This is a genomic window from Phycisphaerales bacterium, assembly GCA_035627955.1.
Lineage (GTDB): Bacteria > Planctomycetota > Phycisphaerae > Phycisphaerales > UBA1924 > JAEYTB01.
Window position 1 is genome coordinate 113,100 of record DASPKU010000021.1, and the last position, 55,551, is coordinate 168,650.

General features: G+C 67.7%; 58 protein-coding genes (2 of these 58 running past the window's edge). 26 read left to right on the forward strand and 32 right to left on the reverse strand.

The window, feature by feature from the left end; genetic code table 11:
* Positions 1–1,740: the 3' portion of a hypothetical protein gene (locus VD997_16875; GenBank protein ID HYE63667.1), read on the forward strand. 444 nt of this gene lie to the left of the window's left edge; 1,740 of the gene's 2,184 nt are visible here — the last part of the coding sequence; its start codon lies beyond the left edge, outside the window; its stop codon occupies positions 1,738–1,740.
* A 210-nt stretch (positions 1,741–1,950) separates the two neighbouring features.
* On the opposite strand, the gene VD997_16880 is transcribed toward VD997_16875, so the two are convergent.
* Positions 1,951–3,333: a hypothetical protein gene (locus VD997_16880; protein ID HYE63668.1), complete on the reverse strand. Its 1,383-nt coding sequence runs from the start codon at positions 3,331–3,333 to the stop codon at positions 1,951–1,953.
* 333 nt (positions 3,334–3,666) lie between these two features.
* On the opposite strand from VD997_16880, the gene VD997_16885 reads away from it, so the two are divergent.
* The 4 genes from VD997_16885 (at position 3,667) to VD997_16900 (ending at position 6,923) form a co-directional block, all read left to right on the forward strand.
* Positions 3,667–4,611, forward strand: coding sequence for a hypothetical protein (locus VD997_16885; protein HYE63669.1), 945 nt, complete (start codon positions 3,667–3,669; stop codon positions 4,609–4,611).
* Between the two features lie 253 nt (positions 4,612–4,864).
* Positions 4,865–5,506 (forward strand): hypothetical protein, encoded by a 642-nt coding sequence (locus VD997_16890; GenBank protein ID HYE63670.1) that lies wholly within the window; start codon positions 4,865–4,867, stop codon positions 5,504–5,506.
* 138 nt (positions 5,507–5,644) lie between these two features.
* Positions 5,645–6,361, forward strand: a complete 717-nt coding sequence (locus tag VD997_16895; protein ID HYE63671.1) for an MBL fold metallo-hydrolase — start codon at positions 5,645–5,647, stop codon at positions 6,359–6,361.
* Between the two features lie 256 nt (positions 6,362–6,617).
* On the forward strand, positions 6,618–6,923 hold the full coding sequence (locus VD997_16900; GenBank protein HYE63672.1) for a hypothetical protein: 306 nt from the start codon (positions 6,618–6,620) through the stop codon (positions 6,921–6,923).
* A 38-nt stretch (positions 6,924–6,961) separates the two neighbouring features.
* On the opposite strand, the gene VD997_16905 is transcribed toward VD997_16900, so the two are convergent.
* From VD997_16905 to VD997_16930, 6 genes are all read right to left on the reverse strand, one after another.
* Positions 6,962–8,284 carry an NAD(P)/FAD-dependent oxidoreductase gene (locus VD997_16905; protein ID HYE63673.1) on the reverse strand — a complete coding sequence of 441 codons (1,323 nt, stop codon included), beginning with the start codon at positions 8,282–8,284 and terminating at the stop codon, positions 6,962–6,964.
* Positions 8,285–8,286: 2 nt separating this feature from the next.
* Positions 8,287–8,634 (reverse strand): cupin domain-containing protein, encoded by a 348-nt coding sequence (locus VD997_16910; protein ID HYE63674.1) that lies wholly within the window; start codon positions 8,632–8,634, stop codon positions 8,287–8,289.
* Between the two features lie 55 nt (positions 8,635–8,689).
* Positions 8,690–9,280 carry a hypothetical protein gene (locus VD997_16915; protein HYE63675.1) on the reverse strand — a complete coding sequence of 197 codons (591 nt, stop codon included), beginning with the start codon at positions 9,278–9,280 and terminating at the stop codon, positions 8,690–8,692.
* 4 nt (positions 9,281–9,284) lie between these two features.
* On the reverse strand, positions 9,285–9,728 hold the full coding sequence (locus VD997_16920; GenBank protein HYE63676.1) for an HIT family protein: 444 nt from the start codon (positions 9,726–9,728) through the stop codon (positions 9,285–9,287).
* A 232-nt stretch (positions 9,729–9,960) separates the two neighbouring features.
* Entirely contained in the window at positions 9,961–10,680 is a 720-nt protein-coding gene (locus tag VD997_16925; protein ID HYE63677.1) for a DNRLRE domain-containing protein, read from the reverse strand.
* Between the two features lie 141 nt (positions 10,681–10,821).
* Entirely contained in the window at positions 10,822–11,592 is a 771-nt protein-coding gene (locus tag VD997_16930) for a DNRLRE domain-containing protein (protein ID HYE63678.1), read from the reverse strand.
* Between the two features lie 220 nt (positions 11,593–11,812).
* Here VD997_16930 and VD997_16935 point away from each other — a divergent pair, with 220 nt between their 5' ends.
* The 5 genes from VD997_16935 (at position 11,813) to VD997_16955 (ending at position 16,059) form a co-directional block, all read left to right on the forward strand.
* Positions 11,813–12,040: a hypothetical protein gene (locus VD997_16935; GenBank protein HYE63679.1), complete on the forward strand. Its 228-nt coding sequence runs from the start codon at positions 11,813–11,815 to the stop codon at positions 12,038–12,040.
* A gap of 49 nt (positions 12,041–12,089) precedes the next feature.
* Positions 12,090–12,980, forward strand: a complete 891-nt coding sequence (locus VD997_16940) for a hypothetical protein (GenBank protein ID HYE63680.1) — start codon at positions 12,090–12,092, stop codon at positions 12,978–12,980.
* Positions 12,980–13,498: a DUF456 domain-containing protein gene (locus VD997_16945; GenBank protein HYE63681.1), complete on the forward strand. Its 519-nt coding sequence runs from the start codon at positions 12,980–12,982 to the stop codon at positions 13,496–13,498. Before VD997_16940 ends, VD997_16945 begins: the two co-directional genes overlap by 1 nt.
* Before the next feature lie 225 nt (positions 13,499–13,723).
* Positions 13,724–15,286, forward strand: coding sequence for a PhoH family protein (locus VD997_16950; protein ID HYE63682.1), 1,563 nt, complete (start codon positions 13,724–13,726; stop codon positions 15,284–15,286).
* Between the two features lie 149 nt (positions 15,287–15,435).
* The gene (locus tag VD997_16955; protein HYE63683.1) at positions 15,436–16,059 is read left to right on the forward strand and encodes a nucleotidyl transferase AbiEii/AbiGii toxin family protein; all 624 of its coding nucleotides are present in this window, start codon (positions 15,436–15,438) and stop codon (positions 16,057–16,059) included.
* 26 nt (positions 16,060–16,085) lie between these two features.
* On the opposite strand, the gene VD997_16960 is transcribed toward VD997_16955, so the two are convergent.
* The 5 genes from VD997_16960 to VD997_16980 form a co-directional block, all read right to left on the reverse strand.
* Entirely contained in the window at positions 16,086–16,400 is a 315-nt protein-coding gene (locus VD997_16960; protein ID HYE63684.1) for a hypothetical protein, read from the reverse strand.
* Positions 16,397–17,092 carry a sigma-70 family RNA polymerase sigma factor gene (locus tag VD997_16965; GenBank protein HYE63685.1) on the reverse strand — a complete coding sequence of 232 codons (696 nt, stop codon included), beginning with the start codon at positions 17,090–17,092 and terminating at the stop codon, positions 16,397–16,399. Before VD997_16965 ends, VD997_16960 begins: the two co-directional genes overlap by 4 nt.
* Entirely contained in the window at positions 17,092–18,126 is a 1,035-nt protein-coding gene (locus VD997_16970; GenBank protein ID HYE63686.1) for a hypothetical protein, read from the reverse strand. The genes VD997_16965 and VD997_16970 overlap by 1 nt, the downstream gene beginning before the upstream one ends.
* 104 nt (positions 18,127–18,230) lie before the next feature.
* The gene (locus VD997_16975; protein HYE63687.1) at positions 18,231–19,313 is read right to left on the reverse strand and encodes a hypothetical protein; all 1,083 of its coding nucleotides are present in this window, start codon (positions 19,311–19,313) and stop codon (positions 18,231–18,233) included.
* Between the two features lie 105 nt (positions 19,314–19,418).
* A complete protein-coding gene (locus tag VD997_16980; GenBank protein ID HYE63688.1) occupies positions 19,419–21,353 on the reverse strand; it encodes an HDOD domain-containing protein in 1,935 nt (644 codons plus the stop codon).
* A gap of 313 nt (positions 21,354–21,666) precedes the next feature.
* Here VD997_16980 and VD997_16985 point away from each other — a divergent pair, with 313 nt between their 5' ends.
* Positions 21,667–21,906 carry a hypothetical protein gene (locus VD997_16985; GenBank protein ID HYE63689.1) on the forward strand — a complete coding sequence of 80 codons (240 nt, stop codon included), beginning with the start codon at positions 21,667–21,669 and terminating at the stop codon, positions 21,904–21,906.
* 49 nt (positions 21,907–21,955) lie between these two features.
* On the opposite strand, the gene VD997_16990 is transcribed toward VD997_16985, so the two are convergent.
* On the reverse strand, positions 21,956–22,762 hold the full coding sequence (locus VD997_16990) for a hypothetical protein (GenBank protein ID HYE63690.1): 807 nt from the start codon (positions 22,760–22,762) through the stop codon (positions 21,956–21,958).
* A 133-nt stretch (positions 22,763–22,895) separates the two neighbouring features.
* Here VD997_16990 and VD997_16995 point away from each other — a divergent pair, with 133 nt between their 5' ends.
* Together VD997_16995 and VD997_17000 are read left to right on the forward strand one after the other, a co-directional pair.
* Positions 22,896–23,129 (forward strand): hypothetical protein, encoded by a 234-nt coding sequence (locus VD997_16995; GenBank protein HYE63691.1) that lies wholly within the window; start codon positions 22,896–22,898, stop codon positions 23,127–23,129.
* Positions 23,090–23,851, forward strand: coding sequence for a hypothetical protein (locus tag VD997_17000; GenBank protein ID HYE63692.1), 762 nt, complete (start codon positions 23,090–23,092; stop codon positions 23,849–23,851). Before VD997_16995 ends, VD997_17000 begins: the two co-directional genes overlap by 40 nt.
* Before the next feature lie 4 nt (positions 23,852–23,855).
* Here the strand turns inward: VD997_17000 and VD997_17005 are convergent, their stop codons facing one another.
* From VD997_17005 to VD997_17015, 3 genes are all read right to left on the reverse strand, one after another.
* Positions 23,856–25,574, reverse strand: coding sequence for a hypothetical protein (locus tag VD997_17005; GenBank protein ID HYE63693.1), 1,719 nt, complete (start codon positions 25,572–25,574; stop codon positions 23,856–23,858).
* A 95-nt stretch (positions 25,575–25,669) separates the two neighbouring features.
* Positions 25,670–27,469 carry a tetratricopeptide repeat protein gene (locus VD997_17010; protein ID HYE63694.1) on the reverse strand — a complete coding sequence of 600 codons (1,800 nt, stop codon included), beginning with the start codon at positions 27,467–27,469 and terminating at the stop codon, positions 25,670–25,672.
* A 15-nt stretch (positions 27,470–27,484) separates the two neighbouring features.
* Entirely contained in the window at positions 27,485–29,026 is a 1,542-nt protein-coding gene (locus VD997_17015) for a hypothetical protein (GenBank protein ID HYE63695.1), read from the reverse strand.
* Between the two features lie 60 nt (positions 29,027–29,086).
* Between VD997_17015 and VD997_17020 the strand changes: the two genes are divergently transcribed.
* The 3 genes from VD997_17020 (at position 29,087) to VD997_17030 (ending at position 31,989) form a co-directional block, all read left to right on the forward strand.
* Positions 29,087–29,329, forward strand: coding sequence for a hypothetical protein (locus VD997_17020; GenBank protein HYE63696.1), 243 nt, complete (start codon positions 29,087–29,089; stop codon positions 29,327–29,329).
* A 69-nt stretch (positions 29,330–29,398) separates the two neighbouring features.
* Positions 29,399–31,402, forward strand: a complete 2,004-nt coding sequence (locus VD997_17025) for a prolyl oligopeptidase family serine peptidase (protein HYE63697.1) — start codon at positions 29,399–29,401, stop codon at positions 31,400–31,402.
* 41 nt (positions 31,403–31,443) lie between these two features.
* The gene (locus tag VD997_17030) at positions 31,444–31,989 is read left to right on the forward strand and encodes an HIT domain-containing protein (protein ID HYE63698.1); all 546 of its coding nucleotides are present in this window, start codon (positions 31,444–31,446) and stop codon (positions 31,987–31,989) included.
* On the opposite strand, the gene VD997_17035 is transcribed toward VD997_17030, so the two are convergent.
* On the reverse strand, positions 31,986–32,279 hold the full coding sequence (locus tag VD997_17035; GenBank protein HYE63699.1) for a (2Fe-2S)-binding protein: 294 nt from the start codon (positions 32,277–32,279) through the stop codon (positions 31,986–31,988). The two genes, VD997_17030 and VD997_17035, sit on opposite strands and share 4 nt — an antisense overlap.
* Positions 32,280–32,341: 62 nt before the next feature.
* Between VD997_17035 and VD997_17040 the strand changes: the two genes are divergently transcribed.
* From VD997_17040 to VD997_17055, 4 genes are all read left to right on the forward strand, one after another.
* Positions 32,342–32,956 carry a hypothetical protein gene (locus VD997_17040; GenBank protein ID HYE63700.1) on the forward strand — a complete coding sequence of 205 codons (615 nt, stop codon included), beginning with the start codon at positions 32,342–32,344 and terminating at the stop codon, positions 32,954–32,956.
* A gap of 114 nt (positions 32,957–33,070) precedes the next feature.
* Positions 33,071–33,556, forward strand: a complete 486-nt coding sequence (locus VD997_17045) for a hypothetical protein (protein ID HYE63701.1) — start codon at positions 33,071–33,073, stop codon at positions 33,554–33,556.
* A gap of 181 nt (positions 33,557–33,737) precedes the next feature.
* Positions 33,738–34,199, forward strand: coding sequence for a hypothetical protein (locus VD997_17050; GenBank protein HYE63702.1), 462 nt, complete (start codon positions 33,738–33,740; stop codon positions 34,197–34,199).
* A 326-nt stretch (positions 34,200–34,525) separates the two neighbouring features.
* Positions 34,526–34,849 (forward strand): hypothetical protein, encoded by a 324-nt coding sequence (locus VD997_17055; GenBank protein ID HYE63703.1) that lies wholly within the window; start codon positions 34,526–34,528, stop codon positions 34,847–34,849.
* 59 nt (positions 34,850–34,908) lie between these two features.
* Here VD997_17055 and rimO read toward each other — a convergent pair whose 3' ends face one another.
* From rimO to rplM, 3 genes are all read right to left on the reverse strand, one after another.
* Complete coding sequence (rimO, locus tag VD997_17060) at positions 34,909–36,627, reverse strand: 30S ribosomal protein S12 methylthiotransferase RimO (protein ID HYE63704.1); 1,719 nt, start codon at positions 36,625–36,627, stop codon at positions 34,909–34,911.
* A gap of 323 nt (positions 36,628–36,950) precedes the next feature.
* Positions 36,951–37,460, reverse strand: coding sequence for a 30S ribosomal protein S9 (gene rpsI / locus VD997_17065; GenBank protein ID HYE63705.1), 510 nt, complete (start codon positions 37,458–37,460; stop codon positions 36,951–36,953).
* Positions 37,461–37,484: 24 nt separating this feature from the next.
* Positions 37,485–37,928 carry a 50S ribosomal protein L13 gene (rplM, locus tag VD997_17070; GenBank protein ID HYE63706.1) on the reverse strand — a complete coding sequence of 148 codons (444 nt, stop codon included), beginning with the start codon at positions 37,926–37,928 and terminating at the stop codon, positions 37,485–37,487.
* A gap of 253 nt (positions 37,929–38,181) precedes the next feature.
* Between rplM and VD997_17075 the strand changes: the two genes are divergently transcribed.
* The gene (locus tag VD997_17075; GenBank protein HYE63707.1) at positions 38,182–39,663 is read left to right on the forward strand and encodes a CPBP family intramembrane glutamic endopeptidase; all 1,482 of its coding nucleotides are present in this window, start codon (positions 38,182–38,184) and stop codon (positions 39,661–39,663) included.
* Here VD997_17075 and VD997_17080 read toward each other — a convergent pair.
* The 8 genes from VD997_17080 to VD997_17115 all read right to left on the reverse strand — a co-directional run bounded on the left by VD997_17080 (position 39,660) and on the right by VD997_17115 (position 46,938).
* Positions 39,660–40,253, reverse strand: coding sequence for a hypothetical protein (locus tag VD997_17080; GenBank protein ID HYE63708.1), 594 nt, complete (start codon positions 40,251–40,253; stop codon positions 39,660–39,662). The genes VD997_17075 and VD997_17080 overlap by 4 nt on opposite strands.
* Positions 40,254–40,273: 20 nt before the next feature.
* Positions 40,274–41,164 carry a metallophosphoesterase gene (locus tag VD997_17085; GenBank protein HYE63709.1) on the reverse strand — a complete coding sequence of 297 codons (891 nt, stop codon included), beginning with the start codon at positions 41,162–41,164 and terminating at the stop codon, positions 40,274–40,276.
* Between the two features lie 23 nt (positions 41,165–41,187).
* Entirely contained in the window at positions 41,188–42,174 is a 987-nt protein-coding gene (locus tag VD997_17090; protein ID HYE63710.1) for a serine/threonine-protein kinase, read from the reverse strand.
* Between the two features lie 381 nt (positions 42,175–42,555).
* On the reverse strand, positions 42,556–43,224 hold the full coding sequence (locus VD997_17095; protein HYE63711.1) for a peptidoglycan recognition family protein: 669 nt from the start codon (positions 43,222–43,224) through the stop codon (positions 42,556–42,558).
* 233 nt (positions 43,225–43,457) lie between these two features.
* A complete protein-coding gene (locus VD997_17100; GenBank protein HYE63712.1) occupies positions 43,458–43,679 on the reverse strand; it encodes a hypothetical protein in 222 nt (73 codons plus the stop codon).
* Between the two features lie 441 nt (positions 43,680–44,120).
* Positions 44,121–44,669, reverse strand: coding sequence for a tRNA (cytidine(34)-2'-O)-methyltransferase (locus VD997_17105; protein HYE63713.1), 549 nt, complete (start codon positions 44,667–44,669; stop codon positions 44,121–44,123).
* The gene (locus VD997_17110) at positions 44,666–45,973 is read right to left on the reverse strand and encodes a hypothetical protein (GenBank protein HYE63714.1); all 1,308 of its coding nucleotides are present in this window, start codon (positions 45,971–45,973) and stop codon (positions 44,666–44,668) included. The genes VD997_17105 and VD997_17110 overlap by 4 nt, the downstream gene beginning before the upstream one ends.
* Before the next feature lie 140 nt (positions 45,974–46,113).
* On the reverse strand, positions 46,114–46,938 hold the full coding sequence (locus VD997_17115; protein ID HYE63715.1) for an RNA methyltransferase: 825 nt from the start codon (positions 46,936–46,938) through the stop codon (positions 46,114–46,116).
* A 20-nt stretch (positions 46,939–46,958) separates the two neighbouring features.
* On the opposite strand from VD997_17115, the gene VD997_17120 reads away from it, so the two are divergent.
* Genes VD997_17120 through VD997_17130 form a run of 3 tightly spaced genes read left to right on the forward strand, consistent with a single transcriptional unit; the run spans position 46,959 to position 49,801 of the window.
* Positions 46,959–47,234 (forward strand): hypothetical protein, encoded by a 276-nt coding sequence (locus tag VD997_17120; GenBank protein ID HYE63716.1) that lies wholly within the window; start codon positions 46,959–46,961, stop codon positions 47,232–47,234.
* Between the two features lie 14 nt (positions 47,235–47,248).
* Complete coding sequence (pdxA, locus tag VD997_17125; GenBank protein HYE63717.1) at positions 47,249–48,250, forward strand: 4-hydroxythreonine-4-phosphate dehydrogenase PdxA; 1,002 nt, start codon at positions 47,249–47,251, stop codon at positions 48,248–48,250.
* A 60-nt stretch (positions 48,251–48,310) separates the two neighbouring features.
* Positions 48,311–49,801, forward strand: a complete 1,491-nt coding sequence (locus VD997_17130) for an MATE family efflux transporter (protein ID HYE63718.1) — start codon at positions 48,311–48,313, stop codon at positions 49,799–49,801.
* Positions 49,802–49,808: 7 nt separating this feature from the next.
* Here VD997_17130 and VD997_17135 read toward each other — a convergent pair whose 3' ends face one another.
* Positions 49,809–50,477 (reverse strand): DUF2625 family protein, encoded by a 669-nt coding sequence (locus tag VD997_17135; protein ID HYE63719.1) that lies wholly within the window; start codon positions 50,475–50,477, stop codon positions 49,809–49,811.
* Positions 50,478–50,648: 171 nt separating this feature from the next.
* On the opposite strand from VD997_17135, the gene VD997_17140 reads away from it, so the two are divergent.
* Positions 50,649–51,587, forward strand: a complete 939-nt coding sequence (locus tag VD997_17140) for a DNA-directed RNA polymerase subunit alpha C-terminal domain-containing protein (protein HYE63720.1) — start codon at positions 50,649–50,651, stop codon at positions 51,585–51,587.
* A 104-nt stretch (positions 51,588–51,691) separates the two neighbouring features.
* On the opposite strand, the gene VD997_17145 is transcribed toward VD997_17140, so the two are convergent.
* Together VD997_17145 and VD997_17150 are read right to left on the reverse strand one after the other, a co-directional pair.
* On the reverse strand, positions 51,692–52,474 hold the full coding sequence (locus tag VD997_17145) for a hypothetical protein (GenBank protein HYE63721.1): 783 nt from the start codon (positions 52,472–52,474) through the stop codon (positions 51,692–51,694).
* A gap of 62 nt (positions 52,475–52,536) precedes the next feature.
* Complete coding sequence (locus VD997_17150) at positions 52,537–53,538, reverse strand: NAD-dependent epimerase/dehydratase family protein (protein HYE63722.1); 1,002 nt, start codon at positions 53,536–53,538, stop codon at positions 52,537–52,539.
* 37 nt (positions 53,539–53,575) lie between these two features.
* Here VD997_17150 and VD997_17155 point away from each other — a divergent pair, with 37 nt between their 5' ends.
* Entirely contained in the window at positions 53,576–54,850 is a 1,275-nt protein-coding gene (locus tag VD997_17155; protein ID HYE63723.1) for an aminotransferase class I/II-fold pyridoxal phosphate-dependent enzyme, read from the forward strand.
* A gap of 30 nt (positions 54,851–54,880) precedes the next feature.
* Here VD997_17155 and VD997_17160 read toward each other — a convergent pair whose 3' ends face one another.
* A protein-coding gene (locus tag VD997_17160; GenBank protein ID HYE63724.1) for a glycosyltransferase crosses the window boundary here: on the reverse strand, positions 54,881–55,551 show its final stretch. The gene runs 895 nt beyond the window's last position; only the last 671 of its 1,566 coding nucleotides appear in the window; its start codon lies off the right edge, out of view; the stop codon is at positions 54,881–54,883.

Genomic DNA, 55,551 nt, shown 5'->3' on the forward strand with positions numbered 1-55,551 from the left:
CAGCTATGGCTTCCCGACGGCTCCAGCGTGGGCCTTGCTGTATGGACCGGGTCCGCATGGACGCCGCTGGGCGTCAACCCGCCGAACTTCGTTGCATACCTGACCCAGTTCAACGGCACCCCAGTGGCCCTGCACTCCGTGTTCCAGTTCTGCGGGCCGAGCCGCTTCCGTACCTTCCACGCGTCCCGCCCCATAAGCGGCGCCTGGCAGCAGTTCGGCGGATTCCAGTGCATCGACTACTCGCCGTTCGCCTCCACCGTGCACGACAACCAGTTGTGGCTGCTGGGCAAGCGCTTCGACGCCGCGTTCACCCAGGTCACCGAGGTGCCTTACTCCAACTTCTGGTTGCCGGGCTTCCAGGCGCGGGCGATGGCGAGCCACAACGGTCAGGTCTTCGTCGGCGGTAACCTCACCGGCAGCCAGAACGAGTTTCACGCAACGAGCGAGTCCAGCCAATGGAGCTCGGGCCCGCTCACCGGCGGCGCGATCAACACGCTGCTGCCCTTCGACGGAAGCCTGATCGCCGGCGGCACCTTCACCCAGGGCCAGGGCGTCAACCCCTTCGAGTACTACTCGAAACCGCAGCAGATCGGCTATCACGAAACCACCGGCATCCGCCCGCTCCGCGGCACCGACGGCGCTCCGCGGTTCTTCAGCGTGGTGGATAACACCCTCTACGCAGGCGGCGAGTTCACCTCGCTCAACGCCGGCAGCGCGCCACTGGTCTCCTTCGACGGCACGCAGTGGCACGCGGTGGCCAACCGCGCCACCGCCCACCTGTTCGCCGCGGCCAAGTTCAACGGCGAGCTGTACGTGGCCGCGCACACCTACAACCCCATCGTCGGACAGCTCCACAGGGTCACCGGTGGCCAGACCGTCCCGATCGGCCCCGCCGGCCCGGTGTACCGCGACCTCGTCGTGCACAACGGCGTGCTCTTCTGCATCGGCTCCGACATCTCGCAGTTCGACGGCGCCTCATTCACCGCGACCGATGCGCTCGCCGACGGGGCGCCGCCCTACGCCCTCGCAAGCACCGCGGTTGAGTTCAACGGCGACCTGGTGGTGGCCGGCAACTTCGGCTCTGTCGCTGGCGTGACTGCCAGCAACGTTGCACGCCGCATCAACGGAGCGTGGCAGCCGATGGGTGCCGGGCTCTTTGGGTCCGTGAATGACCTTGCCATTTCCCATGGGCAGCTGCTCGCCGGGGGGAGGTTCTCTCTTACCAGCGGCGGGCCCCTGATCAGCCTCGCCGTGTGGAACGGGGAAAACTGGAACGCATACCCCGACGCTGTGATCAACGGCCCCGTCAACGCCATCGTGCAGCGCCGAGCCGAGCTTGTCATCGGCGGCAACTTCACCCAGATCAACGGCCAGCCCATCAAGCACCTCGCGGCCACCACCGGCGGCCCGTGGACAGCCTTGGCCGATCTCGACGCGCAGGTGACTGCACTCGGTGTCCATGGCGAAGACCTCCACGTCGGCGGCCGCTTCACCACACTCAACGGCAGCCCCGCCCACTCCTACGCCCGGTTCTCGACGCCGTACGGCTGCTGCCCCACCTCCGACTTCAACAACGATGGCGACATCGGCACCGACCAGGACATCGAGGCCTTCTTCGCGTGCCTGGGCGGCACCTGCTGCCCCACCTGCGACTCCGCCGACTTCAACCACGACGGCGACATCGGCACCGACCAGGACATCGAGGCCTTCTTCCGGGTCCTCGGCGGCGGCACCTGCTGATTGGGTGGAGCACTCACTCGTGAGTGCTGAAGGCCTTGGGTGGAGCACTCACTCGGTGAGTGCTAACGGCCTTGGGTGGAGCACTCACTCCGTGAGTGCGCACGGCCGCGCTTCGCGGCCGTGCTCCTCAGACCCAACGAACACGAAACGAAGAGGGCCGCCCCACCCGGGGCGGCCCTCGTTTGTTCCAATCACTGACTCAACGAACGCTCAGCACGTCCCCCCGCCCAGAACGCGGAAGAACGCCTCGATGTCCTGGTCCGTCCCCGCGTCACCATCCCCGTTGAAGTCCGAGCCCAGGTACCAGCAGCTCGGGCAGCACGTCCCGCCAAGGCACGAGAAGAACGCCTCGATGTCCTGGTCGGTCCCGAAGTCGCCATCGCCGTTGTAATCCTGCGAGCCGCACGGCGGGCACGAGGTCCACGCCGCGAGCTTGGCCGCGGCCACCGTGCCCACGCTCGTGAACGACCCGCCCACGAACATGTTGCCCTCGTGCGTGAACAGCTTGAACACGGACTGGCCCGTGGTCGGGACCCCGCCCGCGTGGGCGACCCATTGGTTCCCGTCCAGCCGCGCCATGCGGTTGAGCGGGGTGGGCGGCGTGCCCGCGGAGTTCACGAACGTCCCGCCCGCGTACAGCTTCTCGCCGCTGCCGTCGTTGAAGGGAGTCAGGCTCCACACGCGACCTGTCGTGTTCTGCCCCACCGCGGTCCACGTCGTGCCGTCCCACTTCGCCGTCTGCTGCAGCGCGCCGTTGACCCGCATGTTGGTGCCGCCCATGTACAGCGCGCCGTTCCACGAGATGAGCGTGTCCACCTCGGCCGTGATGATGGTGTTGCCCAGGTTCGTCCCCACGGCCGACCAGGTGGTGCCATTCCACCGCGCCACGTTCAGGATCGTCTGCCCGTCGATGCTGTTGAACCGCCCGCCGATGTACAGCTGGGGCCCGCCGCCCATGCCGTCATCGTGGATCACCATCGCCGTGACCAGCGGGTTGATGCTGCCGGCCGACGAGGTCAGCGTCGGCATGCTCGAAACGATGGGGGTCACGGTGGTCCCGTCGTACATCCCCACGTGCGCCGCCGGCGCCCCGTTGAGCGTGTCGAAGCTGCCGCCGAAGAACAGCCGTTCCCCGAACCCGATGTTCCCGCTCACCATCGACCACACCGAGGTAACCCCGTCAGGATTCCAACCGGTCACAATGGAGTGGTACTGCGTGCCGTCCCAACGGGCGATGCTCTTGGTGTCGGTCACGCCCCCGGCGTCATGGAAAAACCCGCCGATGATGAGGTCGCCGTTGAACACCGCGAACGACGTCCCGAACCCGTTGCTCAGCCCCAGCCCCATGCCCCCTCCGATCGACGACCACGTGTGCGTGGCCGGGTCGTAGTGCGCCAGTACGGCCGTGCCCGGCACGCCCGCGGTCGTGAACGACCCGCTCACCGCGAGCCCGCCGTTCCAGGGGATCATCGCGCCCACATACCCGTCCAGGGCCGCGTTCCCGTGGGAGCCGTCCCAGTGGGGCGTGCACTGGGCCATCACCGAACCCGCCGCCGCCGCCAGCACGCCCACGCCAATCAGTACATTCCGCATCGCTCTCTCTCCAATCGTGTGTGAAGTACAACCAACGGCGCGAACGCGCCTCCGGAACCCACCCCTACGCGGCCGCCCCCACCCGGTTCCTGCCTCCAACCTTGATCGCCCGGAACCTTCAACTGCCCTCGGCGTCCGAATGACATGCGCACCCTCATGTGGGCACTGGTTGTCCTTTGCTGCTTCACGCCGTCCATTTCCGCCCAGAACAGCCCATCCGAGCCGCGTGCTGCTGTGACACTCCCTCCCCCTGCACCCGGCGCTCCCAAGGCCGCCATCATCACGATCGGGGAGCGAGACCGCGACATCGTCGGTATCCATATCACTCACGAAATGATCGCGAAGATCGCCGAGATACTCGAGCCTGAACTCGGCAAGGATCAGAAGGGGATCGTCGTTCTCCGCATTCACTGCATCGGCGGTGATGAGGGCATCGCACGGGAAGTCGCAGCGCTGGTACGCAGCCGGCTTGGCACACAATGGAGGACCGTCGCCTGGATCGACAAGGCAAACGGCGCCGGGGCGATCGCCAGCTACACCGCCAAGGACTTCGTTTTCACAAGGGAAGGTTCGATGGGGCCGCTGGGCGGCTTCGCCGGGCACGGTCACGGCGGAAAAGCCCGCGGCCGTCAGGCCTTCGATCAAGCGGTGGCCAAGGACGAGGAGCTTTCGGTGCAAGTGGGGCGATCCCCGCTGCTATTGCGATCCATGCGCACACTCGCGCCGTTGTCCGCGGACATCGGCGATGATGAAACAAGGTTCTTCCCGGACGCCAAGACCGGCAAGTTCCTCGTGAACCGTTCGGGCGAGTTCCTGATTCTCAATGCACACGTTGCCGCGTTCATCCGCTTCTCGGCGGGGACGGCCGACGCGCTGGCTGAACTCGCCCGCGTTCTCGGCCATGAAGAGCTCGACTGGGTCGGTGACCGCACGCGCGCGACTCCCACCGAGCCCTGGCCCGTCACTCAGGCGGAGCAGTGGAATAGAGAAGAGCGAGCCCGGATACACCGGCAAGTGGAGCGGCTCGAAACACTCTCCAGAGAACTCAACACCAATGTCCGCGATGCGGCGAGCAGGCTCCGGGACGAACGCACGCTGCCGATCAAGCGAGCGAAGGCCGCGCTCACCGAAATTCGACAGCTTGCTACCGACCATCCGCTGCTTCTCACCTTCACACTCGGATACCAGAGCCTTGCCGAGTTCGACGAAGTGCACGACGAGCTCCTCCGGAGGCTCGATGCACTGCGCGGCCCGGCGCCGGTACCGGCGTCCAAGTGATCATTAAGTCCCCGGCCCGTAGGCACGCTCCCATCATCGCAAGCGCCTGGCGGAGTGATGGTTAGGGCCTTCCGCCCACCCGAATTCCAGCCCCACCCTGCAATCGACCACCCCCACCCCCGTTCTGCTTGTGGCGAGGCTAGCCAGCACTAACCCTGGCCCGCCCCCACCAGCACACAACCCGGCGCGGGACACCAAAACGGCTCAAACCCCGCCCGCGCCGGAAGGTCCAAAAGGTCAGAAGGAGTCAGCCATGTTCGCCCGCTTCAGCCCCAAGCTTGGTCGAGTCCTCACCCTCAAGAACACCCGCAAGGCCGGCCTCATCGCCCTCCCCCTCATCGCCGCCACCTTCATCGCCCCCTACGCCCTCGCGGACGGCCCCCGCGACGACGACCGCCGTTCCCGCAGCGAAGACTGCTGGGAGCGCAACCGCGACTGGCGCCACCGCGACAACGACTGGCGCGGCGACTGGCGCGACAAGGACCACGACCACCATGGCGGGCGCGGCGGCGGCACCATCGTCATCCGCCCCGAAATCGTCATCGGCCGCCCCAGCAAGCCCGACGTCGTCGTGATCGAGAAGCACTACCCCCGCCGCCGCGTCGAAGTCGCCCCCTACGAGATCGCCTTCAAGGCCTACCAGTCGCAGGACCGCATCATCGTGAACATCGAGGGCGCTAACCGCACCTCCGGCTTCGACATCAAGCTCACTTCGCCCGAAGAGGGCCTGATCGAGATGTGCAACCTCGCCCCCGCCGACAGCTGCGCCCAGATGATCACGCCCTTCTGCCTCACCGCGTCCATCAGCGCCTGCCGCCCCATGCACTGCGTGAAGGTCTGTGTCGCGGGCCGCACCTACACCGTGCCCGTGACCCAGTCGCAGAGCCTCTCGTAAACGCAGCTACTCTTCATGACAACGCCGCGGGGCCCGACCAGCCCGCGGCGTTTTCTCATTTCCTCCACTCCTCTACTCCTCCGCTCCCCCTCCACCTCCGCGTCCCCGCGTCTCCGCGAGAGATTCCTACCCTCCGCCATGGACTTCAAGGTCATCTCCATCGGCGCCCTCGCAAGCAACCCGCTCTGGAACGAGCGCTCCGCCGTGCGTACGGGCCACGCCACCACCACGCTGATCACCAGCGGCAAGCACAAGATCCTGGTCGACCCCGGCCTCCCCGAGCAGGCGCTGGCCGCGCGACTGAACGAGCGCACTGGCCTCAAGCCCAAGGACATCACCCACGTCTTCCTCACCAGCTTCCTGCCCGACACCCGGCGCGCCCTCCCGCTGTTCGATCACGCCACCTGGTGGATCGCCTCCGCGGAGCGCGAGTTCATCGGTGGCATCCTCGCCACCAACCTCAAGGAAATGCTCACGAGCGAGCAGGGCGGCGAGGGTGAGAAGTCCGCCGCGCGTTCCGACCCCGCCCTCCGCCAGCTCCTCGAGACCGACATCGCCATCCTCAAGCGCTGCTCCCCCGCGCCCGACCACCTGGCCGACCGCGTCGACCTCTTTCCCCTCCACGGCGTCACCCCCGGCCTCTCGGGCCTCATCCTCTCCGGCGAACGCTTCACCACCGTCATCTGCGGCGACGCCATCCCCACGCAGGAGCACCTTGAATCCGGCAAGCTCCTCCCCAGCCTCGCCGACGCCGAGAAAGCCCGCGCCAGCTTCGAAGAAGCCGTTGAGGTCGCCGACCTCCTCATCCCCGGGCGCGACAACCTGACGGTGAACCCCACGCGTCGCCCGTTCTGACCGTGCCACCGAGATGTCCTCATCTCGGTGCCCTCGCCCCAAAGGGGCGCTGAGTGTTGCCACCAGTAGAGCGAGTCTTCGAGCGCCACTGGTGGATCAGGGCGCAATCGCGCTCCCGCCCCGACGGGGCGGCGGAACTGCCTACTCACTGCTCCACCGTCCAACGCGCAACTCCCGCGCCCCCTCTTTTCCCGGACGTTCCCTCAACTCACCCCTGAATCCCGCCGATCCCGTGATCACACATCGGAGATCGGACATGCACCTCACCCTCACCGACGACCGCCGCCACCTGCCCCGCCGCCCCATCAAGGGCCACGCCATGGCCGTGTTCTCCACCGGCCCGACTACCACCAAGCTCGCCCGCGTCGAACTGATCGATGCCTCCTGGACCGGCATCGGCGTCAAAACCACCGACCCCATCGAGCTCGGCACCGCCGTGTCGCTCACCCCCGAAGACTCCATGTGGCCCCGCCAAACCGGCATCGTCATCCGCTGCGAGAAGCTCGACAACGGTGCCTACCACCTCGGCCTCGCGACCAGGCGCAAGCAGGCCGTGGCCTGAGCCGTTTCCTCTGCACTCCTCTTCGATCCTCTCCGTTCCTACCTGCGCGGGCGCTCCTCCCCCGTGATCAGCCGCGCCCCGCGCTCGAAGAAGAAGTACGACCACGCCCAGTCGATCATCACCATCAGCCGCGTCCTGAACGAAATCAGGAACGCGACGTGCACCAGCGCCCACAGCACCCACGCGACAAACCCCTTCACCACCCCAAACGGCAGCGCGGCCACCGCCCGCGCCCGCCCGATCGTCGCCAGCGTGCCCTTGTCGCGGTAAACGAACCGTGCCACCGAGATGTCCTCGTCTCGGCGCCCCTTCGCACGCCGCGCCAGCAGCCGCCCCACAAACCGCCCCATCTGCATCGCCGCGGGCGCGATCCCCGGCACCCACTCACCCTTCGCGTCCTTCACGGCCGCGAGGTCCCCAAGCACGAACACCTCCGGCCGCCCCTTCACCGATAGGTCCGGCTCCACCACGACGCGCCCGCTGCGGTCCACCTCGCCGAGCATCCGCCCCAGCGGCGAGGCCGACACCCCCGCCGCCCACACCACATTCCGCGCCGCGATGCGCTCGTGCCAACGAGATGTCTTCATCTCGGTGTCTTCGCGTTCGCCAGCTGCTGAACGCTCAATCTCCACCCCACCCCCATCCATCCCCACGACCCGCCACCCCAGCCGCACCTCGACACCCAGCTCCTCCAGATCTCGCAGCGCCCGGCGCGACAGCGCATCCGGGAACGCCGGCAGCACCCGCTCCCCCGCCTCCACCAGCACCACCCGTGCGCTCTTGGTGTCGATCGCGCGGAAGTCCCGCGGGATGATCGTGCGCGCGATCTCGACCATCGCTCCCGCCAGCTCCACCCCCGTCGGCCCCGCGCCCACGATCACGAACGTCAGCTCCGCCCGCCGCTTCTCCGCGTCCTGCTCGCGCTCCGCCTCTTCGAATGCCAGCAGGAACCGCCGCCGGATCGTCACCGCGTCGTCGATCGTCTTCAGCCCCGGAGCCCGCTCCGCCCACTCCTCGTGCCCGAAGTACGAGTGCGTCGCCCCCGCGGCCACCACGAGGTAGTCATACTCCACCTCACCCCCATCGATCAGCACGCGCCGCCGGTCAAGGTCAAAGCCGCGCACGTCCGCCAGCAGCACGCCCGCGTTCTTCCAGCGCGACAGCACCTTGCGAATGGGCGCCGCGATCTGCGCCGGCGACAACGCCGCCGTCGCCACCTGGTACAGCAGCGGCTGAAACAGGTGGTGGTTCCGCCGATCAATCACCGTCACCCGCACGCCCGCGCGGGCCAGCACCTTCGCGCACGACAACCCCGCGAACCCACCCCCGATGACCACCACATGCGGCGCGTCTGCCTTCATGTTCACTTTTCACTCTGCCTGTCCACGCCCGTCTTCTCGCTCACCGGGCTGAACACATCCATCACCACCGAGTCCTCAATCGCCTCCGCACCGTGCTCCACTCCGCCGGGCAGGTGCAGCACCTCGCCCGCGCGCACCACGCGCTCGCTGCCCGCCAGCGTGAACCGCAGCGCCCCCGAGATCACGCACACCATCTGCTCGTTGCTGTGCGAATGCGGCGGCACCACGAACCCGCGCTCCAGCGTCACATGCGAGATCATCACGTTCGCGCCGACCACCCGCCGGCGCGTGATCCTCTCCATCGGCCGGTCCACCGCCAGCTCGCTCCACCGGTACACCGTCGCGGTCATGCTCAGCACTCCTGATTCAAGCCAAGCCTTTTGCTACACACTCAAACACGCGGCCTCAAGTCCGCATCAACCACAGCCCCAGCATCAGGCACGTCAACCCGCCAGTCAACGCACTCACGACCACCCGCCCGTACCACCCGCGCTCCTCCAGTGCCCGTCGGTTCGCCGCCCACACCCACAGCGCCCCAAGCGGCAAAGCCAGCACCAGCAGCGCCCCGTACATCCGCGCCGTCAGCAGCGTGGGCTTGGCCACCGTCATCGACACCCACCATCCGATCAGCAGCAGGCATAACCCGCACAAGCACAAGTACGACATCGGCACCGTTGGGAACAGCCGCGCAGTCTCTCGCGGCCTTCCCCGCAGCCGCTTCACCGCGAGCGACTTCCCGCAACCCGGGCATTCCTCACCCTCAACACCGCGCACATCCGTCCCGCAATGAATGCACCACAGCCGGTGCGACGGACGCGTGCCCTCCGCGTCCCTGTTGAGGTCGTCGGTCCCCGGGCGCGGGATCACATACCCGCACTCCGGGCACAGCGGCTCGGTGATGTTCCTCAGGTTGTAACCGCACCGCTCGCACGTGAGGTCGTGGCGCGCGAGGAACTCCCGCAGCATCGGCGTCGAGTTCGCGGGCTTCTCCTCCACTCCTCTACTCCTCTACTCCTCCGCTCAGCGCTCCCCGCAGCTTCCCCGCCAACTCCACCCGCTCCCCCTCACCCATGCTCCCGCGCAGCTGCTCCGCCGTCCACCCCCACACCGTCGCCCGCGGCGTCGGGTCGTCCGCATGCCGCGGCACCACGTGCCAGTGCACGTGCGGCGCCACGTTCCCCAGGCACTCATAGTTGATCCGCACCGGCCCGAACACCGAGCGCACCGCCGCGGCCACCCGCGCGACCTCGCCAAACACCCGCTCCTGCCGCGCAACGCTCAGCTCCGCCAGATGTTCACAATGTTCCCGCAGCACCAGCGTGCACCACCCCCGCGCGCCCTGGTTGTCCCCCAGAATCACCACCGTCTCCGCGAGTTCGCCCACCACCTGCGGATGCTCCCCGCGCCCCACCCGCCCCACCACCTCGCACAGCGGACAACCCATGCGCTCTGCTCCTGAACTTGAGTCCCCACACGGAACGCTCCGCTCCCGAACCCGCGCAGCGGGTGCCCAAAAATAGCCCAGGGTGAAGCGAGTCCGCGAGCGCAACCCTGGGTTGCCGTCGCCGGCCCCCCGAACCCGCGCAGCGGGTGACTCTTCCTCATCCAACCCGCATCCGACCAAATGAAAAAGGCCCGGCTCGACGCCGGGCCTTCTGCTTCAACTCAACACGCTCTCACCGCCGCCGACGCAGCGCCAGTCCCGCCACACCCAGCAGTGCCACCGACGCCGGGGCCGGGACAACCGTGTACTCCACGTTCAGCACCGGCTGCAGGAGCTCATTGTCGGAGAACTCGCGAGACGCGAACCGCTTGGCCGTGCCGTTCACGGCGTCGCCGATCAGCATCCAGCCGAAGTTGCTCGAAGGGTCGTTCAGCCAGCCCTGCACGTCGGCCACCATCGCCACCGAGCTGGACCACGTGTACGCGCCCGAAGAGCCCACGCTCTTGCTCGAGCTCGCGCCCGCGACGAAGTCGCCGCCCGCGCTGCCCCAGCCCGCGATCCCGAACTCCGCGTGCGTCCACGTCGCCTCGCCGGGCTGCGCCGGCGCGCCCTGGCCGCTGCCGGCGCTGGCGCCCTCGCCCCAACCGGTCGTCACGCGGTGCAGCCCGATGTTGATCGCCCCACCGGCGGTCTGCACCATGTTCAGCGTCACGCTCGCACCGGTGATGGTCGCGTTCGCGGGGATGCTGGACAGGTCGAACGAAATCAGCGCCCGGCGCGTGCCGCCCTGCAGCGTGTTGCCCACGAACAGGCCCGTGCCCGAGCCGTTGCTGTGAGTGGGCAGCTCTGAAAAGATCGAGTTGTCGTGGTTCGCCGAAAGCGCCGCCGTGTCCGCCAGGGCCGACGCCGCCAGCCCAGCCGACACCACCGCCGCCAATGCACAGATCTTCATGGTCTCTCTCCTCCGGTCCATCAGCCTACCACGCCCGGGCGGAACGCCAAGCCCGATCAGCAGGCCCATTCGCTGAAAGGTAGGCGTCGGGTGCGGTCAGACGCTACAGACCCACCCGCCGCCGGACCAGAAGACCCGTTATCAGACGCGCCGCCGCCGGCGTGCCGCCAGGGCAAGGCCACCCGCCAGCACCGCCCCCACACCCGGCGAGGGGACTGTGTAGTTCACGATCAGCGTTGGGCGGGCCGACACATTGCTCGCCTCCCCCGAGGAGATCCGCTTGGCGATGCTGGTCAGGAACTCGAAGTGGCTGGTCATCATCCAGCCGTAGTTCGGCTGGTTCCCGTTCACCCACGCCTGCACATCGGCGACCATCCCCGCACCCGTGAAGGTGTAGTTGCCGATGCCCCCGATCATGGCCGTGCCGCGGATGTCCGGCGAGAAGTCCCCCCCCGGCGTGGCCCACGCGCTGCTCGCGTCGCCGAAGAACCGGTAGTTCCACGTCGCGTCCCCCGCCGCGGCGTTGGTCCCCGTCCCCTGCCCGCCCGCGTTGCTCGCCCCCTCGCCCCAATCCGCCAGCATGCGGTACAGGTCGAACTGGTAGGTGCCCGCGATGGTCTTGGTCACCTGAATCCGCAGCGTGGCGCTGGTGATTGTCGCACCCGCCGGGATGCTCGAGAGGTTGAAGTGCAGCAGAGACCGCCGCCGGTACGCGTTCCCAAGCTCGTTCTGCTGGGCGATACCCCCCGCGAACAGGTCACCCTGCCCGCTGCTCAGGTCCGGCAGCCCCAGCATCTCGAACAGCGTGTTGTCCTTGTCCGGCGTCAGCGAGGCCGTCTGGGCCTGCGCAGCTGCACCCGCGAGCATCGACAATGCCACCAAACCCAGCGCACGCATTCTGGTGTCGGTCACGGATCTCTCCCGATCGTTAGCCCACGAGGGTTGGGCTTCGAAAGGACGCTCTCAATCGAAAACTAACACAGCCGTTACCCGCGGCCACCAAACCACCGGATTTCCCGGACTTCCCCCCGGGCCCTGCCACCCTCCAGAAGCGCAAACCCCGAATTCCCAACCACCACCCGACCACGCCTGTTACACTGCCCCTGAGGGCCGAGACACCAAGGGCCGACGCATGGACTGGCGCTTCTGGAAGCACCGCGGCAGCATGGACGAGGGCGCGAGGGCCCGCCTCGAACACTCCATCTGGCTCACCGACGCGATCGAGTCCGGGCGCGAGTACCCCCGCATCCCCACCCGCCCCGTCGTCACCGGCGGCTTCTCCCGCCTCCTTGTACGCCGCAACGGTCCCGACCTCGCCCGCCGCTGGTGGGACGCCGCCCTCTCCCGCGTCAACGACTGACCCACTCGGCACGTCAGCGGGGGACCCAGCCCGATACCCTGTCATCCCCATGACCGACACGACCGACACCGCCGCCGCCGGACCTGTCACCGCCCCCCTGTCCAAGGGCTGGACCCGCCAGATGGTCCTCATCGCCCTCGCCATGCTGGCGCTGGGCCTGTGGGGTCTCTACGACGCCACCATCAAGTACCCCGAGCGCGGCAGCCAAGCCGCGGAGTTCCTCGAGTACCAATACCTCCAGACGCTGGAGACCAACCGCACCCTTCTCACGGGCGAGGCGAGCATCGCCGACCCCAAGGCGCGCCTGCAGCAGCTCCAGGCCAAGCACCGCGAGGCCGACCTGGGCCCCGGCCCCGAGCGCGACCTCATGCTCTGGCTCGAGCAGCTCAGCCTCATCGGCAAGCTCGACCCCGCGAACACCACCATCCCCCGCACCGACTTCCGCACCGACGAGAACAAGGCGCCGATAGCGGTGAAGGCCTCGCCGCAGGACCGCCTGACGTTCCTCCGCAACCGCTGGACCACCGCCACCGGCACCCGCAGCGCTTCCCCCCTGAGCACCTTCGACATCCCCTTCCAGTGGATCATCCTTGTCGTGGGCGTCGGCTTCGCGGTCTACCTCTTCGGCCTTGTCGCGATCGCTAAATCCAAGAAGTACTCGTGGGACGCCGCCCAGCACCGTCTGACGCTGCCCAACGGCGCCACCCTCGTCCCCGCCGACATCGAGGAGTTCGACAAGCGCAAGTGGCACCGGCTGTACATCACCCTGAAAGTCCGCGACTCGCACCCCCAACTAGCAGGTCAGCGGATCACCATCGACCTCAAGCGGTATGAGGCCGTGGAGCCCTGGGTACTGGAGATGGAGAAGATCGCCTTCCCCGAGAACCAGGCCGAGCCCCAGGAGCCCGCACCGACCTCGCCCACCTCCGCCGAGACCTGATGCCCGACATCAACCCAGCCTGGATCGCCGCGACCCTTGTGATCATCGCCTCCTGGGTGGGCGTCGTGCTGACACTCATCACACTGCCTGGCCTGTGGCTCGCCGTCATCGCCGGCGCCGCCGCGGCCTTCTGGGACTCCACCTTCCTCTCCTGGTGGTACGTGGGCGCCGCCCTCGCCGTCGCCATCATCGCCGAAGTACTCGAGTTCATGGCCGGGGCCATGGGCGCCCGCAAGGGCGGCAGCAGCAAGAAGGGAGCGGTGGGGGCCCTCATCGGCTCCATCGTGGGCGCGATCGCCGGCTCCCCCATCATCTTCCCCATCGGCACCATCGTCGGGGCCGTCCTCGGCGCGGCCGTGGGAACCATGATCATCGAACGCGGCTCGCAGGGAAAGACCTGGGCCGAAACGACCCGCGCCGGCAAGGGCGCGGCCATGGGCCGCCTCGCCGCCACGCTCATCAAAACCGTCCTTGCGGGCGTCATCGCCATCATCCTCACCATCGGCGTGCTCATCTGACCGGCCCGGACCTGATCGCCCGCTCACCGACAGGCGGCCCACAGCCCTCCCCACACCGGCTGTGAAGGTTTCCCAAAGCTGGATCAATCCAGCCGGACCCTCCCACGCGAACTCAACAAGGCAGTATGCTGGGGTACCCGGTGCCCGACACGGCCCCGGAGGTTCGCGTGGGCCTAAGACCACGCCGCGTCTCTGGAAGAGCCGCGCAGCCACCGAAGGAGCGACATGCCCAAAGGCGCACAGGCCGAGCCCCCCAAGGTTCAGCCACTCCCACCAGCGTCCGGGACCAAGGCCCCGATCAGCTCGCCCGCCCACATCAACGGCGAGCACACCGCGAGGGCCGCGTCGAAGCCGCAGCAGCCCGATACGGGCGTCAAGACGTTCGTGCTCGACACCAACGTCCTCCTGCACAACCCCGACGCCCTCTTCGTCTTCAAAGAGCACCACATCGTCGTGCCCTTCGCCGTGATCGAAGAGCTCGACAAGATGAAGCGCAAGGACGACGACCTCGGTCGCAACTCGCGCGCCTGCATCCGCCACCTCGACCGCCTCCGCGCCATCGGCCACCTCGACGAGGGCGTCAACTGGGGCGAGCTCGGCCCCATCGCCGGCACCGCATTCTCCACCGGCGAGAACGGCCAGACCGGCACCATCCGCATCGATGTCACCGACCACGCCCGCCCCGTCTCCATCAGCGAGGATTCCCCCGACAACCGCATCATCGCCGTCGCGTACGCCCTCCAGGAAGCCGGCACCCGCGGCGTCGTCTTCGTCACCAAGGACCTCGCCTGCCGCATCAAGGCCGACGCCCTTGGCCTCCGCACCGAGGACTTCACCAACCAGAAGGTCGACGCCGACCGCCTCTACACCGGCTACCTCACCGCCAGCGTCGAGGGCGCGCTCATCGACGAGCTCTACCACGACCGCCTGCTCGCGGTGGACCGCCTCACCGACGCCCTCAAAGAGACCACCGACGAGGGCGAGGTCTACGAAAACACCCTCGAGCCCAACCAGTACGTTGTGCTCAAGGACAAGGACGACGAGAACCACACCGGCCTGGGCCGCCGCCTCGCCGACACCGACCACGTCATCCCCGTCACCGGCCCGCGCAAGCCGGTCTTCGGCATCATGGCCCGCAACGTGCAGCAGACCATGGCCATGGACGCCCTGCTCGACGAGGAGATCAAGCTCATTACCCTGCTCGGCGGCGCCGGCACCGGCAAAACCCTGCTCGCCCTCGCCGCCGGCATGGCCAAGGTCTTCAACGAGGAACGCTACGAAAAGCTGCTCGTCGCCCGCCCCATCATGCCCCTGGGCCGCGACATCGGCTACCTCCCCGGCGACAAGGACGAGAAGCTCACCGCGTGGATGCAGCCCATCTTCGACAACCTCTCGTACCTCCTCTCCACCCGCGGCAGCGGCACCCAGTCCGCCGAGTCCCACTCCATCGAGCAGCGCATCGGCAAGCTCATGGCCGACGGCAAGCTCGTCCTCGAGCCCCTCACCTACATCCGCGGCCGCAGCATCCCCCACCAGTTCATGATCGTCGACGAGGCACAGAACCTCACCCCCCACGAGGTCAAAACCATCGCCTCGCGCGTCGGCGAGGGCACCAAGCTCATCCTGACCGGCGACATCGGCCAGATCGACAACCCCTACCTCGACTCGTCCAGCAACGGCCTGGCCTACGCCATCGAGAAAATGAAGGGTGTCCGCCTCTTCGCCCACGTCACCCTCGCCAAGAGCGAACGCAGCGAGCTCGCCAGCCTCGCCGCGAGCCGCTTGTAAGAACCGCGACCGTTAGGGAGCGACTCGACCGCGCTTCGCGGTCGACCTCTCCATCCTTTGTCCCCGACACTCTCACCCGAACCGTGCCACTGAGATGTCCTCATCTCGGTGGTTCTCACGCGCCTGCACCAACTCCGCTAAACTCCCGCATGGTCGCGTACGAAACACGCCTCCAGAGCGACCCGAGGTGGGCTTTGAGCGAGGGCAGCCGTCACTTCGAGGAACGCTCCGCCGTGCAGGACACCCTGCACCGCATCACCCGCCGCCTCTCCGAGCTCAACATCCCCTATGCCGTGTCGGGTGCCATGGCCCTCTTCCACCACGGCCTGCGCCGCTTCACCGAAGACATCGACCTCCTCGTCACTCGTGACGCCCTCACGTCGATCCACGAGCAGCTCAGCGGGCTCGGTTACCTGCCCTCCACCCCCGGCGGCAAGAACCTCCGCGACACCCGCACTGGTGTCCGCATCGACTTCATCATCACCGGCGACTTCCCGGGCGACGGCAAGCCCAAGCCCGTCGCCTTCCCCGACCCCACGCCCGTTTCTCTCGAGTCTGACGGCGTCCGCTACCTCAACCTCGCGACGCTGATCGAGCTCAAGCTCGCCTCGGGGATGACCAACCCCGCACGCCTCCGCGATCTGTCCGACGTGCTCGAGCTCATCCGCATCCTCAAGATCCCGCCGACCTTCGCCGACGCGAACCTGAACCCGTTCGTCCGCGAGAAGTTCCACGAGCTCGCCGCCATTGCCGCGACCACGCCCGACGAGTAGCGCCCGACGGGAAGCACACCGCCCGCTCAGTGCAGCCCGGACCCCCCCGGCGACAGCTTCGCATCATCCACATCATCCGGCGCCACGTTCCTGATCTCCCCGTAGCTTGGGCTCCGCGGCCGCCCGCGCATCGACTCCTGCCCCGAGCGGTACGCCACCACCGCCACCGCGACCACCGCCGCCGCGCCCACGCCCGCCCACACCCCGCGCTTGACCAGCGTCAGCGTGTGCTGGTGCTTGACGCCCTGCATGAACGCCGCGGGAGGCTCCACCGGCACGCTGGAGCCCAGCGAGCGCCCGAACGCGTCCAGCCGGTCTGTGAGGTCAAGGTCAGTGTTCATGTGTGGACCTCCCGCGTGGGGTTCGTATCGCTCGATGGCCGCGTGCCTGCGCACTGGGGCAAGCCGCCGCTGGCAGCAGTGGGGGAGCTTGAAGGCCTGGCCGTCGGTGTGTTCATCGCCTTGCTCTGCGCCGGTGCCTGGGCCGCCGGCGGCTCACGCAGCACCTTCAACGCCTTCGCGTACCGCGTCGCGACCGTGCTGCGGTTCTCGTTCAGACTGATCGCCATCTGATCAAACGTCAGCCCCGCGGCGTGCTTCAGCAGCACCACCTCCCGCAGGTTGTCCGGCAGCCGGTTCAGCGCCTCCGTCAGGTCCGCGAACACGTCGGGCGCCGGCGTGGGCTGCGATCCCGCGCCGCGCGTGCCGTGCCGCGCCGGCGCCGTCGCCACCGCCTCCCGGGCGTCCCGCCGGTCGATCCCCCGCCGGTAGTTCAAACACTCGTTCCTCACCCCCCGCGCCAGCCATGCCGCCACGTCCTCCACCTTCGACACCTGCCCGCGCTCCGACCCCACCACGCGGCACATCACCGTCTGCACCACGTCCATCGCCGCGGCCTCCCCCCCGTACGACCGCAGCATCGCCCGCGCCAGCGCCACCAGCCTCGGCCCCACCTGCGCCCACAGCATCCGCGCCGCGGCGTCGTCGCCGCGTGCGGTCCGCACGAGCAGGGCATGGTCCACCGGCTGGTACATCACTCCGTCTTCGCTTGCGGGCCCTCCGCCTTGGTTCCCTGTGATTCTTGCACGCCTTCCGACTGCTCGGGCTCGGCGATCTTCTTGAGGCGCCTCTCCAGCTTGTTGAGCGTCTTCTCCAAGTTCGCGACCGTCTTCTGCGCCCGCCCCACCGAGGGCGTCATTTGGCAGGCGATCAGGCCGTGCTGGAGCTCCATGAGCTGCTCTTCGAGCTCACTCAGGCGGACCTGCGGCAGCTCGCCCGCCCACGCCCTGTCGATTTCGTGGTAGTACCGCTCGGCCCGCGCCAGGTCGCGCTCAAACTGCTCGCGCGTCATCCCCGCGACGAACCACTCCGACGCCCCCATCCCCATCTCCCGCATCAGCCGCGAATAGTCCAACCCCGGCTCCGCCGAGCGGCACTTCTCCAGCAGCCACGCGACGGTGATCTCGCGCTCCTTGCGGATCGACGCCCGCGTGTGGCACAAGTCCTCACGCGGGATGCCCTCAAACACCCTCAGCAGCATCCGCGCCTGCGCGGGCGTGAACGCGTGATGGTCCAGCAGCTCGTTGGTGAGCGTCACCCCGCGCTGCATGATCGCGATCCCAACCAGCGATGAGATCAGCACCGGCCCCTCGCTCGCATGCTGCCCCAGCCGCACCATCGCCCGCACCCGCTCGATCGCCGCGATCGCGCTCCCATCCTCCATGCACCGGCGCGCATCCGCGGCCAGCACGCGGCAGCTCATCCGCGTCCACCCCAGGTGCGGCAGCAGCATCCCCCACCCCGCCGACCAGCCAAACCCCCAGTCGCAGTGCTCGATGCTCGCGGCCTTCAGCAGCGAATCCACGTACCCGCTGTGCTCGCTCAGCGCCGCCCGCAGTTCCGGCTGGATCTTCTTGTCCGGCTCGGGCACATTCGCCGCCAGCTCGTTGAGCCGCACGAACTCCTTCCGCGTGGGCATGTCCCACGCTTCGAAGTACGCCAGCGCCGCGTTGCTCCCCCCACCCGCCCCCCGCGGCGGCCGGATCGAATGCTCATCCTTGAACACCATCGACGGCTTGTAGTTCTCCCACCCCGGCTGATCCTGCGCCGATGCACGCGAAGAGGCCGCACCGTGTGCAGCGAGCGCGGCCAGAGCACAGGCAAGCACCCGCCTCACTGCGCCGCCCCCTTCGTCTCTTCGACCACCGCCCGCAGCTTCACGCTCACCCTGTCGATCTGCCGCAGCGAGCGGTCCATCGAGCGCCGGGTCTGGCTGAACGCGCCACCCGCCACATAAGCGACGATCCCAAACTGAAGCTCCCGCGCCTCCGTCTCCAGCTCATCCAGCGCTACCGCGCTGTTGGGCTTCGACCACGCGCCTTTCAACGCATCAAAGTACTTCTCGGCCCGCTGAATCTCCCGCTCGATCTTCTGCTCATTGAACGACAGCAGGTACAGCCGCGGGAAGTGCATGCCAGTGCCGTCGCCGCGGAGGGAGCTGATCTCGTTGAGCAGCCGGATGAACCGGCGCGTCGTGTCCGGTCCCGACCAGTCCTTGCGGAACGTGTCCATCGTGATCTTCCGCTCCAGGTCGATCGCCGAGTACGCGTGCCACGGGTCGTCGCGGTTCACCTTCTTGAGCTCGTTCAGGATCAGCCGCGCCGCCGCGGGCGTGATGAGGTCCGACTTCGCCAGCTCCTCAGTCAGGTTCATCGCCGTCCCCGTGACCGCCGCCCCTACCAGCGCCGAGATCAGGTACTTGTCGGTGGAAACGTGGTGCGCCATCCGCAGCATCGCCACGACCCGCTCCGCGCAGGCCACGCTGTTGCCGTCCTCGGCGCAGCGTCGCGCATCCATTGCCAACGCCCGCGTCGACGCCCGCATGAACCCCAGGTGCGGCAGCAGCGCCGTGTACCCCTTGTCGTGCCGCGCTCCCCAGTCGCACTCCTCCATCGCCGAGGCCTGCATGACCGCTTCGATGTAATCGCGCCGGCGTGACAGCTCCTCGCGCTGCTCCTTGCTCAGAACCTTCTGCCCCTTTGACAACCCGCCTGTCATGAGCTCGCCGAACCGCTTGCGGTCCTGCTCCGTCTGCACGATGTCCCACGCCTTCCAGTACGCCCACGCCGCGTTGTTTGCGTCCTTGGGCGGCCGCGGCGCGTCCTCAAACTCCAGCACATGCGACGGACGCACGGTCTGCCCGACCGCCGGGACGGTCAGCAGCAGGCACAGGCTCATGATCAGTGGGCGCATCATGGGGTCGTCTTCAGGGCCTCCCAGAACGGCAGGCTACTCCAAAGACACCGCCGCGAGGCCCCCATACGGCCCTCAGTTCGCCCCGAAAAACAAGCCCTCACCCGCTCAGGCGGCCGCCCGGTGCCGGTGGATCAGCTCCGCCACCCTCGTCAGCCACCGCTCGGGGTTCACGCAGAACTCGCTCTTGTCCACGAACCCGTCCGCACCCGCCGCCAGCGCCGCCTCGCGGTGCTGCGGGTCGTTGGCCGCGCTCACGATCAGGAACGGCACGTGGAACCCGCACCGCTCCCGCAGCGCCTTGATCAGTTCAGTCCCGGGCATCCCCGGAAGATTGAGGTCCGCCAGCACCGCGTCCGGACGCGGGCGCGCCGCCGACGGCGACGACACCCACTCCAGCGCCTCCTCGGCGCTCCGCACCATCACCGGCTTGAGGTCCTTGGCCTTGGAGAACAGGAATGACAGCAGGCGCGACGCCAGCGGATCATCCTCGACGATCATCACCGTCTTCGCCGCCGGCGCCGAGGCCACGGTCGCAGCGACGCCCGTGCTCGCCAGGTCACGCGTGCACACCCGGTTCCGCCCCGCCTTCTTGGCCGCGTACAGCGCCTGGTCCGCCGCGTGCACCAGCTGCTCCGCCGACTGCACCTGCTGGGCGCACCCCGCGTCCACCGCCGCCACGCCTACCGAGATCGTGATCGGCAGGATGAGCCCGACGCCCCGCTCCTGCAGGTCAAACTCCTCGTCACCCACCACCGCGCGGCAGGCCTCGCCCACCTGCGCCGCCTCCTCCAGCGACATGCCCGGGAGGACAATCGCGAACTCCTCGCCGCCATACCGGCACACTGCGCCGATCGTCGGCGCGGTCGCCCGCAGGCGGTCCGCGAGCTCCATCAGCACCGCGTCACCGGTCTGGTGGCCGTGCGTGTCGTTGACGTCCTTGAACCGGTCCGCGTCGATGAACACGAGCCCCAGCGGCGATCCCGCCGACTTCGCCCGCTCAAACTGCACCCGCACCACGCGGTCAAAGTGCGCCCGGTTGAACGCGCCCGTCAGCCCGTCGGTCATGGTCTGCCGTGCCAGCTCGTCGTTGTTCCGCCGCAGCTGCACCGCCTCCGCCTGCACCGCCTCCTGCACCACCGACATCTGCTCGTGCGCCTGCGTCAAAATGGTCGTCAGGTCCGGAGAAGACCCCGTCTTGATCTCCAGCAGCTTCGACAGCTCCGCCGCCCCGCTCGCCGCCCGCTCCAGGATGGCCCGCGCAGGCTGCGGATCAATCCCGAACCACTCGCGGCAACGGGCGAGGTACTGCGCCAGCCGCACTTTGGGCTCCGCCAGCGTCAGCGCCGCCGCCGCCAGCCCGCCCGCGTGCACGCACTTCACCAGCCCCTCGTACCGCGGGTGCGACTTCGCCGGGGTGTGGTGGTTCGCGATGCACTCGACGAGCTGCCCCGGCAGCCGCCACTTCTCCCCGAGCTGCTTGCCCACCCCCTGGTGGTCAAACCCAAGCTCCGCCTGCTCCACCGGCAGCGCGTCGTCATGGTCCGGCGCCGCCACGATCACCTCGCGGTACTCCGCCCGGATTGCCGCGAAGCACGCCAGCAAGCCGACGTCCTGCAGCAACGCCCCGATGAACGCCTCCTCCGGATCGCAGCAGCGCGCCGAGATCGCCACCGCCCGCGCCGCGGCCGCGGAATACACCGCCCGCCGCCAGTACGCCTCCATCGAGAAGTGCTCGCCCACCCCCGCCGTCTTCGTCGTCTCCACCAGGCTGAAGCCCAGCACGATCGCCTTGACGGTGTTCAAGCCCAGCATGCCCATCGCGCGAGTGATCGAAGGGCACGGCGTGGTCAGGCCGTAATAGCTCGAGTTCACCGTCTTGAGCACCTTCACCGCCAGCGCCGGGTCCGCCTGCACCGTCTGCGCGATCTTCGTCAGCGACACATTCGGGTCGCGCGTCAGCTCCAGCACCTTCACCGCCACGCCCGGCAGCGACGGAAGGTTCGGACAGTTCAGCACTCGTTCGAGCAACGCGGCATTCATGGTCGTTCTTCGCTCTCTGGGCGCACACCAACCGATCTGCTGCGCCGAAAACACCCCCTGAGCGCTTCCAGCCGCTGACTCTTCATCGGCGCACCGAAAGGGGTGAATGAGCCCACATCGTCCCCAAACCGGGGAAAAAGATCGGAAACCCACGTCCGCCTGCAGTTACACGCCCGACGCCGTACGCCGTTTGAGTGCCGGGATGAATCCCCTTGCAGTGAATGGAACTTTGCCCCCCCGCGCTGCATCCCTAGGGGGTCAGCACGCGAAGCCCTTTGTGTTCGAGGGGCTCGCACAGGAAGGAGCGGGTTCTATGAAGCGTCAGCACGAAAAGATCACGCCCGACCGTCTCATCGACGCCTCCATCGCCGTCCTCCGCGCCGTCGCGGAAGTCTCCGAGGAGCTCGGCGGCGCCCCCATCTACGCCCCCGACCTCATGGGCTCTGCACTCCAGCCCTCCTACCTGGCCGAGTTCACCAGGTTCGAGATCGAAGAGGCCACCGCCTTCCTCGAGCGCATGGACATGCTGCCCCGCGCCAAGAAGAAGGCGTAACCACACGCCGTGACACGGACGTCACACGGCCGCTCGGCCGGTTTGGGCCTCACGTGTCCAGATCGGCCGAGCCCACTTTGTACGCCGTCGGCAGCGCCAGCACGACCCACAAAATGTCGAAGAAGTCGAACATGTGCGGGTACCACACGTCCACCGGCGCATCCGCCAACCCCATCTTCTGCAGGATCATCAGCCCCGCGAAGTACTTGCCCGCCGCGATCGCCGCCAGGGCGATGATGCACGCGAACAGCCCGCTCGTCGCCCCCGCATAGCCGCGGGCGCCCATCGCGCAGCCCGCCCCCGCCAGCCCGCCAATCGCCCACGCCACGTACCCCACCTCCAGCTGGGCGTAGTACGCAATCGCGGTCCAGATGCCGCACCCCAGCGCCCCGCCGATCAGCCCGCCGATCACCGCGAAGATCGCATAACTGCCCACCTCCGCCGCGTCGGCTGCCGCCCCTTCCTTCCGCTTTTTGGCCTTCTCCACCTTCAGCGTCAGGCGCTTGCCGCTCTGGGTGTTGAACCCACACCCGATGCAGATCACCGCCGACGAGGTCATCCCCCGCCCGCACTCCGGGCACACCTTGGTCCCCGGCGTCTCCGCGGTCTTCGACGCCCCGCCCATGTCCAGCAGGAAGCTGTTGTCGTTGAGGTCCACCTTCGCCGCCGCGGCCTTCTCGGCCAGCGTCGGTGCCGGTGCCGGCGGCGGTGCCTTCTGCACCTGCTTGGTGTGCTTCACCTTGTCAAAGCACTCCTGGCACATATACCGCCCCTGCTGGTCCTTCACGCGGGGGAGGCGGGCGCAATCAATCCCGCAGACGGTGCAAAGCTTGGAGGCGACAGCAGGCTCGGGCATACCGGGGATTAGACCAGAAGCAAGGGGTATCGGGCAAGAGGACTTGCACCACCCCTGAGCACCGCATGGGGGACCGAAATAGGGACCATTTCTGCCCTTGTGATCCGGCGGTCGGGCGATAATCTCCGCTGAGATGAAGTCCCGCCGAAGGTCCATTCATGCCCTCCTGGCCCTCTCCGTCGCCCTCGTCGCGGCCCTCCTGCCGCTGGGCGCCGGTCGCGGCCCCCGTGGTGACGGCAAGGCCACCACCCAGCGGACCGAGGGCTTCCTCCCCTCGCGCGACGGCTTCCAGTTCAAGAACCAGTTCCAGGGCTCCCCCTCCCGGCCATGCTCCGCAATGCCGAGTCCGGCCCCCTCAAGGCCGTGAAGAACGGCCTCGGCGACGGCCTCCCCAGCCAGTACGGCCTCTGCGGCGGCATGTCCCTCGCCAGCGCCGACTTCTATCTCTCCAAGCGGGCCATGCCCGAGCACACCAAGGCTCCCGAGCAGGGCACCGACCTCTACGAGTACCTCTACCAGCGCCAGACCGATTCCATGGGCTCGCTCGGCGTCATGGCCGTGAAGTTCTGGCGCTGGATGAACCTGCCCGACCGCTCCCCCGCGGGCGAGAGCACCTCCCGCCTCTCCGCCCAGGAGTTGCCCGTCCTCGTCAAGCGCCTCAAGGCGCGCCAGCTCGTCCCCGTCGGCCTGGTCTACACCAGCACCGACCTCGGCGGCAAACTGTGGGAAAACCACCAGGTCCTCGCCTACGACCTCGCCGAGAAGGCCGGCGGCGTCGTGGAGCTCAAGATCTACGACCCCAACTTCCCCAGCGACGACAACTGCATTCTCCGCGTCACTCCCATCGGCAAGGACACCGCCTCGCCCAGGGAAGTGAAGGCCGAGCGCATCACCGGCAAGGGCTCGAGCAAGAAGGTCCGCGGCTTCTTCGCCATGCCTTACGAGCCCCGCGTCCCCGAGAAGAAGCTCTCGCCCGAGAAGCCCAAGCCGAAGAAGCCCGCCGCAAAGAAGTCAGACGAGCCGGCGAAGAAGCCCGAAGCAAAGCCACTCGCAAAGCCAGTCGCAAAGCCGGCCTCCGAGACGCGCTGACGCGTCACTGCCCGCAGTACGCCCGCCACATCCCCCGCAGCGCCCCCTCCATCCGCCGGCAGAACCCTTGCCCATCCAGCAGCGGCGACGCCGCCACCATCCCGCGCAGTTCCGCGCGGTACCGCGCCAGCCGCGCCCCATCCCCTGCCAGCGCCACCGCCCGGGCCACGAAGTCCTCCTCGCTCTGGGCGATCAGCTCCGGCGCGCCCACCGCGCTCAGCAGCGACACGCCCACCCGCCCCGCGTGCGTGTGCCCAGCCATCGTCACCACCGGCACGCCCATCCACAGCGCCTCGCACGTCGTCGTCGTGCCCTGGTACGGGAACGGGTCGAGCCCGATGTCCACCTGCGCGTACAGCTCCAGGTGCGCCGCCAGCGACTTTGGCGCCTCCAGGATCTGCACCCGGTCCGCCGTGCCCTCCGCCTCGAACCGCCCCAGCAGCCGCGCCCTTATGGACGCGTCCTTGAGGTCCTGCGCCTTGAGCACCAACCGCGAGTTCGGCACCGCCCGCAGGATCTTCGACCACACCGCGCACACGTGCCGATTGTGCTTACGCGAGGCATTGAACGACCCGAACGTCACCGCGCCATCCATTCCCCTCGCCAGCCGCGGCGTCGGCGCCTCCTCCGGCGGCCGGTAGCACAGAAAGCACGGGTCCAGCCGCCACAGCCGCTCCGTGGCCCGCGCATCCACCTCCGCCGTCGCCGGGTCGGTGTGCGAATCCACGACCCGCCAGTCCATCTGCGTCAGCCCCGTCGAGTCGGGGTACCCGCAGTACGTCGCCTGCACCGGCGCCATCCGCAGCCCGAACGCCAGCAGGCTCCCGCCCTCGGTGTGACCCGCCAGATCGACCGCGATGTCGATGCGGTCCTCGGCCAGCATCTCCGCCAGCTGCAGCTCGATCTTTCCTACCGCCGGCCGCCACCGGGACGCCAGCCGCTTCAGCCGCTTGGTCACCTCATCCTCGATCGGGTTCGTCGGGTAGCACACGATCTCCAGCCGCTCGCGGTCAAAGTGCTCCAGCAGCGGCTCCACGAAAAACGCCACCGAGTGCCGCCGCAGGTCCGGCGACACCAGCCCCACCCGCAGCCGCCGTTCAGCGTCCTTCTCGGGCACGTACGCCGACGTGTACGCCGGCTTCACCCGGTTCACCGCCGCGCCAAAGTCCCTGTGCGCCTGCGCCACTTCCTCGGGCGAGATGGTCGGGTGCGCCGTCTTCGCCATCGCCCGCAGGCTCGCCAGCGACACCTCATCCGGGAACCGCGCCACCGCCTCGTCCAGCAGCGCCGCGCACCGCTCCGGCTCCCCCAGGCTCATCAGCGCGCTCGCGTACGACACGCACAGCTCGGGGTGCCACCCGTACCGCAGCCCCTCCTCGCACGTCGCCAGCGTCTCGCTGATCCGCTGCCTGGCCATCAGCGCGTTGCACCGCACGAGCCGCGCATTGACGTTCCCCGGGTCGCCCGCCAGCACCTGATCCACGACCGCGAGCGACTCCTCGGTCTTCTCGCCCACCGCCAGCACCACCGCAAGGTGGATCAGCGACACCGGCGTCCGCGCCAGCTGCACCGCGCGCCGGGCGAAGTGCTCCGCCTGCGGCATATTGAACATCCGCAGGTGCACCTGCGACATCAGGAACACGTACTCGGGGTCAGCGCCCAGGCGCGCCCCCAGCCGCTGCAGCAACGCCAGCGCCTGCTCCGGCCGGTTGGCGTCATACATCCCACGAGCTTGAGCAACAACCGGATTCACGCGCCCGCTCCCACTCCCATCCCAATCTCCCCTGCCTTGTCTGTGCTCTCTGTGTGCTCTGTGGTTCAATCCCCGCCTTTGCACCACGCCCGCCACGCCCCCCGCAGCCCCGCCTCGAACCGCCCCGCGAACCCGCGCGTGTCGCACAGCACGCTCCCCCGCATCCGCTCCCGCAGCGACCCGTGCAGCCCGATCAGCCTCGGCAGGTCGCCCGCGAGCCCAGCCGCACGCTCCACGAACTGCTCGTGCGACGACGCGATCTGGTCCTCCAGCCCCAGCGCCGTCAGCAGCGAAGCGCCCACCCGCGAGCGGTGCGAACTCCCCGCCAGCGTGATCACCGGCACGCCCATCCACGTTGCCTCGCAGGTCGTCGTGGTGCCGTTGTACGGGTACGAGTCCAGCGCGATGTCCACCTGGTGGTACGCCGCGAGGTGCGACTCCAGCGTGGGCAAAAAGCTTGACCACACGATCCGCGCGGGGTCCACGCCCTCCTCCCTGAAGATCCCGTGGTACACGCCCTTGACGTCATCAGACACGAGGTGGCTCTTGAGGAACAGCCGCGCGTTGGGCACCCTCGCCAGCACCCGCGCCCACGTGCGCGTGATCTCCGGGCGCACCTTCGACAGCCGGTTGAACGACCCGAACATCAGCGGCTTGTCCGCCGGCAGGTCCTCCGCCCGCGCGATCCCCGCTGCCTTCGCGTGCTCCAGCGTCGCCGTCAGCCGCCCCTCCGGCGCCGTTTCCACCGGCGTGAAGCTGAGGAAACACCCCTCCAGCCGCAGCAGCTTCTCCGTCGCGAACGCCTCCGCCCCCGCGGGGTCCGTGACCGCGTCCACGATCCGGTAGTCCATCTCCGGGATCCCCGTCGTGTTGGGGTACCCCAGCCACGTCATCTGCACCGGCGCGATCCGCGGCGAGAACGCGCTCAACCTCTGGAACTCCGTCCACCCCCCCGCATCGATCAGGATGTCGATCCCATCCGCCAGCACCGCCGCGCGGAACGCCTCCTCGTCCAGCGCCGCCACGTGCCGCCACTCCGACATCGCTCTGAACCGCTCCGTGGTCGGCTCGATGTCCTCGCGCAGGTAATAGCAGTACGGCCGCACCTTCGCGCGGTCCAGGTTCGCGATCAGCCCCTCCATGAACAGCGCACACGCGTGCGTGCAGAAGTCCCCCGACACGAACCCCACCCGCAGCACCCGCTCCGGCTCCCGCGTGTTTGGAAGCGTGACCGATCCCCGCCCCGCGTTGCGCTCCTGCACCAGCCTGCCCAGTTCCGCGTGCTGCCGGAACACGTCGTCGTTGGGGGCGTCGGTGAAGTTCAGCTGATAGCACAGCGACTCCCGCAGCCCGGGGTCCTTCGGCAGCCGCTCGATCCCGCGCCGCAGCACCGCGATCGCCTCGTCCACCCGCCCCATCGTCGATAGCGCGATCGCGTACACCCGGTACGACACCGGGTCCACCGGCGTCGCCCGCAGCCCCGCCTCGTACGCCGCCACCGCCTCCTCGTGCCGCCCCATCCGCAGCAGGATCTTCGCCTGCCCGTCGTACCCGTCGAAGTGCGCTGGCGCCAGCTTCGACACCTTCCGGTACGCCTCCAGCGCCTCCTTGTCCTTCTTCAGGATCATCAGGATGTTGCCGTGCATGAACTGCATCAGGGGATCGCTCGGCGCGAGCGCCGCCGCCCGCTGCAGGAAGAACAAGGCCTGCTCGTTCTCCTCCTCCCCTGCCAGCACCATGCCCATCAGCTTGTTCGCCTCGACATCCCGCGCATTCCGCTGCAACAACCGCCGCAGGATCGCCTTCGCGGGCTCGTTCTCGCCGGCGTTCAGGTGGGCAATGGCTTGTTGCAGCTGGGGGTTCATGCGTGTGCGACGGAATCAGGGAACTGCGGATGACGCAGGTGTGACCGGTGCTTTGAGGGTGAAGAGCACCCAGTCCCCGTCGGGGGGTGGGTTGGAGGAGTCCTTGCGGGCCTTGGGCGGATGCCAGTTGGTGATGGTGGCCGCGTCCTTGTTGTGGCGGGCGTTGTCATCGTCGAGGTCGGGGCCGAAAGAATAGAGGTGGGGTACGCCGTCGATAAGCCTGTAGGGCAGCGTCCGCCCGGTGAATTGGTCACGCGGGAGCTCGTTGTTGAGCAGCGGCGCGACAACGTCGAGCGATTCCGGATAGCCATTGTGCTCGCGCCGGTAGAGCTCGAGAGCAAGCGAAGCACGGGCAGCGTCGCGCCGCTGATGAATGGCGATGGTGCTGCGGAGCCCCTTGGGAAGGTCGAGCATGATGATGCCCAGGAGTCCGAACTTGACGCGCCACTTCCGCTGAGCCTCACGCTCGGCGGGCTCAACGTCCGGCCATCGCTCGAGCTCCCAGAAGGGGGCCGTCCACTCCGGCTGCGACATGATGCGGTCGAACTCCTCGAGCGTCGCCCGCCGCCCGGCGGGCTGGCCCAGGAGCAATAAAGCAGCCATGCCGGGCTTGCTGCTGGGTTCAGAGCCTCCCAGTTCATCAATCACCCGTACGCCCCGCGAGGTGAACCGCCCGTCGCCCTTGCCGTCATCCGCCCACCCGCGCTGGAGAACATCGAGCACGACGTACCGCGTCTGGGTCGTGCGCATGCGGGCGTGGCCCTGCATGGGCGCCGACAGCAGCTGGTCAATCAGCGGTTTCAGCGCGTGCGTTGGGAGCAAACCCGGCTGCTCGCGCAGCACGCGTTCCAAAACGTTCAGCGTCAGGCCAGTGATGGCGAGCGAGCAGATGTCGGCGACTTCGACCGGGTGCTCGGAACAGTGGCGCGCGATCGAGAGCATCGCCTCGAGGTCGTCAGCCAGCCGCTGTCCGTCGCCCTGCTCCAACGCGAGCATCGCGTCAGCATGGAGCGCGCGGGTGAGCGCACGGAGCGTGCCGATATAAGCAAACCGCAGGTCCAGTACCTGCGGCGGCTCGTCCGTGGGCGCGGGCTCCGGGGGCTTATTGCTGTGGCAGGGGGAGTGCTCGAAGATCGGGTCGTCGACGGTCGCAACCGGATAACCGAGGGCGGGGTGGCGCGCCGCGTCGTGAATCGCGCGAATCGCCTCCTGCCTCGTTGAGATGAACTCACGCGTCTCGGGCCAGCCGGGGTCGCCCGGCTTGGGGCAGTCCGCCACGCCCTCCGGCAGACATCCCAGCTGCTGGTACGCCTCGAAGTACCGGGGCCACGCGGCCTCCTCCGGCGCGGGCCGCGGCGCGAGGGCCACGAACTCCGCCGCGTAGTCGTGCGAGATCTTGATGCCCAGGTCATGGAGCGTCGGTTCGGGCTGCGCGAGAATGGCCAACGCCAGCAGGAGCATGGGGGGAGGGTAGTGGATCAGCCGCAGGTGCGGCGCTACCCGCACCCGCCCGGCACCCCCGCCGATCCCGGGCGACCACAGCTGCGCCACCTTCAAGGCAGGCTCCACCACAACGCGATCCGAAGCGGCACCCCGGCCGCGCCGTACACTGCCCCCATGCCCCGGCACGATGACGAACTCGATGAAGACCCCAGCCCCGAGGACCTGGAGCGCTTCGGCGGCGCCACCCGCACCTGTCCCGAGTGCAGGACCGAGCTCTACGACGACTCCGAGGTCTGCTGGAAGTGCGGCCACCACATCAGCAACCGCCCCAAGGAGCCCAAGACCTGGGTCATCATCGTGGCCGTGGGCCTCGTCGTCCTCATCCTCGGGGGCTATCTGTGGTCCGTCGTCCGCTGACCGCGCTCCCCACCTTATGAGACTACCCCCGTACACTCCCCACCTGGGGTGATTCCGGAGAAACTCAGCATGCGCACTCGACTCTCTCTGATCCTTGCGGCCGCGGGCCTCGTCTCGGTCCTTCCCTGCGCCCACGCGCAGCCCACCACCGCGACCGCTCCCAAACAGCAGGCCAGCAAGCCCAGCGTGGCCACCTTCATGAAGATCCGCGCCCCGGGCGCGCCCCGCCTCACGCCGGACGGCAAGATGTACGTCCGCGATTGGCCCAACGGCATCTGGCAGCTCTTCCGCGTCGAGGGCAAGGAGGCACGCCCCGACAGCAAGATGACGCAGCTGACCCACTTCGGCGACGGCCTCGCCGGCTACTCGATGTCCAAGGACGCCACCAAGGCCCTGCTCCTGCACGCCACCGGCGGCAACGAGAACAACCAGATCTCGCTCATGGACATGAAGACGGGCCAGATCACCCCCGTCGCCCACAACCCCAAGGTCCAGCACGCCGTGCAGGAGTGGCTCAACGACGACTCGGGCCTCATCTACTCCGCCAACGACGAGAGCCCCAACGACTTCTACCTCTACCGCCACGACTTCAAGGACGGCAAGAAGACCAAGCTCCTGGGCCGCCCCGGCTCCTGGTCCGCCGGCGACGTCACCGACGACGCCTCCCGCGTGCTCGTCGGCGAGTACCGCTCCTCCAGCGACAGCTCCATCTATGAGCTCGACACCAAGACGGGCAAGCTCAATGACCTCACCGTCAAGCCCCAGGAGGGCACCGTCAGCGTCGGCTGGGTGGGCTACATGCCCGGCGACAACGCCGTGCTGTTTGAGAGCGACATCGAGGACGGCATGAAGAAGCTGTTCCTCCGCGACCTCAAGACCGGCGAGATCACCAAGCCCATCAGCGAGCTCGACCAGTTCGAGATCGACGGCGCCGGCATGAACCGGGAGAAGACCCTGCTCGCGGTCGTCACCAACGAGGACGGCTACGGCGTCCTGCACGTTTACCACCTCCCGAGCTTCAAGAAGGCTGTGCTGCCCGAGATCCCCAAGGGCGTGACCGGCATCGGCCAGCTCGACGGCAACCTGCTCGTGTACTCGGTCAACAACGCCCAGGTGCCCGGCCTCGCCTTCGCGTACGAGGTCCCCGGCCCCGATGCCAAGGCCGCGAACAAGCCCCGCCAGATCACCTTCGCCGACACCCAGGGCATCGACCTGTCCCAGTTCCCACTCCCAGAGCTCGTCAAGGTCAAGAGTTTCGACGGCCTCGAGGTGCCTTGCTTCGTGTACGTGCCCGCGGGCTACCAGAAGGGCACGCGCATCCCCTTCGTCGTCAACTACCACGGCGGCCCCGAGGGCCAGTTCCGCCCCACCTTTGACCGCGCCGTTCAGTACCTCCTTAGCGAGGGCTTCGGCGTCATCCAGCCAAACGTCCGCGGCAGCTCCGGCTACGGCCGCAAGTTCCTGATGATGGACGACTACAAGAAGCGCTGGGACAGCGTGAAGGACGGCGTCGCCGCGGCCCAGTGGCTCGTCGATAACGGCTACGCCACGCCCGGCAAGATGAGCACCTACGGCGGCAGCTACGGCGGCTTCATGTCGGTCGCGTGCCTGGTCGAGGACCAGAACCAGGTCGACGCCGGCGCCCGCAAGGAGCGGCTGTTCGGCGCGGGCATCAACGTCGTTGGCATCGTCAACATGAAGACCTTCCTCGAGCAGACCGCCGGCTACCGCCGCAAGCTCCGCGAGGTCGAGTACGGCCCGCTCACCGACCCCGAGTTCCTCGCCACCGTCTCGTCCATGAACTACGTGGACAAGATCAACGTCCCCATCTACATCGCCCACGGCTTCAACGACCCCCGCGTGCCCGTCGGCGAGGCCATGCAGCTGGCCGTCGCGCTCAAGGAGAAGGCCGCCAAGGGCGACCCCAGGATCAACCCGCACCTCTGGATCGCCCCTGACGAAGGGCACGGCTTCCAGAAGCTCAACAACCGGCTGTACTTCGCCGAGTACATGGCCAAGTTCCTGAAGGAAACGATCGGGCAGCCGGAGCAGCCGGCCGCCGCGAAGAAATAACCTCCCCTCAGGGGCGCGCTGACGCGCGCCCCTGGGTTTCTATGACCAACGACCGCGGCCCCGCCGCCATCCAGGCCCCCTGGCGCCTGGCCTACCTCGAGTCCATGGGCGACGCCGAGAAGAAGTCGGGCGAGCCCAAGCCCACGTCGGGCTCGTTCCTCCGCGACTACTGGCTCACGCCCGAGCAGGACGAGAAGAACCATGTCGTCGTGCGCACCGGCGTCGGGATGATCCTTCTTAACGCGTACCCCTACGCCAATGGGCACCTCCTCGTCGCACTCGGCGACCCGCGCGGGCGGCTGCTCGATTACGACCCACCGCAGCGCGCCTCCCTCTGGCAGCTTGTTGAACTCGCCACTGATCTGATGGAACTCACGCTCGAGCCGCAGGGCATCAACATGGGGATCAATCAGGGGCGGGCGGCGGGTGCGGGTGTTCCCCAGCACCTGCATGTGCATCTCGTGCCGCGGTGGGGTGGGGACGTGAACTTCATGGCGGTGGTGGGGCAGGTGCGGGTCATTCCCGGGAGCCTCGAGTCCATGGCCCGGCGTTACCGCGAGGTGTGGTCGCGGATGACGAAGGCCTAGGTGCCGCCGGTCGCCCCGTCTACGACGTCCTTGTCGCGCTCGCCGCTTGCGCGGTAGCCCGCCCGCGCCTTCATGTACTGCTCGGGGGATACCTTCAGGTCGGGCTCTATCCCTGACACGTGCTGCGCGTGCAGGTGTTTGAGGAATGGGACGCACCACATGCACCCGGTCCCTGCGCCAAGGCACTCTGAGATGAGCGAGGCGACCGGCGGGTTCTCCCGGGCCATGTAGTTGCGGATCTTCCGCAGCGTCACATGGAAGCACAGGCACACCTCGTCGTCGGGGTTCACGCTGAATCCTATTCGTGCGACGGGGACGTCCTCATCTCGGTGGTTCCCTGTAGACTGCGCCCGTGCCGGATGCACTCTCGGATGATGCCAACCTTTCCGACGTCGACTGGTCCAAGCCAGGGACCACCGTCGGCCTGTGGGCCAAGCACCTCGGTTGGCAGATGATCATCGGAATCGTGGCCGCATGCGCGATCGGCCTGGCCGTCATCGGCGCTACTGCGCGGCACCTCTTCACGCCCGACTGGCCATGGGCGCTGGGCGCGTGCTGCGTCGGGCTCGGCTTCCTGTGGCTCGCCTACCTCAGCGCCCGCTCCTCGCGTCGGCTGGTCACCACACCCGCGCTCGTCTTCGACCACGAGGGCATCACCAGCAACCTGCACCCCTTCGGCGGGCCGGTCCGCGTTCGCTGGGCCGATGTCGGGCAGGTCCTGCTCACGCGGATCAGGCACTCCCGCAGCGCGCCCCCGCAGCCGGCCGTGCTCCTGGTGCCGCGCGACCCTGCTGGGCACTTGCGGAGGTACTTCTTCCTGAAGCGATGGGCTGTCCGGATGATGTGGTGGCAGCATGGGCACGCGTCCGCCCTCATCATCGGGCACTTCGTCACGAGTGACCTCGAGTCGGTCGCTCAACTCGCGGCCGATCTCGCTGGTGTTGAGGTGACCCGGGATGATGGTTGAGGTGGAGGATGCTCCGCGATCGCTTCCGCGATCGGCTCTGTTGAGGGCGTTGGGAAGCGTTGAGTAGCGGAGGATGCGTTCGGCGAGGCGGCGGGCTTCGATGGGGTTGGTGGAGTGATCGAGGGTGGCGCGGAGGTGGTGGAGGGCGTGGGCGCGGTTGGCGGGGGCGTCGGCGAGGGCCACGGCGGAGGCGTGGGCCTGGAGGGCGCGCTGGTAGGCGTCGATGTAGTCGCGGATGTGGGGCTCGGTGGTCCACTGAATGAGCGCGGGGAGGCTCATGCCGCTGTGGTCGGCGACGTAGTGGATGTCGAGGCGCGAGCGCAGGAACAGGTCGAGGAGGGCGTGCTCGTCGAAGTGGGCGGGCGCGCCTGTGGCGTGCGCGTGGGCGGCGGTAGGCGCGGCGTCGTCGTCGAGAGCGGTCGTGGGTTGTGGGTGCGCGGTGGCCATGACGGAAGCCTAACGGCTGGCCGCGCGGCGTCGAGAGGGTTTGGGGGTATGTCCACGATTGTGCGCACAAACGTGGTTGTTAGTGGTGTAAGTGCTTGCGAGGAATCAGCGGCGTTTTTCTTTGGAGGTGACCTGGCGAGGGTCGTCAGGTGACTGGAACCACCTTGCGGTGGTTCTCAGTTCGTCTGGTGGAGTGACGCGGGCCGGGCTTGACTCAGGAGTGAAGCAGGGGAAGGTTAATCCGCGCAGCAGAGGGCGCCGGCAGTCGATAACCTTGGCCACCAACAGTCACGAACTGCGTGATTGACTCCGACTTCACTTTAGAGTAAAGTTGATGGAACCAGCTACCGATCTATTCCCGGATGGGTTGGGGTACAAGACCCGCGTGTGGGTCATTCCGGAAGGCCGGAAGGAGTACAACAAGATCGTCGCCGATTCCTATGTCTCTGACCTTTTCGAAAACCAAGCGGAGCGTGGCTTTCAGAACTACAAGGGCTGGCTGCGCTCCGAGGGTCCGTACGTCTGGGCTTATGGAACCGACGGAGAGACCATCAGGATCTGCGGCTACTTCATGGACGAAGCGACGCGGAAGAACTTCGTCGTTTGCGGGGCGTGGAAGGGAAAGGCTGGGCGAGGGAACTCGCGGCCCCATCACGCAGAAGCGATCGTGAAGCGTGCCATCGACACAAGGAGCGAAGGTGTTTCCATTCCAGAAGAGGCCCGACGCGGCACAGCGCATCCGGAATCGAAAGACCGGGAAGAAGAAGGAGTACTTCGGGATCAGCCTCCGGCTTGATCTGGTCGAATTGCTCCAAGCGGGTCTAGAGAGATGTGGTAAATCTCAACGAGAGCTTGCTGCACTGGCCGGGTATGGGTCGGAGTCGTACATCAGTCGCATCGCGAACGCGAAGACCGATTTCAAGGTGGGCGTTGCAGCCAGAGTGTTGATACCTCTTGGTATTCGTCCCAAGCTTGTAGATCAGGCCGAGTGGGATAGGCTGAAAGCGATCGAGGAGTCACTTGGCCGAGACATCACCTCTGAATCCGCACCCACGACACTCAAGATCATTCGGATTGCGGAGGCATCGCGACCTGTCACTGAAACCACTGAGACTACCCACTATGGCAGATTCCAAATCCACTCCCTCGCAACCTCCTATGCCGCCTTCGGCCGAGACCAAGCAGAGCCTCAATATGATGCTCCGCCCCGAGTTACCTACCACACTCGTGGATCACGTCCGCGTTTCCTATCGGCAGGACAACGAGAACAGCATCGTGATCATGTCATTCGCGCAGGTGCTTCCGGAGGCGGTTGAGGGTGAGATGATGGCTGCGGAAGTCTGCCGACTCGCTATGTCTCGCGAACTCCTGCGCAAGATCGTTGATATCGGCGCCAAGGGATTGAAGTACTACCCAGCCAAACCGGAGGCGGCCAGTGGCGATTGACAGGTCGCGGTCGCTGGTTCAGTTCAGCGCTGCGCGAGTAGATATGAGGCAATGGCGCGTTACCGCAGCACGCGCAGCTTGACGCCACCATCGAGCTCGGCGGTGGGGCGGGCGATGAGGTCGTAGCCGTCGGCGGCGACGATGGTGCAGCGGACGAGCTCGCCGGGGGCGAGTTTCTCGCGGGACTGCACGTAGGTCATCGAGTCGATCTGGGGGGCCTGGAAGTAGGTGCGGCCCTGGTAGAGCTTGCCGCCCTTGCTGACGCCGGAGGTCTGCTGGCCGTGGGTGGAGAGGGGGGCGTCGATGAGGACGTCGAGCTGGGTGCCGCCCTTGCGGGTCTTCTCGTTGTACCCGTTGGCGAGTGACGCTGCGCGGGCGAAGGCGACCTGCTGCTGGCGCTCCATGACCTCGTCGCGACGGCGCTTCTTGACATCGGCGGGCACGGCGAGCTTGCTGTCCTGCTCCATGGTGCCGGCGACGGTGCCGGGCTCCTGGCTGTACTCGAAGACGCCCACGGCCTCGAACTGCATGCGCTCGATGAACGAGAGCAGCTCCTGGTGGTCCTGCTCGGTCTCGCCGGGGAAGCCGGAGATGAACGTGGTGCGGATGGCCATGCCGGGCACGCGCTCGCGGAGGCGGTTAATGAGCGCCTCCTGCTGCTCGCTGGTGACGTGCCGGCGCATGGCGGAGAGCACGCGGGTGCTGGCGTGCTGGAGGGGGATGTCGAGGTAGGGGAGGAGGTGGCCGTTGCTCGAGAGCTCGGCGAAGGCGTCGATAACGGCGTCGCTGAAGTTGCTGGGGTAGGCGTACATGAGGCGGAGCCAGCCCTGGCCGTTGACGTCGCGGACGGTGTTGGAAAGCTCGCGCAGGAGCATGGGGAGGCCGCCGACGCTCTTCCTGTTGAGCGTCTGCATGCCCACGCCGATGTCGTCGCCGTAGCTGGTGGTGTCCTGGCCGATGAGGAGGAGCTCGAAGGCGCCGTCGCTCAGGAGCTCGCGGGCTTCCCCGACGATGCGGTCGAGGGGCTTGCTGCGCATCTTGCCGCGGATGGAGGGGATGGTGCAGAAGGCGCAGTTCTGGTTGCAGCCCTCGCTGATGCGGAGGTAGGCGTAGTGGCGCGGGGTGAGGCGGAGGCGGGCGGAGTCGTCCTCGAAGTAGCCCAGGCCCTTGCCGTCCTTGCCGTTGACGGTGAGGCCGGTGGTCTGGACGCCGCGGGCTTTCGCCGCTTGGAGGGCGTTGCCGGCGATCCAGTACTGGGGAGTGTCGCCGTCCTGCGGTGCGGGGGCTTTCCGAGCACCGGTCAGGAGACCGGTGCCACCACTGCCGCCGGTCACGGCCTCGACGATCTTGTCGCGGTCGAAGACGCCGATCATGGCGTCGATGCCGGGGGCCCACTCGAGCATCTTGGCGCGGTGGCGCTGGACGAGGCAGCCGGCGACGACGACGCGCTGAACGTGCCCGCGCTCCTTGGCGGCGATGGCTTCCTTGATGACGCCCAGCGATTCGTCCTTCGAGGCTTCGAGGAAGCCGCAGGTGTTGACGACCACGGCGTCGGCGCCGTTGAAGTCCTGTGCGTCAGGGTCGAAGGAGATGGGGGCGAGGCCTGACTCGGCGAGCAGGCCGAGCATCTTCTCGGAGTCCACAAGGTTCTTGGGGCAGCCGAGGCTCACGAAGGAGACAGTCTCGACCGACTTGGGCTTCGGTTGGGGCTTGGGCTTGCTCCGGCTGGTGGTCCGGGAGGGCTGAGTCTGAGGCTTGGATGAGCGGGCTTTTGGCACGGGGCAAGTCTAGGGGGGCGGTGTGTCGCCAACCCCTTGTGGGGGGTGGGGTTTGGCACCTATAAGCGGCAAACAAGGCAGAACACAGAGGGGACCGAGGTTGAACAGAGATGAACAGAGGAGAGAACGGGATTCAACTCTCGAGGCCGAGTGCAGGAGCGCCTCCAACAAAAACCCACTCTTCGCTCCGTGCACCTCTGTCCCGCCTCTGTCCCCTCCGTGTTCGGCCTTTCTCTTACCGCCCGAACTCTGATGGCACCAGCCAATGAAAAAGGGCGAGCCGTGCGGCCCGCCCTTTGATCGATCCAACTTGGAACCAGGGATCAGCGCTTGCTGAACTGGAAGCGGCGACGGGCGCCGGCCTGGCCGTACTTCTTACGCTCGACCTCGCGGGCGTCGCGGGTGAGGAGGCCGTTGTCGCGGAGCTGCTGCTCGAACTGGGGGTCGTAGTCCAGCACGGCGCGGGCGAGGGCGAGCTTGATCGCGCCCGCCTGGCCCATGAAGCCGCCGCCGTGGCACTTGCAGACCACCTGGAGGCGTCCTTGGAGGCCGGACACGGTGATCGCGGCCATGGCGTCGCGACGGTCGCGTTCCTCGGCGAAGTACTGCTCGACGGTCTTCACCTTGCCGTTGGTGCCCTCAACGGTCATGGTGGCGTTCTTGCCCTCGGCGGGCTTGATGCGGACGCGGGCGACGGCGGTCTTGCGGCGGCCGGTGCCCCACCACCAGCCGTGCTTGTCGGCGGGCTTAGCGGTGCGGGGAGCGCGGGCGGGCTGGGCCGCGGGAGGCTCAGTGCCGGGGATCTGGAGCATGGAACCGGATGTCGTGCTCATGTGTTTGGTCTCGTGCTAATCGCCTCAGGCGATGGTCATCTTCTGGGGGTTGTGGTTGGCGAACTCGTGCTCGGCGCCGGGGACGATGTGCAGGTTCTTCAGCATCACGCGGCTGAGGCGGTTCTTGGGGAGCATGCGGCGGACGGCGTCCTCGACGAGGAGCTCGGGCTTCTGCTCGCGGACCTGGCCGTAGGTCTGGATCTTGAGGCCGCCGGGGTGCTTGGTGTAGCGCATCTTGAGGCGGTGCTCGGCCTTGCGGCCGGTGAGGCCGACCTTGGAGGCGTTGGTGACGATCACCATCTCGCCGGTGTCCACGTGGGGGGTGTACTCGGGGCGGTGCTTGCCCATGAGGACCTGCGCCACGTCGGCCGCGAGACGGCCCAGGGGCACGCCCTCGGCGTCCACCACGAACCAGCCCTTCTTCACCTGGCCGGGCTTGGCCAGGAATGTCTGACGCCTGCTGGACATCGTAACCTCCGTCAGTCGCTTGCCTTGCAGATGGTGGAGACACCACCCGTGGGCTTTGCGACCAGTTCGCTCGCCGCCTACCGGGCGGGACGGGCTCTGGAGCGGCCCTTCCAGGGCCATTCCGCGGCAAGATTGAGGAATAGGGACGTCGGGCTTATCCGATCTGCCCGGGCTTTTCAGCTTCGGAGGATAGGCCCCGCCTCACCGGAATCAAGGTTTGCCCCTCAGGGGCCAGACGCCCGATGAACCTGCCATGACTTCGTTGCCGCCCGATCCGTACCCGACGTTCCGGCCGCCCCAGTCGCCTGATGGGGGTGGGCGCGCCCTTGACGAGCCGGGGGTGCCTGACCGCGGGTCGCCGCTGGCGGCCAAGATCGCGTGGGTGATCACGTTTGTGCTGATGGCGGTGCTGGTGATCAAGCAGCAGATGCCGGTGGAGGCACCGCCGATTCAGCCGACGAACCCCGGGCTGGTGTCGCCGCCCGAGCAGGGGGATGCGTTTGCGCTGACCGCGAAGCTCACGGTCGCCATGAAGAGTCTGCTTGGGGGGCAGTCGGCCGTTCAGGCGATGGAGAGTCTGGATCAGCAGGCGGCGACGGAGCCGGACCGGTTGCGGCTGGCGATCGTGGCGGCGGAGCTGCAGGGGACGAAGGAGGCGCTGCTTCGGCTGGAGCAGGTGAAGGCCGAGGGCGACCTTGTCGAGGACGTGCAGATTTTGCGCGCTGCGTATCAGGGCGAGGGGCGCGTTACGGACCCGGCGGCACAGAAGCGGCTCGCGGACCACCATGGGTGGTTCGGGCGGCTGGCGGCGCTGCACGGTGTGCCGGAGAACAACGCGGACCGCGAGGCGCTGTTCGACTTTGTGCCGCGTGTGCTGTTTGCGTTCGTGCTGCTGGCAGTGGTGCTGTTCGTGGCGATCGTGGGCGGGATTGCGGCGTTCATTGCGATGCTGATCCAGCTGAGTAATGGGCGGATCCGGCGGGCGTTTGTGCCGCCGGCCCCGGGCGGGAGCGTGTACCTCGAGAGCTTCCCGTTTTTCGTTGCCGGGTTCCTTGCACTGAGCCTTGGGTTTGCGCTCTACTCGCACGTGTCGGGCAACCAGTCGCCCACGCTGGCGATTGCTCAGCTGGCGACGCAGTGGGTGCTGGCGTTGTTCCCGCTGTACCCGGTCGTGTTCCGGGGCGTGCCCTTCCGCGAGTGGCGGCACCAGATTGGTCTGCACGCGGGGCGCGGCTTCTGGCGCGAGGTGGGGGCCGGGCTGTACGGGTACTTCGCGGGGTTGCCGCTGCTGGCCGCGGCGATTGCGATCAGCTTCGGCGTGGTCATCGTGCGGATGATCATCGAGAAGATGCTGCACGGTGTGCCGGGTGGGCCGCCGGCGAACCCGATCGCGGATGTGCTTGGGAAGGGGAGCCCGGCGCTCATCGTGGCCCTGTTCATCCTGGCGACGCTGTGGGCGCCGCTGGTTGAGGAGACTGTTCTGCGGGGTGCGTTGTTCCGGCACCTGCGCTCGCGGATGCGGCTCTTTGGGGCGGCGCTCGTGTCGGCGCTCTTCTTCGGGCTGATGCACGGGTACAACATCCTGCTCCTCACGCCGGTGATCACCATCGGCTTCATCTTCGCACTGATGCGGGAGTGGCGGGGGTCGCTGATCGGGTCGATCACGGCGCACTTCCTGCACAACGCCACGGTGCTGACGGTTGTGATCGTGCTGCTGAACGCGCTGAAGGACTAGGAAGCCGCGGTGTACCCGCACTCCGAGCATTGGGGAGCGTGACCGCGCGGGTAACCGCAGAAGACGCACGCGTTGCGGGACTGCCGGTACGCACGCTTGATGGAGAGCACAAGAAGCAGCGGGATCGCGATCACGCTCCAGAGCCCGAGCGCGATGATGAGCGGGTTGAGTACGACGCCGGGCCACGCGATGCGGATGGAAGGATCAGGGGCGTACTTCGACTTCCACTCCGGCTCATCCCACGGCCACCAGTACTGCGCATCAACAAGGACGGGGAGCGGCCACCCGTACTCCTCCACGCGCATCTGGTGCCCTGGCCGGCCGTCTCTTGAGGACCACGTCCCGATCAGCCGGTACCCGAGGCTCCATTCGATCTGCACTTGTGTGGGCGCGGGCCACTGCGGCTGGTCCGGCGGGGTCGCGACCGAGTAGCCAAGTCTGGCCGCGTCGGGCCCGTAGGAGAGGTCCACGTTGGAGGTCGGCGGGATTGGTGGGTGGCGGCTGAGGTAGCGAGCGGCGAAGTAGTTTGCCGGTGCGAAGAGGAGCGCGAGACAGATGAGGATCAGGAGGTGCCAGCGCCAAGCGCGCATGGCAGCAGCATACCGGTTGCCTACTGGCTCAGCCGCACCACGCGCCACTGGGCGTCCTCGGGGCGGGGCGGGTCGGACAGGTCGAGGGGCAGGTAGACGCCCATCTCGTGGTCGCTGTTCAGCACGAGGGCGTTGGGCGGTACGAACTTGACGCCGGTGGGGGCGTGCTCGTGGCCGAGGATGAACCACCAGACGCCCCAGCGTTCGGTGAGGTCTTCGAGGCCGTCGGCGTCGTAGCCGCGGCCCCAGGTCATGACGTGGGCGGCGCCGCGGGACTGGTAGTCCTCGGGCTCGAGGTGGCGTGAGAGGATGGTGGTGTCGAAGCGGCCCATCACGGCCGCGGGAGGGAGGCTGTGGGCGCAGAGGATGTCGCCGCGCGGGGTGTGGACCTTGAGGGCGATGGGCAGCGAACGGATGAAGGCGGTGATGGCGTCGGAGACCTCTTCCATGCGTTCGCCGAAGACGTAGGAGACGCCGGCGGAGAAGGCGTCGACGGACCGGACGCCGTCCTTGACGATCGCGTGGTTCATCATTTGGGCGAGCTCGTGGTTGCCCAGCAGGATGTGCACGTGCTCGGGGAAGCGGGCCTTGAGGTCGGCGGCGCGGGCAAGGACGCGGTAGGACATGTCCATGCCCTGGAGCAGGCGGTCGGAGTGGATGACCTCGTGCAGGGTGAGGTGGGAGGAGTCTTCGCGGAGCTCGGGGCCGTCGAGGCCGGCGGCGCGGATGACGCGGCTCATGTGCATGGGGTTGTCGTGCAGGTCGCCGGTGGCGATCAGCTTGCCGGGGCCCTCGATGTAGTCGATGGAGCCGCGCCGGCACTTGGCGCGGAGGTTGGCCACCGCGCCGGCCTTGAGGGCCTCGATCACGGCGTCCGGGTCGGTCACGTTGAGGAACGCACCACCGGACATCAGCACCTCACACCATCAATGAGTCAGGGGCGGCCGTTGGCGTCGCCCACCTTCAGCCCAACGCCGGAACCGGCGTTGAAGATCATGCCCGACGCGGACGCGGCGTTGCCAGGGTTGGGCTGAGCGCCCGAGCCGTCGTTCCTGGCGCGCAGCATCCCCAGAACCAACTCCAATCGCTCGATCACGTACGACATGTTGGCCGGGCGGTCGGCGGGATCGACCTCCACGCACTGCATGATGAGCTCGTTGAGCTTGACAGGGATGCGGGTGTTGAGCTCGATGGCGGGCTTGGGCTTGGGGATCAGCGCGTCGTCGATGCGGCTGACGAGCGAGTCGCCCTTGGCCAGGGCCGTGGGGATGGTGCGGGCCGTGAGCGTCCAGTACATCGTCGCGCCCAGGTTGTAGATGTCGGTCTTGGGCGTGATGGGGCGGCGGTGGACCTGCTCGGGGGCGATGTAGTCGGGGGTGCCCTGGATGCGCGGCTTGATGGTGCCGGTCTTGCAGGACTGGCCGAGGTCGATGACCTTGACGATGGGGCCGCTGTCGTTGGGGCCGGGGGTGAGGAGGATGTTGTTGGGCTTCATGTCCGCGTGGACGAAGCCGCGCTCGTGCATGTGGGCGAGGGCGGAGGCGGTCTGCTGGAAGATGCGGATGGCGTCGTCGAAGTTCTTGGGGGGCTTGAGGTCCATGCTCAGGCCGTCGACGTACTCCATGACGAGCAGGACGTCGGTGAGCTGGACGAAGTGCTTGTTCTTCTTGGTGAGCTTGATGACCTTGCGGAGGTTGGGATGGTCGAGCTTGGAGGCGACCTGGTATTCCTCGATGGTCTGCTGGAGGAAGCGGTCGTCCTTGGCGTCGCCGCGGTGGACGTGCTTGAGGGTCCAGATCTGCTTGGTCTTGGGGTCGTGGACGAGATAGATGACGGAAGCGGCGCCCTGGCCGATTTCCTTGAGGACGCGGAAGCCCTCGACCTCGTCGCCCTGCTTGAATGCTGGAACCTGATCGCCCATCGCTACCTGGTCTGGCCGCGGGTGGCCGCTCCTGAAAGGCCATACCACGCGGCAGGCCGACATCCAAGCCTATGAGGACGCCCGGGGCCGGTGACGAGATCGGCCCGACGGAAGCCCAACGTTGCCCGACCCGCGGCCTCTACAAGGCCTTCTGAGCCTTGTGCCCAGAGGAAAGACCCGTGAACAAACCGCGACCCAGACCGCCCGAGGGCGGTGGGGAGAAAGGATACGTGAGCCGGGCGGGTCCGGCTGAATCGGGGTTGGGTTTTCTGGAAAAGGTGACGGAAGGGTTCGGGGGTGGGTCAGGCCGCATCGTCGATTGCGCGGGGCAACCCCATAGGACTCATAGGAGTCATGGGATCCATAGGAGCCGGGCTGGAGTTAGCGGGGGAGCTGGGAGCGGAGGGTGGCGGCGGGGAAGAGGCGGCCGGGGTCGTCGGTGGGGGCGATTTCCGAGTGGAGGTAGACGCGGTTCCCGGGGATGCCCAGCTCGCGGCAGAGGGCGTTGCTGAGGCGGACGAGGCTTTCCATCTGAGCCCGTGTCGGGCGGGTGCGGTTGCCGTCGCCGACGAGGCAGATGCCGATGGAGTGGCGGTTGAACCAATCGGCCTGGGAGCCCGCGGCGTGGGCGCCGGGGACCTGGTCGCGCCAGCGGTGGCCGACGAGGATCTCGCCGTCTTCCATGCCGTTGCCGTTGCCGATGACGAACTGGTAGCCGAGGCCCTTGAGGCCGGAGGCGCGGGCCGCGGCGTCGAGGGAGGCCTGCGTGCCGTGCGGGGTGCCGGAGTCGTGGATGACGATGGCCTGCCAGTTGCCGGGGCGGATGGCGTTGCGGGTAGCGAAGATGCCCTCGAGGGAATCAACGCCCGCGGTGGCCATGAGGGGGGTGAGCGAGAGGCCCTCAGCGGCGGCGACGGGGCCGCGCTCCATGAGGAAGAGGCCGCCGCCGACGAGGGTCATGGCGCCGACGAGGGAGGCCCACACGGTCTGGGCGCGCGAGAGGCTCTTGGAGTTCTTCTTGCTGCGGGAGGCTGGCTTGGTGCGGGCCATGCGCGTGTCCGTGCGGAGGATTCGATGGCGCTCCCGAGCGGCCGGGATTCCGTGCCATCGGCCTGAGGATCGACACAATCACGCGGCGACATTCAAATCGCACGCGATTTCCAAGTGTAACCGGCACGACTGGCGCACGCAGACGTGCGCGGTTGGTCTGTGCGGTGTGTAGTGGCGCGCGGTTATTGGTCAGACTTGGATGTTGTTCGGGATGTTGTTCGGGTGCGGCTCGCTCACTCGGGAGTGGCGAGGAGGCGACCCTTGAGGTTGATCTTCATCTCGCCCAGCGCGTTCTCGACGCGGCGCGGGGCGCGACGGTCGCGCACGGCGTCGAAGCGGTCGTACTGCGAGCGGGGCTCATCCTCGGGGAAGAGCTGCTTCTGGCAGCCGAGCGCGAGGAGCGCGGGGGCGGCGAGGAGTGCGAGGAGCAGGAGACGTTGCACGCGTGTGGGCACGGGAGAGAGTGTAACGCGAAGAGGCGGCAAAGGCAGGAACGCGGAGGGCGGGCATTGAACGCGAAGAGCGCGAAGGGGGAGCGAAGGCGCGAAGGGGAAGGCAGGAACGCGGAGGTGGCGGAGAAGAGCGGAGGGCGCGGAAGGGAAGCGTTGAAGGAAGAGGGGAGTGGGGGCGCGACGGGGGAGAGACATTTCTCTCGCGGAGACGGGGGGGGCGCGGAGGGGGAATCGGAAGACGGTGATTGGGCTCAGTCCAAAAACGCAGTGGGCCGCCTGGGGATACCAGGCGGCACACTGGAGGAGAGAGAGAAGAGAGGAGATTGCGTTCGGGGTCGTTCGTCGTCTTCGTGTCGCGGGGGTCAAGGTCGCGACCTCTGCATGTGGTACAGGTTGGGGTCCGGAAAGGTTCAGCGAACAGAACACAAAAATGTTGATTTTGTGCTAGGCCGTGGTTTCGTCCGGCAGGAGGCGGCCTTGGGGGTCGAGGCGGGCGGTGCCGCGGGCAAGGGCTTGGCGGACGCCCTCGTAGACCACGGTGCACACGGCCGTGGCGAGGTTGAGGGATCGCTCGCCGGGGACCATGGGGAGGGAGATGAGCCGGTCGGGGTAGGCGACGAGGATGGACTCGGGGAGGCCCTGGCCTTCGTTGCCGAAGACGAGGAAGTCGCCGCGGGAGAGGGCGACCTGGTTCGCGGTTGGGGTCGAAGGTGAGGGGAAGAGCGAGCGGCTGGCTTTGGTCGTCAGCAGCCAGATCCGCTCACCCGGGGGCGAGGTCGCGGCGAGGAAGGCGTCCCAGGAGGCGTGCTCAAAAACGGAAAGGCGGGGCCAGTAGTCCAGCCCCGCCCGTCGGCATGCCTTATCGGATGTGTCGAACGCGAGCGGGTGCACGAGGTGGAGTGCGGAGCCGGTCGCGACACAGGTGCGCCCGATGTTCCCCGTGTTGTTGGGGATCTGGGGCGCGACCAGGACGACGTGGAAGAGCGGCGTCACTCCTTGCTGCGGCTCTTGAGGTACTCGTCCTCCGCTTCGCGCCGGGCCTTGATGCCGGGGTCGGCGCTGAGCACGCGGTCGAGGGCGCCGCGGAAGAGGGACGAGTTCATGAAGCCGGCGTATCGGAGGGTGTTGTCGGAGCTGACGACCGCGCCCCAAGGCAGGTAGATGGCGTTGTCCTTGGTCTTCACGATGTTGAAGATCGCGCCCTCGGTGTCCAGGACCATGGTGTGGTTGAGCTTCTGGCGCTCCTGGATGCGCTCGATCTTCTCCTTGAGGGCCTTGGGGTCGGCGTCGAGCTTGTACTCCTTGTTGCCGCCGCTGCCGCCGGACTCGATGGTGAGCGGGGACATGACGCCGATGACGACGAGGTCACGCGGGTACTGCCGCTGCACGAGGTTCATGGGCTCAAAGAGGTTGTAGGTGCCGGGCAGGTCGGGGTGCCAGAAGTACAGCAGGATGGCGCGGCCCTTCATGGTCGGCTTCTTGGGGAAGAAGCCGGCGTCCGGCAGCGAGACGATCACGGGCGGGTCGGGGTTCTTGGGGTCCTCGGGCTGGTGGCCGTCGGGACGGGGCATGTAGGGCCACTTCACCTTCTTCTTGTCGTAGGCCTCCGGGAGCGGCATCTGGAACGGCACCTCGGGGATGTCCGTCATGTCCACTTTGCTGCGGATGGCCTCGGAGCGCTTGCGGTCGAGCTCGTCCTGCTTGTTCTTGGCGGCGATCTCCGCGTTGAGGCCGGCGGCCTTGTCCTTGGCCTCGCTCACCAGGAAGTCGACGGCGGCCTCAATGGACTCGGTCTGGATGTCGGCGAATCGGAGCTGGCCGGCGCGATCGACGAGGTAGAAGTCGGGATCGGCGTCCTGCTTGAGGGCTGCGCGGAGGGCGTTTTTGCTGTCGTGGGCGAGGAGGAAGGTGGCCCCTTCGGCTTCGGTCTTGGGCTTCTTGGCCTCGGCCCAGCCGTCCTTGTGGTGGGCGGCGATGACGATCAGCTCGCCCTTGTGCTTCTCGGCCATGCGCTTGGCGACGTTGATGCTCTTGGCGGCCTGGGGGTACCAGTCGTTCCAGAAGAGGATGAGGACCACCTTGCCGTCGAGGGCGCCGGAGGTGGGGGCGGAGCCGTTGGTCCAATCGGTGAGCGCGTCGAGCGAGCCGATGGAAAAGGGCTTGAGCTCCAGCGCGTCGAGGGTGCGACGGTGGGCGCCCTCGCCCTCGCGGAGGATGGTGGGCTGGGCCAGGGCGGGGGTGGCGCAGAGGGCGGCGAAGAGCGCGGCCGCGGCGGAGCGTTTGAACCAGCTGGGCATGAGCAGTCTCCAGACACCGGCGAATGCCGGGGTACACAGGTTAGCGTGCCGGTAGCGGCAGGGTTCTCCACTCCTTCTAACGATGAGCGCGGAGGGGGAGCCCGTCGGGTTAGACGCACCGGAACCGGTTTGGTTCACGGCTATTGCGGGTTGACCAGGCGCGAGAGGGCGATGGCCGCGGCGGTGGCGATGTTGAGGGAGTCGGCCCCCTCGGCCATGGGGATGCGGACGTGGAGGGGGCAGCGAGCGAGGGCGGCGGGGGTGAGGCCAGGGCCTTCGGCACCCAGGAGGAGGGCGTAGCGGGGGCTGCCGGGGGTGGTGGGGGGCGGGAGGTGGTGGAGGGGGGTGGCGGAGGGGCTGGGGGTGAGGGCGAGGAGGGTGAAGCCTGCCTCGGTGACTTGATCGAGGGCGGTCGGCCAGGGTTCGAGGATGGTGAAGGGGATGGTCAGGGCGTGACCGATGGAGACGCGGAGGGCCTTGCGGTAGAGGGGGTCGCAGCAGCCCGGGGAGAGGAGGACGGCGGAGCCACGGCCGGCGAGGCAGGCGAGGTTGCGGAAGACGGAGCCGATGTTGTCGGTGTTGGCGGTGTTCTCGAGGATGATGAGGACACGGGAGGCGAGGAGGTCGGTGACGGGAGGGTTGGGGGTGCGGAAGGCGGCGGCGAGGACGCCGCGGTGGAAGGCGAAGCCGAGGATTTGCTGGAGGAGGTCGTTGGGGGCGGTGAAGACGGGGACGTCGGGCGGCAGGGTGGGGAGGAGATCGGCCAGGCGGTCGACGGCGTTAGTGGCGAGCACGAGCGAGTGGAGCGGGTAGCGGGAGGCGAGGAGCTTGCGGACCACGAGCTCGCCCTCCGCGATGAAGGTGGGGCGGCCTCCTTGCGAGTCGAGGGCGCGGAGCTGGGCGTCGGTGAGGTTGAGGTAGGGGGCGAGGCGGGGGTCGGAGGTGGAGGAGAGGGGGATGAGCACGCCGATGGTATTATTTGCACATGCTGGGTGAGGATATTTACAAGCGGATCAAGGCTCCCGAGTTCCGACCGTTCTACCTCGTCATGGCGAGCGGGGAGCGGGTTTTCGTGCGGCATCCAGACTCGATCTCGTTCACAAGCACGGAATACAAAGGGAAGCGGATCTTCGGGCGGTCGTTCAACGTGCTGGAGATCAAGGACGGCGTGGTGGTCGAGCGGTACATCTCACTTCCGATGGTCGCGCAGATTCTGGACGAGTACCCGCTGGATGGCAGCGGTCTCCAGAACGCGGGCTGACCCAGTTGCTCCGAGTGAACTCGCATATCGGCATCACGATGGGCGACCCCGGCGGGATTGGGCCGGAGGTGGTGGTGCGCGCGCTGGCGGATGAGCGGGTGCGGGGGCTGGCGCGGTTCACGGTGTTTGGGGTGGAGGGGGTGCTGGCGGAGGCGGCGCGGGTGTATGGGGTGGGGTGGCCGGCGGAGGGGGTTGTAGTTGAGGCGCGGGCCGAGGACGGATCGTGGCACCCGGAGCGCGGCACTGCGCGGGGCCATGATGCGCGGAATGGGGAGGCTTCGTTCCGCTTCGTGGAGCGGGCGATTGAGTGCGCGAAGCTGCCGGTGGGGGATGCTCGGCGGGTAGACGCGGTGGTGACGGGGCCGATCTCGAAGGAGGCGTGGGCGCTGGCGGGGCACCGGTGGCCAGGGCACACGGAGTTGTTTGCGGCGCGGTTTGGCACTGAGCGGTACGCGATGATGTTCTACGCGCCTCCCGCGGCGGATGCCCCCTCGCTCAATGTGATATTGGCGACGACGCACGTGCCGCTGCGGGATGTGCCGGGGGCGGTGACGCGGGGGCGCGTGCTGGAGGTGATTGAGCTTGCGGATGAGGCGCTGCGGCGGCTAGGGGTGGACAGGCCGCGGGTGGGGGTGTGCGGGTTGAATCCGCACGCGGGGGAGAGTGGGCTGCTGGGGACGGAGGACCGGGATGTGATCGCGCCGGCGGTGGAGGAGGCGCGGGCGAGGGGGATCGAGGTGACGGGGCCGTGGCCGGGGGACACGGTGTTCTTGAAGGCGCTGCACGGGCCGGGGCAGCGGCCGAGCTTTGACATCGTGGTGGCGATGTATCACGACCAGGGGCTGGCGCCGGTGAAGCTGATGGCGCGGGACCGGACGGTGAACGTCACGGTGGGGCTGCCGGTGGTGCGGACGAGCCCGGACCATGGGACGGCCTTTGATATCGCGGGGAAGGGCGTGGCGGACGCGGGGAGCATGAAGGCGGCGATTGAGTTGGCGGTGCGAATGAGTCGGTAGGTCCGCCAGGACTTCTGGGTCGCCGAGGTCCGATTCAGGGGTAGTTCCTACCCTCCGCCCGTGCCCCCTGCCGCGCTGAAGCACGAGTCCCCACTGTTAGAGCTGCTCCGTATCGCGGGGCCGACGGTGGCGACGATGACGTCGTACACGGTGATGCAGTTCGCGGACAAGTGGCTGGTGTCGCGCCTGGGGCCGGAGTTCGTGGGCGGGCAGGGCAACGGCGGGCTGGTGGCGTGGCTGCCGCAGTCGATCGCGATGGGCATGTTCACGGTGGTGAACACGTACGTGTCGCAAAACATGGGGGCCAGTAAGCCGGAGCGCGGGCCGGCGTACGCGTGGAACGCGCTGTACCTGGCGGTGGCGTGGTACGTGGTGTTCCTGCTGCCGATGCCGAGTTTTCTGCCGTGGATGTTCAGGGTGGCGGGGGTGGAGGAGGGGCAGACAGCGCTGGCGGCGACGTACGGGTCGATCCTGTTGTACGGCGGGCTGTTGAACCTGTGGACGCGGGCGATCTCGCAGTTTTTCTACGGGATGCACCAGGCGAGCGTGGTGATGGTGGCGGGGATCGCGGCGAACGTGGTCAACATCGTGATCTCGGCGCTGCTGGTGTTCGGCAATGAGCCGTGGCCCGAGGACTTCGGATGGTTCGGGCGGGCGCTGGAGCCCGTGGCGGTGGCCATGGGCATCCCACCGATGGGCATTGCCGGGTCGGCCTATGGCACGATCATCGCCACGGCCGTTGAGTTTGCGATTCCGATGGCGGTGTTCCTGGGGCCGAAGCTCAACGCGAAGTATCAGACGCGGGCGGCGTGGCGGGTATCGTGGCAGCACCTCAAGGAGATCATCAGGACCGGGTGGGCCGCGGGGCTGATGTTCGGGAACGAGATGATCTGCTGGGGGTACTTCATGGTGCACCTGGTGAGCGGGTTCGGGAAGGCGCACGCGTCGGCGGGGTGGATCGCGCACCAATACATGTCGCTGTCGTTCATGCCGGCGGTAGGGCTGAGCGTGGCGGCGACGGCGATTGTCGGGAAGTACATGGGGGCGAACCGGCCGGACATCGCGGAGAGGCGGGCGTGGCTGGCGGTGGCTCTGGCGGCGGGGTACATGGGGCTGTGCGGGGTGTGCTTCGTGGTGTTCCGCGGGGCGCTGATGCGGTTCTTTATCGAGGAGGGGACGCCGCCGGCGGAGGTGGAGGAGCTGGTGCGGCTGGGGTCGCTGATGCTGATCGCGACGGCGTGCTTCCAGCTGTTTGACGCGGGGGCGATGGTGCTTTCGGGGGCCCTGAGGGGGGCGGGGGACACGGTGGTGCCTGGTGTGGCGACGGTGGTGACGTCGTGGGGGATCATCGTGGGGCTGGGGACGCTCCTGACGTACCTGTACCCGCAGCTGGAGTCGCTGGGCGCGTGGATCGGCGCGGCGGTGTACATCTTCACGCTGTGCGTGATCCTGCTGCTGCGGTTTGCGTCGGGGCGGTGGAAGACCATCAAGCTGCTGAAGCCGGAGACGGGGACGCAGGACGTGGCGGGGACGACGGATGGGATCGTTTGAGGCGAAGTCAGGCTGAGAGCTGGCGGGCCATGTCGAAGTTCAAGTTGATGAGTTCGAGCAGCGGCACGGGGACCCGAGACGTTGCTGCGAGCGGCTTCGATTCCTTCGTGAACAGTGGCGGGTAAATACTGAAGCCCTGCGAGGGCGTGAGCGCTGCCACCTCGCGTCTCCAACCAGCCCATCGGAGGTCCGCGTAGAATTCTTCGCGTGCGTCGTGGTTCAACATCGATGTCACCCACTGGGAATGACTCAGCTCGAGACACTCCCAGCTCAAAGCTGCGGGATCGAAGTAGAACACCCGCTGCTTGTGGGTCTCCCCGAGAGCGCCGCCGTTGATCGCGAACACGCCTCCGAGGACATCGATGCCCACGACGATGCCGGCTGGCGGCGCACCGTCCCACCCTAGCACTGCGGTCATTGATGTGATCGAAAAGGGAGACTGGTCACTCCGACTGCCCAGCATCCGGGTCCAGCCGTCATCGAGAACCACACCTCCCGTGTGACGGGCCAGGCAGCCGAGGTAGCTCCTGGTTGTCACCTGCAGCCGAAGCAACTCGTCGGCCCCAGCGGAATATTCTGCCTCAGCGACCACCGCTCCTTGCGCGGCTAGCAGCACGGACCGAAGCTCGGCCCAGGAGGATGCCGAGGGATCGTCGAGTTCCTCAAGCGGTCGCATCGAGGCAAGGTACCGGGAGTCGGCGGGACCTTGGGCGACCAGCGACCCCCTGGCGGGGCGGGCGCGGGGGTGGTTTGGGGCGGCGTCGCGCCTAAACTTCCCGCCCAAATCGCTTTGACAAACTCCCACGGCCTGGGTTTGGGGCCGTGGTTTTCCAGCAGGAGCATGCACTTGGCCCACGATCCTCTCGACACTGTGATCGGCGTTTCTGATTCCGTCCGTCGCGATCCGGCGGCAGCGGGCAAGCACCTGGCCAACGCGGAGCGGCTGGACAAGGAGGGCGACCGCGTGGGTGCGGTGGCCGAGCTGCGGAAGGCGGTGACGCTGGATCCGGACAACCACCAGATCCTGTTCAAGCTGGGGTACCTGCTGGACCTGCTGGGCGAGGAGGATGAGGCGCTGGCGCTGTACGAGCGGTGCGTGGCGACGCCGCCAGCGATGGTGAACGCGCTGCTGAACCTGGCGGTGCTGTACGAGGACCGCGGGGAGTACGCGAACGCGGAGCGGTGCCTGCGGCAGATCCTTGACACGCGCCCGAACCACATCCGGGCGCGGCTGTTCATGAAGGACGTGCAGGCGAGCCGCGAGATGGTCGTGGTGGAGGAGCAGGACCGCGACATCTTCAAGCGCAAGGCGCTGCTCGATACGCCGGTGACGGACTTTGAGCTTTCCGTGCGGGCGCGGACGTGCCTGAAGAAGATGAACATCCGCAGCTTGGGCGACCTGCTGCGGATCACCGAGGCGGAGCTGCTGAGCTACAAGAACTTCGGCGAGAGCAGCCTGGTTGAGATCAAGAAGATGCTGACGGCCAAGGGGCTGCGGCTGGGCCAGGGCCTGGAGGATGCGCACCGCCAGGCGCGCCGGGCGCTCATCGAGCAGTACAAGGGCACCGGCAAGGAGACCGTGCTGGCCAAGCCGGTGTCGGAGCTTCAGCTGAGCGTGCGGGCCCGAAAGGCGCTGCAGCTGCTGAGCATCCAGACGCTGGGCGATCTGGCGAGCCACACCGAGGCGGAGCTGATGGGCATCAAGAACTTCGGCGCGACGTCGCTCAAGGAAGTGAAGGACAAGCTGGTGGAGTACGGGCTGGGGCTGCGGAAGCTCGAGTCCTGAGTCTGACAGAGCACCGAGATGAGGACATCTCGGTGGCACGAACTCTTCCATACCAGAGGCCCGGGGGCATCAGTGCTCCGGGCCTTTTTCGTTTTCACGGGGGGTTAGACGGCGCGAACCAGGCCGCACTCGGGGCAGGTGCGTCTGCCTTCGGCGATGGGCACGGCGTCGAGGGCGTAGTCGCAGCCGGGGCAGAGGACGCCGCGGACGCGGGAGCCGCGGGCGCGGCCCCAGCGGTTGGAGCCGAGCAGGAGGAGCAGCAGCGGCGCGTGCCACAGCGGGACCTGGGCGCACCAGGAGCCGGGCGGCAGCTTGAGGTCGGTGGCGTCGAGGACCTTGGGGTAGAGCAGCAGGCGGGAGGACGATGCGAAGTTGGAGGTGTTGAGCGTTTCCGAGCGGTCGAGGCCGACGGCGACGAAGCCGCCGTTGAAGACGGCGCGCAGGGCGCCCTCGCCGAGCTGGGCTTTGGTGTTGGGGAGCGGGATGAGGAGGAGCATGCCGGCGGTGATGAGGACGGCGGCGGGCCAGGTGCGGGCGCCGGCTTCGAGGCGGCGGCCGCGGCGCTCGCCGAGGGCGAAGGCGAGGGTGCACGCGGAGAGGGTGAACCAGGGCCAGAGCGGGACCTCGAGCGTGCGCGAGCGGAGGCGGGGGAGCACGCGCCAGGTCATCCATGGCTGTGTGGGGCGGGTCCAGTCAAACCCGGGCTTGCGCGCGTTCCACACAGCGCCGTAGACGGTGACGCTGAGCGTGCCGGAGCGGAGGGCGAGCTCGGTTTTGCTCACGAGCAGGCGCGGGCCGCGGTAGACCGAGAGGAGGATGGCCGCGCCCAGGAGGAGGGCGAGGAGGGCGGCGAGCCGCAGGCTGAGGGCGCGTGCTTTGGGGGACACGCGGGGGAGCGTACCGCGCGGCGTGTAGCGCGCGAGCGCATTCAATGTTCGGCCCCAGCGGCTCACGCGGCCTCGGCGTGGCCGGTCATCCAGCGGACGGTGCGGTCGATGGCGGCGGGGTAGGGCGTGGTGTAGTACTGGCCGAGCAGCGACTTCGCGGGGAGCGGGTCGAGGCTGTGCGCGGTGTTGTAGATGGGGTAGAGGTCGAGGAGGTTGCGGTACTTCTCGTTGAAGCGGGCCGCGAGCTTGATCATGAAGGGCGAGGCGGCGCGGAGTTTCAGGGTCTCGTTGAGGCGCGCGGCCGCGGCTTCGAGGATGAGGCGGGGCTGCATAGGGCCTGAGCCGGGGAGCGGGATGCGCTTGCCCATGCCGTCCTTGCGGGTGGCGAGCTCGACGAGCGGGCGGCCGGCGTCGGGGACGAAGAGGAAGTCGCGCGGGGCCTCGGGGTCGCCGGGCCAGGTTGCGGTCGAGCCCTTGGCGATGCTGGCGATCGCGTCGTTGATCATGGAGACGCTGGCGCCGGGGCCGAAGAAGTCGGGGAGCTGGGCGACGCAGGCGTTGGCGCCCAGGAGGATGTCTTCCTGGATGTGGCGGAGCTTGGCGAGGCGCGAGACGGCGTGGGCGGGGGCGCCTGGGAGGGCACGATCATGAAGCATGATCGTGGCACAGGAGGCCGTGGACCAGTAGCCGGAGATGGCAAGGCAACTGGCGTTGTTCTCGACCATGGCCTGCGCGACGGAGCGGGCCATGAGGACGTGGTCCTCGTAGTTCTCGAGGGAGACGCCGGCGCAGAGGAAGATGACGTCGCAGCCGTGGGCCGCGCCGATAGCGGCGGTGGGGATGCGGATGTCGGCCTGGCAGTGCTCGATGAGGCCCTGCGAGAAGTTGCGGGCGAGGTTGGGGGCGGAGCGCGAGACGACGCGGGTGGGGATGCCGCGTTCCACGAGGTCCTTTACCAGCTCACGCCCGATGCCGCCGGTCGCGCCGAAGACCGCGGCCCGCTTGAAGGGGGGAGGGGTGTCGGGGGTTTTAGAAGAGCCCCCTATCTTCGCCAGCCGTTCCATACCTCATAGAGTTGGTTTTGAGCAGGAAGGAAACCACATGACGAGCGGCACGATGGCGGAGTCTGCGGGCAAGGTTGCGGCCGGTAGCGTCTTTGACGCCCGTACCGACGCGGTGCTGGCTCAGCTGCGGGCGGGCGGCCAGTACAAGCACCTGCAGATGATCGAGGGGCCCATGGGGGCCACCGTCAAGGTGAAGGGGTACGGCGAGTGCCTGTGCTTCTGCTCGAACAACTATTTGGGGCTGGCGGACCATCCGGAGGTGGTGGAGGCGGGGGTGCGGGCGCTGCGCGAGTACGGCGCGGGCACGGCGAGCGTGCGGTTTATTTGCGGCACGTTCTCGCCGCACGAGGAGCTGGAGCGGCGGATCGCGGAGTACATGGGGACGGAGGCGGCGTACACGTTCGTGTCGTGCTGGAACGCGAACGAGAGCGTGTTCGCGACGCTGTGCGAGCCGGGGGACATGATCATCAGCGATGAGCTGAACCACGCGAGCATCATCGATGCGATCCGGCTGGCGACGGTGATCAAGAAGGGCGTGCACAAGGGCGTGTACAAGAACAACGACCTCGCGGGGCTGGAGACGCGACTGCGCGAGGCGCGGGCGAACAAGGACGTCACGGGCCAGATATGGGTCGTGACCGACGGCGTGTTCAGCATGGAGGGGTCGATCGCGGACCTGCCGGCGATGCGGCGGCTGTGCGACCAGTACGGGGCGATGCTGGTGGTCGATGACTCGCACGGGCACGGCGTGATGGGGAAGACGGGGCGGGGGACGCATGAGCATTGGGGGATGCTGGGGAAAGCGGAAGGCGGAAAGCGGAAAGCGGAGAACGGGGAGGTCGACATCTTCACCGGGACGTTGGGGAAGGCGCTGGGTGGTGGGGCGGGTGGGTTTATTGCGGGGCCGCGGCGGGTGGTGGAGCTGATCGTGCAGCGGGGGCGGCCGACTTTGTTCAGCAACGCGCTGCCGGTGGCGGTGGCGTGCTCGGCGAGCAAGGCGATCGAGATCCTGATGAAAGAGCCGCAGCGGGTGGAGAAGCTGCGGGCGAATGTCGCGGCGGCGCGGGCGGGGATCAAGAGCGCGGGGTTCGAGGTGCTGGAAAGCCCCACGGCGATTTTGCCGATCATCGTGCACGATACGGCGCGGGCCATTGCGATGAGCAAGAAGCTGCTGGAGATGGGCGTGTTCGTGATCGGGTTCGGCTACCCGGTGGTGCCGGAGGGGCACGCGCGTCTGCGGGTGCAGGTCTCGGCCGCGCATGAGCCCAAGCACATCGAGGGGCTTATCGCGGCGCTGAAGAAGTTGAAGTAGGTCGGATAGGACCTATAGGACTCATCGGACCTATAGGACGGATGCGATGTTGTCGTATATGCGGTGCACGGCGAGGCCTTGGGCTTCGTAGGTGGCTCTGCGCGCGTGGATGGCGCCCTGGTGGAGCCATGAGCTGATGATGACGTCGGTGGCGCCTGTGGTGTGAGCGTCGAGGGGGGCGATGACGGGCCGGTTGAGGAGGGTGGTGTTGTGGGCGGCGGGGTTGTCGTCGGTGAAGGCGGCGATGTGGTGGGCGTGCTCCTGGTAGATGTGGAGGAGCTCGGTGGTGTGGTTGCCGACGCCGTGGATGAGGAGGGTGCGATGGGCGAGTGAGTCGAGGAGGGCGCGGAGGTGGTGCTCGGCGTCGGGGGGCGTGCAGCCGCTGCCGTGGGGGGAGGGTGCGGTGAAGCTGGGGTTGCGGTCCTGTGGCCAGATGAGGGGCGGTTCGCTGGCGGCGGCGCGGAGGAACGCTTCGGCGGCGTCGGCCTGGGCCGCGAGGGTGTAGCGGCTGCTGGTAATCGAGGCGATGGCAGCGCGGCTGAGGTGGGGCAGGCGGTGGAGGTTGGCGGCGATGGCGCGGGCAAGGTCTTCGCCCGCGGCGTGTTCGTCGGCGGTGGTGGGCGTGGGGACGAGGACGCCGTTGCTGCTGTTGATGACCTGGGCGGCGCCGGACTCGGTGTGCGTGATGAAGGGGACGCAGC

What these genes read in the sequence shown, in the direction of transcription:
- VD997_16880 (HYE63668.1), bottom strand. Translation starts at nt 3,333, where the DNA reads ATGCGGAATGTACTGATTGGCGTGGGCGTGCTGGCGGCGGCGGCGGGT.
- VD997_16885 (HYE63669.1), top strand. Translation starts at nt 3,667, where the DNA reads ATGATCGCGAAGATCGCCGAGATACTCGAGCCTGAACTCGGCAAGGAT.
- VD997_16890 (HYE63670.1), top strand. Translation starts at nt 4,865, where the DNA reads ATGTTCGCCCGCTTCAGCCCCAAGCTTGGTCGAGTCCTCACCCTCAAG.
- VD997_16895 (HYE63671.1), top strand. Translation starts at nt 5,645, where the DNA reads ATGGACTTCAAGGTCATCTCCATCGGCGCCCTCGCAAGCAACCCGCTC.
- VD997_16900 (HYE63672.1), top strand. Translation starts at nt 6,618, where the DNA reads ATGCACCTCACCCTCACCGACGACCGCCGCCACCTGCCCCGCCGCCCC.
- VD997_16905 (HYE63673.1), bottom strand. Translation starts at nt 8,284, where the DNA reads ATGAAGGCAGACGCGCCGCATGTGGTGGTCATCGGGGGTGGGTTCGCG.
- VD997_16910 (HYE63674.1), bottom strand. Translation starts at nt 8,634, where the DNA reads ATGACCGCGACGGTGTACCGGTGGAGCGAGCTGGCGGTGGACCGGCCG.
- VD997_16920 (HYE63676.1), bottom strand. Translation starts at nt 9,728, where the DNA reads ATGGGTTGTCCGCTGTGCGAGGTGGTGGGGCGGGTGGGGCGCGGGGAG.
- VD997_16925 (HYE63677.1), bottom strand. Translation starts at nt 10,680, where the DNA reads ATGAAGATCTGTGCATTGGCGGCGGTGGTGTCGGCTGGGCTGGCGGCG.
- VD997_16935 (HYE63679.1), top strand. Translation starts at nt 11,813, where the DNA reads ATGGACTGGCGCTTCTGGAAGCACCGCGGCAGCATGGACGAGGGCGCG.
- VD997_16940 (HYE63680.1), top strand. Translation starts at nt 12,090, where the DNA reads ATGACCGACACGACCGACACCGCCGCCGCCGGACCTGTCACCGCCCCC.
- VD997_16945 (HYE63681.1), top strand. Translation starts at nt 12,980, where the DNA reads ATGCCCGACATCAACCCAGCCTGGATCGCCGCGACCCTTGTGATCATC.
- VD997_16950 (HYE63682.1), top strand. Translation starts at nt 13,724, where the DNA reads ATGCCCAAAGGCGCACAGGCCGAGCCCCCCAAGGTTCAGCCACTCCCA.
- VD997_16955 (HYE63683.1), top strand. Translation starts at nt 15,436, where the DNA reads ATGGTCGCGTACGAAACACGCCTCCAGAGCGACCCGAGGTGGGCTTTG.
- VD997_16960 (HYE63684.1), bottom strand. Translation starts at nt 16,400, where the DNA reads ATGAACACTGACCTTGACCTCACAGACCGGCTGGACGCGTTCGGGCGC.
- VD997_16965 (HYE63685.1), bottom strand. Translation starts at nt 17,092, where the DNA reads ATGTACCAGCCGGTGGACCATGCCCTGCTCGTGCGGACCGCACGCGGC.
- VD997_16970 (HYE63686.1), bottom strand. Translation starts at nt 18,126, where the DNA reads ATGGTGTTCAAGGATGAGCATTCGATCCGGCCGCCGCGGGGGGCGGGT.
- VD997_16975 (HYE63687.1), bottom strand. Translation starts at nt 19,313, where the DNA reads ATGATGCGCCCACTGATCATGAGCCTGTGCCTGCTGCTGACCGTCCCG.
- VD997_16980 (HYE63688.1), bottom strand. Translation starts at nt 21,353, where the DNA reads ATGAATGCCGCGTTGCTCGAACGAGTGCTGAACTGTCCGAACCTTCCG.
- VD997_16985 (HYE63689.1), top strand. Translation starts at nt 21,667, where the DNA reads ATGAAGCGTCAGCACGAAAAGATCACGCCCGACCGTCTCATCGACGCC.
- VD997_16990 (HYE63690.1), bottom strand. Translation starts at nt 22,762, where the DNA reads ATGCCCGAGCCTGCTGTCGCCTCCAAGCTTTGCACCGTCTGCGGGATT.
- VD997_16995 (HYE63691.1), top strand. Translation starts at nt 22,896, where the DNA reads ATGAAGTCCCGCCGAAGGTCCATTCATGCCCTCCTGGCCCTCTCCGTC.
- VD997_17000 (HYE63692.1), top strand. Translation starts at nt 23,090, where the DNA reads ATGCTCCGCAATGCCGAGTCCGGCCCCCTCAAGGCCGTGAAGAACGGC.
- VD997_17005 (HYE63693.1), bottom strand. Translation starts at nt 25,574, where the DNA reads ATGTATGACGCCAACCGGCCGGAGCAGGCGCTGGCGTTGCTGCAGCGG.
- VD997_17010 (HYE63694.1), bottom strand. Translation starts at nt 27,469, where the DNA reads ATGAACCCCCAGCTGCAACAAGCCATTGCCCACCTGAACGCCGGCGAG.
- VD997_17020 (HYE63696.1), top strand. Translation starts at nt 29,087, where the DNA reads ATGCCCCGGCACGATGACGAACTCGATGAAGACCCCAGCCCCGAGGAC.
- VD997_17025 (HYE63697.1), top strand. Translation starts at nt 29,399, where the DNA reads ATGCGCACTCGACTCTCTCTGATCCTTGCGGCCGCGGGCCTCGTCTCG.
- VD997_17030 (HYE63698.1), top strand. Translation starts at nt 31,444, where the DNA reads ATGACCAACGACCGCGGCCCCGCCGCCATCCAGGCCCCCTGGCGCCTG.
- VD997_17050 (HYE63702.1), top strand. Translation starts at nt 33,738, where the DNA reads ATGGAACCAGCTACCGATCTATTCCCGGATGGGTTGGGGTACAAGACC.
- VD997_17055 (HYE63703.1), top strand. Translation starts at nt 34,526, where the DNA reads ATGGCAGATTCCAAATCCACTCCCTCGCAACCTCCTATGCCGCCTTCG.
- rpsI (HYE63705.1), bottom strand. Translation starts at nt 37,460, where the DNA reads ATGAGCACGACATCCGGTTCCATGCTCCAGATCCCCGGCACTGAGCCT.
- rplM (HYE63706.1), bottom strand. Translation starts at nt 37,928, where the DNA reads ATGTCCAGCAGGCGTCAGACATTCCTGGCCAAGCCCGGCCAGGTGAAG.
- VD997_17075 (HYE63707.1), top strand. Translation starts at nt 38,182, where the DNA reads ATGACTTCGTTGCCGCCCGATCCGTACCCGACGTTCCGGCCGCCCCAG.
- VD997_17080 (HYE63708.1), bottom strand. Translation starts at nt 40,253, where the DNA reads ATGCGCGCTTGGCGCTGGCACCTCCTGATCCTCATCTGTCTCGCGCTC.
- VD997_17085 (HYE63709.1), bottom strand. Translation starts at nt 41,164, where the DNA reads ATGTCCGGTGGTGCGTTCCTCAACGTGACCGACCCGGACGCCGTGATC.
- VD997_17090 (HYE63710.1), bottom strand. Translation starts at nt 42,174, where the DNA reads ATGGGCGATCAGGTTCCAGCATTCAAGCAGGGCGACGAGGTCGAGGGC.
- VD997_17095 (HYE63711.1), bottom strand. Translation starts at nt 43,224, where the DNA reads ATGGCCCGCACCAAGCCAGCCTCCCGCAGCAAGAAGAACTCCAAGAGC.
- VD997_17110 (HYE63714.1), bottom strand. Translation starts at nt 45,973, where the DNA reads ATGCCCAGCTGGTTCAAACGCTCCGCCGCGGCCGCGCTCTTCGCCGCC.
- VD997_17120 (HYE63716.1), top strand. Translation starts at nt 46,959, where the DNA reads ATGCTGGGTGAGGATATTTACAAGCGGATCAAGGCTCCCGAGTTCCGA.
- VD997_17135 (HYE63719.1), bottom strand. Translation starts at nt 50,477, where the DNA reads ATGCGACCGCTTGAGGAACTCGACGATCCCTCGGCATCCTCCTGGGCC.
- VD997_17150 (HYE63722.1), bottom strand. Translation starts at nt 53,538, where the DNA reads ATGGAACGGCTGGCGAAGATAGGGGGCTCTTCTAAAACCCCCGACACC.
- VD997_17155 (HYE63723.1), top strand. Translation starts at nt 53,576, where the DNA reads ATGACGAGCGGCACGATGGCGGAGTCTGCGGGCAAGGTTGCGGCCGGT.